This is a genomic window from Collinsella sp. AM44-11 (assembly GCF_003467145.1).
Classification (GTDB): domain Bacteria; phylum Actinomycetota; class Coriobacteriia; order Coriobacteriales; family Coriobacteriaceae; genus Collinsella.
Window position 1 is genome coordinate 1 of record NZ_QSFE01000013.1, and the last position, 57,671, is coordinate 57,671.

Here is a 57,671-nt window from a genome sequence, read left to right on the forward strand (position 1 = left end):
GCCGGCCACCAGCCGAAGCTGATGCCCAAGGGCTCCGGCGTCCCCCTCGAGATAAGGATGCACGGGAGGAAGGGGGCCGAGCGCCTGCTCCGGCGACGCGAGGAGATGCTCGAAAGGGGCATGCCCCAGGCTAAGGCGAACGCGGCCACCGCGGCCGAGCTCGTGAGGTGGCTCTGGGCCCTCGGCATGATGTGCCGGGAGGGCGAGGAATAGACATAAGCCCCCGTCCCGGCGAGCCGGGCAGCCTTCGGGGACACCCCCGTTCTCGCTGTGCGCGCGGCGACCGCCGCATGCGCGAAGACAGACTAGGGGAACCCCGCCGAAGGAGAGGATTGCGGGCCGCCGGAGCGGTATCCGCGGATATGAGACTGAGCCGAAGGCGTCGATGACATGCCGGGGGCGGACCGGGACGGGTTAACGGCAGGCCCCGCCGACCGATTGCAAGCGGTCGGCGGGGCCATTGTGGCTCTTGACAGAGGATTGGGTCATATGAGCGAGCGGGCCGCATTTGAGACAAGGTGACGTGAAACGAAAGGGCGCTGACCTTCTGGTCGCGCCCTTGAAGTTGAACGTCAGATTGTCCAAATGCGACCCGCGCAGCGTCGAGCCGTTACGCGGTTTGGTAAAACCGCGTAACTAAACCCGCTCCGCGATCTCGTGGATGAGGTAGTCGGTCTTTTCCCAGCCCAAGCACGGGTCGGTGATCGACTTGCCAAAGACGCCGCCATCAACCGGCTGATTGCCGTCCTCAAGGTAAGACTCGATCATAAAGCCCTTGACCAGCTTGGAGATGGACTCGTTGCGGCGGCAGCTGTCGAGCACCTCCTTGCAAATGCGGTACTGCTCCAGCGGGCGCTTGCCCGAGTTGTCGTGGTTGCAGTCGATAACCGCCGCCGGGTTGGCGTAGCCGGCGTGCTCGGTGTAGCGCTCGGCCAGACGCTCGAGGTGCTCGTAGTGGTAATTGGGGTAGGTGCGACCGTCGAGGCCGATGTAGCCGCGCATAACGGCATGCGCGAGCGGGTTGCCGTCGCACTCGACTTCCCAGTTACGGAAGATAAAGCTCTGATGCGCCTGGGCGGCGTAGATGGAGTTGAGCATGACGGTGGTAGAACCGGCAGTGGGGTTCTTCATGCCCACCGGCACCGAAATGCCGCTCGACACCAAGCGATGCTCCTGGTTCTCGACCGAACGCGCGCCCACGGCGACGTAGCTCAACAGGTCGACGAGGTACTGGTAGTTGGACGGGTAGAGCATCTCGTCGGCAGTGAAGAAGCCAGTCTCCTCGATGACGCGCAGGTGCATGTGGCGAATGGCCTTAACGCCTTCGAGCAGATCGTCGGGCGCCTCGGGATCGGGGTTGTGCAGCAGGCCCTTGTAACCGGTGCCCTTGGTGCGAGGCTTGTTGGTGTAGACGCGCGGGATGATGATGAGCTTGTCCTTGACCTCCTCGGCGGTCTTGGCCAGTCGGTTCATGTACTCGAGGACCGAATCCTCGCGGTCGGCAGAGCACGGGCCGATGATGAGCACCTTGCGCGCGTCCTCGCCGGTAAAGACCTTGGCGACCTCGGCGTCGAATGCCTGCTTTTTGGCGGTAAGCTCGGCGGAAAGCGGCATTTCCTCGCGGATCTCCATGGGGATCGGCAGCCTGCGTTTGAAATCCATGGCCATAGGGGCCTCCTCAATCAATTGATGGCAACGAGAACATTGTCGAATGCTCGGCATTATCCGCTGTCGCACGCTAAAGTGCAAGCACGGCCAGCCAAAAAGGGAATGGATAACGCGAGGGCCCGCTTACCACGAGAGTGGATAATCTCCCGTTTTTGACCTATGTTCGCGCTAAAAGTGGGAGATTATCCACTCTCGTCGAGCAAGCGTCCGAAAATCCTCGCTCGTGGCCCCTTTTCCTCCGTCCCCGAGAGATCGAAGCTCGTCTACCGAATGGTTGATGCGGCAGCGGTGCGCCCATGTCACACTCAGAGGTGGCCTGACCCACCTTGGAAGGAGCCTCCATGAGCCTTGACAACGTAACCCTGCGCGCCGCCACGCTCGACGACCTGGCTGGCATCGCCGCCATCTACAACCAGCTGTGGTGCAACACGCTGCGCAACCGCGGCGACGTCGAAGCTGCCGATTTCTGCGCGCGCTTCAACATTGCCATGCAGCTGCAGCGCTCCCCCATCGCGCTCGTCGCCGAGGCAGAGGGCCGCATTATCGCCGCCTGCTGCATCGGTATCTTCGAGGACGGCAAGCCGCGCACCAACCCCACGTGGGAGTCCTGCTACAACGAGATGCTCGCCCAGGCAACCGAAATGGCAAAGGCTGCCGACGCCAAGCTCGAGGGCTCGCTCTTCGGCGACAGTCGCGAAAAGGCCACGGCGGATCGCTTTGCCGCCACAGGCAACGAGTATGCCCAGGGCCAGCTCAACCTGATCATCATCGTGCCCGAGTGGCAGGGCAAGGGGCTCGGCCGCGCGCTTATCGACCTTGCGCGCGCCGAGCTCGCCAAGGCAGGCTGCACCAAGTTCTTCCTGATGAGCGACTGCAACTCCGACTGGCAGTTCTACGAGCACCTCAACATGAAACGCATCCTGGAGGATCACAGCCAAGACACCGGCGACGGCTTTATCGTCTACATGTACGGAGGCGACACGCAGGATTAGCCTGAGTGCCGCCTCATGGGCTTTCTCCAAAACAGCCCAAACCAATCAGCCACGCCAAAAGGGACATGCCAAAAAGGGACAGGTTTATTTTGGCAGGTTTTATCTGGGCAAACGCCGACCGCCGCGGAGGAGCCACTCCACCTCGCGGCGGTCTTCTAACAGAAAAAACCAAGTGAGTAGACCTTTTGCAGGAGGTCAAGCACGCCCCAAAACGCCACAGCTCTGACCTGCGGCTTTATTGAGCATTTGTCGCGATGTGCTCGGCATATCCAAATTAGTCTACTCACTTGCATCTAAGACGCACCAGATAGGCAAAAAACCGCCGCAAAAGGGGCCGGTTCCCTTCGCGGCGGTCGTTAATACGCCGAGCCTGTTATCGCAAAAGCCAATCACGCGCCGAGACCACGCTACAGTCTTTCGACTCATACGTTGAATCCACGCGGGCCACAACATAGCGCGCATCTTTTGCAATGTCGATCTCATCGCATACAGCCCGTAAATGGCGGGCGTACTTATCGTGATACGTTCTGGATGATTTTATTTCGATAGCCTTGGGACTCCCTGAGTTTGTGCAGTCGAGCAAATCGATTTCTCGCTTGCCGTCGTCCCTATAGAAATACAACTCGGGATTCTCGCCCACGTTGAGATGGCTCTTCGCCGTTTCGGAAACGATGAGGTTTTCGAAAACTGCCCCCAGATAAGGGCTCTCCAAAAGTTGCTCCAGTGATCCAATTTTGAGCAAGTAGCAGAGCAGCCCCGTGTCGTAAAAATAAAGCTTGGGCGTTTTAGTCAAACGTTTCCTGGCATTTGCATAATAGGGCTGCAGTGAAAACGTCAGGTAGCTCTGCTCCAGGATAGACAACCAGCTTTTAATGGTCGATACGTTCACACCCGTATCTCGAGAAAGCGAAGATATATTAATGAGAGCACCGGCGCTCTGGGCAATTATGGACAGAAACTTATGAAACTCCGCTTTATTGCGCACGTCAAGCAAGCCCACAACATCGCGCTCAACATAGGTATCAATATAGCTGGGGAAATAAACCGAGGACGGCATTCCGGCGGAACGCAGGCGAGGGTATCCCCCTTCGAGCGCAAACAAATCCACTTCCAACTGCCCCTGCTGGCCCCTCTCCGCTTCTCGAAACGAAAATGGCAGCAATTTTAAGATCCCGACTCGCCCGGCAAGAGACTGGCCGATGCTTTTCATCATCAAAAAGTTTTGCGATCCCGTAAGGATGTATTGACCGGCGTCTCCCCGCTCATCCGAAACAACCTGAATCATCGAGAACAAATCCGGGGCGTATTGCGCCTCATCGATGATGAGTCCGCCCTTTCGGTTGCGGATAAAACTCACCGGATCCTCCAAGGCCGCGCGCCTCGTTTGGGGGTCCTCAAGCGTGACATAGGAATAGTCGGGAAAGGCATGCCTAACCAGCGTAGACTTACCGCTCTGCCTAGGCCCCGTCAACGACACAACAGGAAACCAACCCGCCATGCGAATGAGCAACTCATGCAAATCCCTGTTAATGTACTCGGCCATATCAACGCCCCTTATAACGCTGTTACCATAATCGTATAGTATCATTTGCCATAATCTTGCAGTAGCGTTTTCCATAATCTTATAGTAGTGTTTTCCACAATCTTTTAGTAGCCCAGTTCAAAAACGTTATTTATAGAGCCGAAATCTCAGACCCTAAATAACAATAGCCACCACAATGGGAACTGTCCCCATTGTGGTGGCTTGCAGGCGAGTTGACTTATTCGACTATCGCGGGCTGGCCGTGCCCGAGTCTAGAGCGTGGCAAGTCGCTTGGATTCGCGGACGGCGAGGGCGATGGAGATAAGACCAGTGATGGCGTCAGCCGCCACCAAGGCAAACCAGACACCCTGAACGCCCATCATGTTGCCAAGCAGGTACATAAGCGGCACGGAGCAGATCACGTAGCGGAGCAGACCGGTGAACGTGGCGATACCCACCTTCTCAACCGCCTGGAAGTACATCGACATGGTCATGGCAAGATAGCCCAGGGCCACGGCCAGGATAACGATGCGCGTGGCGTTGGCGGCAACCTCGACGAGCGCCGGGTCGCTACCAGCAAAAAAGGCGCAGACCGGCGTTGCGGCCACCCATAGCACAGCAGACACCGCAGCAAGCGTCACGACCTGGTACTTAAGCGTGCAGGAGAGCGTTTCCTTGAGGCGCGCCCACGCCTTGGCGCCGGCGTTGAAGGCGGCAATGGGCTGCAGGCCGTACGAGAAGCACTGGGCGACCATCATGGTAATGTAGAGGATGTAGCCGTTGATCACACCAAAGGCCGCGATGTAGAGCGAACCCATGTCGCCGCCGAGCTGGCCAAGCAACGAGTTGGCAACGGTGTTGAAGATGAACGTGGCAGCTTGCACCAAAAAGAACGGGAAACCAATCTTGATGATCTGGCCGCAGATGGCCATGTCGAGTTTGAGGTCGGCGGCGCTGATCTGGAGCTGCGACTTCTTACCGCCGATGAACCAGAAGATACCGATGGCCCAGATACCGATGGAAAGACCGTAGTACACGCCAGCTCCCATAACGCCAAGCTTGAGCACAAACGTGGAAAGCGCAAGCCAGCAGATAGCGACGATGGCAGACACGGTCATGAGGTTGGCCTGGATCTGAACCTTCTCGTCCACACGCATGACGGCGGTGACCATCTGACCAATGACCGTGAGCGGCAGCAGCACGGAGAAGGTGCGCACGCCGGCAACGGTATCGGCCATGATGTCGGGCGTGGCGCCGAAGAATGCGCAGATGGGCTCGGTAAACACAGCCATCACCACAGCAAGCAGCACACTCACAATCGTGGTAAGCCAAAAACCCTGGCTAAACGCCTTGCTGGCGCCCTTAATGTCGCCGGCACCCAAAAGGTTGCCCACCACGGCGGGCACGCCGGTGCCAAACAGGTTGCCAAAGGCCAGGTTAATGTACTCGACCGACATGATGATCGAAACACAGGCCAGGCCGTGTGCACCCAGGCCCCAACCCATCACGAGGCCCTCAAGGACCACCATGATAATCTGGGCGAGCATACCCTGGCCGGTGATGATGGTGTACTTGCGCACCAGGCCGGGAATCGGCTGCGAGGCAAGCTCACGCTCCTCCTCAACAGCGGCGGTCGTTTCTTCTGCCATTGTTCTCCCCTTTCCATGAGAGATTGATGAATGGATGCATGAATGGATGGGCGGCACGCACAGGCCGCGGCACCGCCCAGCGATGCAGCAGCCCCGCTAGGCCTCGTAGACCACCTTGCCGGCAATCATCGTGAGATGCGCCGTGGCCTCGAGGACCTCAGCCGGTTCGCAGTCAAAGAGGTTACGGTCGAGCACACAGATATCAGCCTGTTTGCCGCATGCGAGCGTACCGATGCGATCCTCGGCATGCATGGCGTAGGCGCTGCCGTAGGTGTAGGCGCGCAGGGCCTCGGCCATGGTGATGCGCTCCTGCGGGAACCACCCTTCTGGGTTGGAGCCGTCCTCGAGCATGCGGAAGACCGCGCCGTACACCTCCTCCATGGGCTCCAAGCCCACAACGGGGAAGTCACTGCCCAGGTGCACCACGGCACCGCTGGCAAGCAGGCTATGCAGGGGCCACGAAAGCGCAGCACGCTCGGGGCCCACGGCATCGTCCTTGGCAAGGTCAGACATATCGAGCAGCATGTGCCACGGCTGCATACCAGGGCATATACCCAGCTCGGCATAGCGCGGCAGATCCTCGGGCTGAACCGTCTCGTTGTGCTCCATGGAGTGGCGGCAACCCCGCTTACCATGCAAGCGCTCGCCCTCCTCAAAGCAATCAAGCACAAAACGCACCGAGCGATCGCCGATCGTATGGACGCGCGTGTCAACGCCCCATTCCTGCGCCCTGACAATGGCGGCACGGATGCGCTCTGGATCCTCCGCGGGCTCACCGCAGGTATCGGGCGCGTTGGAATAGGGTTCAAGCATCCAAGCGGTGTGGTCGGAGCACACGCCATCAAGAAACTGCTTAAAGCCGTGCCACTCGACCTGCGTACCCGAGAAGGCGTATTTCTCCTTGATCTGCTCGAGCGTTAAGGACTCGTTTTCGAACAGATCGGTGTACAGGAACACGCGCAGTGGCAAGTCGCCCTTGGCATTAAGACCTGCCAACACCGCATACGGGTTTTCCATGCTCACAAACGTAGGATTGACCATGCCGACCGTAGTGATTCCCAGGGCATTGGCGCGCCGGGCGGTTTTTGCAAACGACGCGTCAACAACCTCGGGCGCTGGGTCGTAGACCTCGTCCATAAAGAAGACGCCGGCGTTGTTGGAAAACACGCCCGTCAGATTGCCCTCGGCATCCTTAAGGATCTTGCCGCCTGCGGGATCGGGCGTCTGCGAAGTTACTCCCACCTTGTTGATGGCGCAGGTATTGGCACTAAAGGTATGCAGGTCAACCTGCTGCAGAAAGACCGGGCGGTCCGAGATGTACTCATCGATCATCGCGGCTGTGGGCATCTCGGGGACATCCCACTGGAACTGGATAATCTGGCAGCCCAGAATCCACTCGTTATCGGGATGGTCGGCCGCAAACGCCACGACACGTTCCATCGCCATCTCAAAACTGGTGCAGTCGATGAGGTTGACGGCAAAATCGGGGTCGGTCATAAACGCGCCCTGGGCAAAATGCGTGTGCGAGTCAATCAGGCCGGGCATGACGAGCTGGTCGCCAAAGTCGCGCACCTCGGTATCGGGACCGATAAACGGTGCCAGGTGAGCATCGTCACCGCAGGCAACAATCTTATCACCGCGCACGGCAACGCCGCCCTTAAACGGCTCGAGCCCATCGCCGGTAAAGACGGCGTTGCTCTTGATAACTACATCAGCCTTGTCCATGTGAGCCTCCTCAGGCATCTTTGGTTGCAACGCGGACGCACCGCCCGCGTGGGCACTCGGTTGGGAGCGTAGCGCTCCCGCATCGGCGCGTGCCTACAAGCCGTGCTCGGACGTCTGTCCCACGTCCGCGGCTTCGCGCTACACCCATTGATACACAGGGGCAAATCCGTGCCAAGGCCAGGGATCGCAAACGGTCAGTTTAAGCAGGTTTACACGCTTTACCTGCAGGTTTATTGTCTGAGATTATTACCGCGTCATTACGCCCAACGGCGTGCCCGCCCACACGGCAAGACCCGCATGCAAGGAAGAATAGGACTAGGAACGCCAAAAGGCATCTATGAGGTCATCTCGGTTGGAGACACCGCTTTTAACGTAGATGCGATGCAAGTGCGCCTTGACAGTGCCAGGGCTGATGACCAACTCGCTGGCGATGTTTTGGGCGTCGTTGCCCTTCAGCACCAGCGTGAGCACCTCCTGCTCGCGCCGCGACAGCTTATGGGCATCGGCATAGATCACAACGCGTGATGCTAGATCGTCCCCAGAGCGTGCGCTCTCGGCCGCCACGTCCTCATCGGCACGCGGATGACGGGCATACACGCGCAGGATATGGCTAAACTGGCAAAAGAGTTGGACCGCGCATGCCATGAGCAGCACGTTTTCGGAGATATTGCGCTCGGACAGATACCACAAAAAGAGGCTGATGACGGGGTTTTGAGAGTCGGGGCGACAGAGCAAAATCATGTAGGTGTCCTCGGCGATTACGCAAAACGCAAGAACGAGTGCCACCTTCCAAAAGAGCTTTGAGCGGTCGAGGTCGAGTTTCTCAACACGCGTGGCCCTGTGCCGGTAATGCCAGGCGGCATAGGCAAGACATCCTACATTGCCCAGGTCACGCGTGAGCCAAAAGAGATACTGCTGCATCTCTCCGGCAGCACCGCTGCGAGGCACCAGCACCAATTGCAAGATTGAAAACGGCACGATAGCAAGTCCGAGCATGCGCGACGTCGGCCTTTTGCGCAAGCGCGCAAACATCCACAGTACCACGCAGGCATAGATGGCAATACCGAGCACGCAGCGCAGCAAGGGGTGCTGCAACGGCTCGCTAAAGGTAACAGCGTAGTCGTATTTGAGCCGATTGTACTCGTCAAAAAAAATGACCGACATATCGAGCATGTAAAGCAAAAAGCCCGCCGCGGCCACCAGGCTGTCGCGACGGCGCGTCATGAGCCAAACCACCAATGCCACGGTACTGGTCACCAGAGCCACACCCATGATAATCGTGGTGTAGATATAGAACGCGAAACTCATGCCCGCCTCCCCTGTCTAGATGCCGTGAGGATGTTGACAGATTCTTTGCCGCAAGATTAGACTCACCGATTAAACGTACTGTATCGTTTAGATAAACAAGCTGTGTCTCACCGATGAAAGGAGATGCCATGGCGCCTATCGCACCGCTCAAAATACTCGTTGCCCCTGCCGCCAAGGCCATCGTCCACCTGTGCGACTCACTTACCTACAATGACGTCCCCTGTGTCGTCGAAGAGCGTTCGGACAGCTGCCCCTATCTGGGCCACGTCCCCTTCTTTGCGCCTAAGCTCGTTTCCGATCCCGAGCACCGCGAACAGTAATCCAAGATGCACCAAGCGCTGCGCAACTCGCGGCGCTTACTGTTTTGGTGCAAAGTAACCTGACCCCCGTGCACCAACGCCGGGATTGTCGACGCTTCGGCCGCGGCGCGATATGAGGCGCGAAACCTCGCCCAATAACAGGCCAATCACTACGCCCGCGAGAATCGGCAACTTTGCCATCTCGGCAGGTGAGCTGTTGAGCGGCACAATCGTAGCAACAATCGAAAGCACGAGCTCCACCACGGGAATCGCAAGCGCCACCGCGAGCACCTTGCCCTCGAAAGGCGCACGGAACACACGCGAGCGATTATCGTGCTTGCGCAGACGCCAAAACGCTGGGAACATGGGGATATAGCTCATGAGCAGAAAGACGACGTTCATCGAGAAGAAGACCCAAAAGACGTCGGAACCCTCACCCAGCGGAATCTGGAGCAGCAGCACCAGACTGGCAAAACAGCCGTTAATGAGCGCCGAGCCGTTGGGCATGCCGGTCTTTTTGGACACCAACGCAAAGGGACGCGGCATGTTGCCATGGCGCGCGGCATAGCTCGCTACGTTGTTGACGCCAAAGCTCCAGCAGATCATATTGGCGAACAGCGTCACCAAAAAGGCCACGCCCACGACCATCGTCAGCGGGTGGGTGCGCCCCACCATAGCGGCGACTGCGTCCACAATGCCCGAATCGAGTGAAAGATGCTCGGTGGGAACCGCGGCTCCAATGCCAATGCCACAGATGATGTAGATCGCCGCAATGGCCACGCCACCGGCAATAACCGCCTTGGGGATATCACGCGACGGGTTCTTCATCGTGCTGGCAAAGGTCGCGACCACTTCGAAGCCCATAAAGTTGAACAGGATAATCGATAGGTACGTCAACGAATTGGTGTCGCCCAGATCTGGAATGAAGGTCTTAAACGACATGTCGTTGGCAAAGCCGTTATTGCAGGCAAACCAAATGCCGACGATTCCCACCACAGCGGTAATGAGCACCTTGATGACGGCGCCGCCGTCCATGACCCAATCTGCCTCGGCCACCGGCTGCATTGCCATGACCGTGACGCCCCACACAAAGACAATCTCGATGGCGATTCGGATCCCGAGTGAAAACTCGATACCCCACACCGCATTAATGACACTGGGGAACATGCAGGCGATACTTGCCACCCACAGCGGAAAGTTAACCCAGTAGCACCAAGAGCAACGGGCGCCCCAACGGTCGCCCAGGCCCAAGCGAACCCAATCGTACAGGCCGCCCTCGGAATCAAACGCCGTACCCAGCTCGGCCACCACCAGACCATAGGGAAGCAAAAACGTAATGATAAGGAAGATCCACCAGAAGAACTGCACGTTGCCCATGGCAGATGCCGGAGCCGCCGCCTCGATGGTAAACACGACGCAGATAACCGAAAGGATGACCTCGATCAGGGAGAACTTTTTACCTGCCATGGCGCGCTCCCCCTACAGCAAAAAGGATGGCATCTGTACCGAAGGCGCAGCCCAAGGTAGGGTTGCAGGCCGCGTCACCGGTGCAGGTGCCATCCCAGAGAGAGGAGAGGATGCATTTGTTGGACCAACGCTCGCGGAACAGGCGCGTGTAGATAACGATACGCTGGTACATAGATACTCCGATCAAAACGGCCGCGTTCACGACCGATAACTTTCGGCAATTGAAGACGCGTCTGACCTGGGAAATTCAAGCGAACAATTGGCCTAACCCGCAAAAAATCCCAGGCCAGACGCGTACTCAATCAAAGAAAAGGGCACTCCGAAGTGGAGGCAACGGAGTGCCCAAAGAAAACCCAACCGACCAAGACATCGGGCAAGCCGACCATCAATGCCCCAAGATGGTTCGATTCGCCGATTGTCCGATTGATCGGCTGGGTTTTCGAGGTGCCCCAGGTCGCCGCGAAAGAGGAGCGAAGCGTACTTTGGTACGCGAGCGACGGTTTGAGCGGCGAGATGGGGTGCCTCGGAAAGTCAGACGATTAAGCGGACGGCTCCTGCTGGGTAATGCAGTGGATATTGCCGCCGCCGAAGACGACCTGCTCGGACTGGACGCCGACGCACTTGTAGACGCCCTCGCCCCAGACCTCGTCGTAAATCTTCTGGAGCGTGTCAACGGCCAGCTGGTCGTTCTCGTCGCCGTACTGCGGGACGATAACGCCGTGGTTGGTGACCAGGTAGTTCATGTAAGAGGCGATCAGCGGCTCGTCGGGGACGCGCGGCTCGGCGTTCTCGTCGGCGTCGATGGTGTCGCAGGAAGCCTGGTCCATGAACAGCGGGTTCACGGGCATGCAGAGCTTGTAGACCTTCATCTTGCGGCCCTTAGCGTCAACGGCGTTGGAGAGGGTCTCGTAGGCAGCGTGGCACTGCTCGTAGAACGGATACTCGGGATCGTCGGTCCAGATGCAGGCCATGACGCCCGGAGCGATGAACGTGGCGACGTCATCGATGTGGCCGTTGGTCTCCTCGGGGTCGATGCCCTCCTTGACCCAGATGACCTTCTCGACACCCAGGTAATCCTTGAGGTGCTCGTCCATATAGGCGCGAAGCTCCTCGCTCCAGGGCTCAAACTTCTTGTGGAACTTGGGCCAGATGGACTCGGGATCCTCTTCCTCCTCCAGAACCGCAGAGCAGGTGCGGCCCGGGGAAAGCAGGCACTGGTCGGTCACGACAAGGGTGCCCTCGCCGTCGACGGTGATGGAGCCGCCCTCGAGGATCATGTCATCGGGACGATAGCGACGGCAGCCGGAGAGCTCAGCCATCTTAAGGGCGATCTGCTCGTCCTTGTCCCACGGGAAATAGAGGCCATCCACAAGGCCACCGTAAGCGTTGAAGTGCCAGTGGTTGGCGCGCTTCTCGCCCTTGCCGTTGATGACGTAGGTGGCGGCGGTGTCGCGGAACCAGGCGTCGTCGGTGGTCATCTCGATGACGGTGACGTTCTCGTCCTCCTCGAAGACGGCCTTGCAGTTGGCATAGTCGACCTGGTTGGCGCACATGGTAACCGGGGTGAACTCGGCGATGGCGCGGGCGATGGCGGCATACTGCTTCTGAGCCGGCTTGGCGCCGTGGGCCCAGGTGTCGGTGCGGTGGGGCCAACCCATCCACACGCGATCCTGCGGGGCGAACTCAGCGGGCATAAAGAAGCCGTCGGCCTTGGGGGTGGACTCGGACTCGGTGATCGTACGCATAAGATTTCCTCCAAATCGAACGATCGCTTGCCGCGGGCGGGTTGCCCGCAGCCTAAAACCAAGAGATGGTAGGCGCCCGTTCCTCGGCAAAGGTCGGGGCGCCCGACGCCGGTTTTCACGGAATCGCACCGGCAAGCGACGACGTAACCAAGTGCGCGGAGACAAAACGCACGAAGGATACGGAAGAGAGATTGGGGTGGGCGGTGGTTACCGGAGCTATCGCTCACACCCACCCCGGGGAATGGTTAGCAAACCTGTCGCTTGGGCACGTCTCCGAAGAGGCTAGAGTGCCCGGAGTCGGGAGCGACAAGCCCGACGAAGCGCACGTTGGTACGCGAGGAGGGTTGGAGCCCCAGAACCGGGTGCTCTAGTTCTCCTCGGCCTCGGCGGCCTCCTCAGCGAGACGCTGAGCTGCCAGCTCGGGAGTGAGGCCCTTGTACTCGGTCTCGCGGCCCTTGGCGCTGACGACGCGGACAACCTCGCCGATGAGCAGAAGCACGATGAAGATAACGATCATCGGGAGCTTGTCGCCAATCTCGGCGGCGGAGAGCGGCACCAGCGTTGCAACGATGGCCAGGATCAGCTCGATGCAAGGGATGGCCAGCATGACCTTCATCATGGCGCCCTTAAACGGGAACGTGAAGATACGCTCGCGGTCGGGGTCGTTCTTGCGAAGGTTGAGGAACGCCGGGAACATCGGGATGTAGGTCAGCAGCAGGAAGACGACGGAGGTGCCGAAGAGCATCCAGAAGACGCCGTTGGAGATGGCGTCGATGGGAACGAGCTGCAAACACAGCACCAGGGAGGCAACGATGGCGTTGACCAGGTTGGCTCCGTTGGGCATGTCGTCATCCGAAATCATCGAGGCGAAGACCTTGGGCATGTTGCCGTGCTCGGCAGCGTAGCGGGCGACGGAGTTGACGCCGAAGGACCAGGCGGCCATGTTGGCGAACAGGGTGATCAGGAAGGCGATGCAGATGACCTTGAAGATCATGGAGTCGCCCACCATGGTCTGGACTGCGACAATCATGCCATAGTCGGGGTCGATGGAATCGGCCGGCACAGCAGCGCCGATGCCAAAGCCAGCGAACAGGTAGATCACGGCGATGGACAGGCCACCGACGATGATAGCCTTGGGGATATCGCGAGCGGGATCGGCCATGTCGTCGGTCATGGTGCAGATAACCTCGAAGCCCATGAAGTTAAAGATGATGATCGACAGGTAGCCGAGAGCGTTGGTGTTGGTGAGCTCGGGCAGGAAGGTGGCAGCGGACATGTCGTTCGCAAAACCGTTCTCCATGGCATACCAAATGCCCAAAGCGCCAACGATAACGGCGACGGCGACCTTGATGATGGCGCCACCGTTAAGGACCCACTCGGAGTCGGCCGCCTTGGAGCGGCCCATGAGGTAGACGATCCACACAAAGGCAAGATCGATACCCATCTTGGCGATCAAGTTGAACTCGACGCCAAAGACCATGCCCAAAATGTCGGGGAACATGGTAGCCAGCGAGGCGATCCACAGCGGGTAGTTGACCCAGTAGTAATACGAGATGCGGGCGCCCCATTTGTCGCCCAGGCCATCGCGTACCCAGTCGTAAATGCCGCCCTCGCCGTCATAGGTGGTACCGAGCTCGGCGACAACCATGCCGTAGGGAAGCAGGAAGGTCAGGATCAGGAAGATCCACCAGAAGAACTGCTGGTTGCCAATGGCAGCAGCAGGAGCGGCGGCCTCGCAAACGAAGACGACGCAGATGATGGTCGAAATGACCGTCAAGAAGGAAAGCTTTTTCTTTCCGTCGCTCATGATGAGCTCCTTCGCTCAGTCTTGGACAGATCCGAGGCCCAAGGTACTAAGGCAATTGCCTGAGCCTCGGTGAGCGGACGACAGGAGACGAGCATCCGCCGCCCGCAAACGTGCGTTTAGCAGGCTTAAGGCTTAGAGCTGCTCGAGAGCCTCGAGAGCGGCGTGAAGCTCGGCCTTGGCGGAGTACTCGACACCCTCGTCGTTGAGCGGGGTGCGCTTGCCCAGGGCAGCGAGGAGAGCACGGATGGAGTGCTTGCGGTTCTCGGCCTCGACCCAGCACAGGGAGCGCTCGGGATCGTCCATAACCTCGTCGACGACTTCCTCGTTGCGAGTGGCCGGCAGGCAGTGCATGAACTTGGAGTTGGGGCCGGCGAAGTTCATCATGTCCATGGTGACCTGATACTTGGGGTAGAACACGTCCATGTAGTTCTCGCCCGAGACCTCCTCGTCGTACAGGCCATACCACACGTCGGTGTAGATGAAGTCGGCGCCCTTGATGCACTCGATGTCGTCGGAGATGACGACGGAGCCGCCGGAGACCTTGCAGTTCTCCTCGGCGATGGCCATCATCTGCTTGCCGAACTCGGCGCGCTCCTCAACGGTGCCAACGTGCAGGCCGCCGTCGGGGATCTGGTGGCCCTTGGGTCCAAACTGGACAAACTTCATGCCGACCTTGGAGGCGATGAACATGAGGGAGACGCAGACCTGGGTGGCGTCGCCGATGAAGGCCAGGGTGCAGTCCTCGATCTTCTTGCCCTCGGGGAGGTTCTCGAGCATGGTCATGAGGTCGCCCATCTCCTGCGTGGGATGGTTGAACTCGGACATGCCGTTGATGACGGGGGCAGCGGAGCCCTCGGCGAGGCCGGCGACGTCCTTGTGACGGTCGACGCGAGCCATCATGATGTCGAGCAGCGAGCCCATAACGCGAGCGGTGTCGCCCAGGGACTCGTGACCACCGAGCTGGATGGTGCCAGGGCCATAGAACTGAGCGTGGCCGCCGAGGTCGGTCATAGCGGTCTCGAAGGAAAGACGGGTGCGGGTGGAAACCTGCTGGAAGATCATGCCGAGGCTCTTGTTGCGGAGCAGGTGCGGATAATAACCGTCGACCTTGATGGCCTTCTTCATTGCCAGGCCAAGATCCTCGATAGCCATGATCTGCTCTTTGGTGAAGTCGTTGGTGTCGATGAAATCCTTAGGCAGCGCCATGTCGATTCCTTTCCGCCGGTCGTGCCGACTATTGCTATGAGGCGCTCGAACATCACGCCTCGTGTTGACAAGACCATCATTCACCCGTATGCAATTTTTACCTAGTTTATTCGGGATTAAAGACCGTTCACGGAGTTACACCCCCTCTAAACCAATATAAACCCGCAGGTAGCCAGCTTGCAGGGGGTTTACTATCTAGAACCGCGAACGGTATACGGCTATGCTGTATCTCGGCGCCTAATCCGCAATGGAACGAAGGGTTGAGACGTCTATATCCCACAAGGTATACAGGGCTCGGCCATAGATGAAATGAAATGGGGCGGTGGCAGATGAACACCCTGATGTTCTTCTATACCCTAGCGATACTCGTGATCTGTATTGTGACGGCAGTGCTTTCGCTTGCCGCCTATGCCTCGTCTCGTCGACGCTTCTTTATCTATGGCAGCGGCGTTTTTATTTGCTATGCCATCGAGATGACCGAGATCTTCTTTTTTGAATACACGTTGCAAAACCAGAGTTTTCCAGCCAGCGACTATTACTCAATTACCATGCCTGTGTTGCGGACCCTTGTGGCGACCGCTTCACAAGCTTTTATCTGGCTCATTGCCATGGACTTGCTCGACAAACATTCAAAAAAGCAGTTTGTTATTCCCGTCGCAACGTTCTTCCTGAGCGAGCTGCTGATCATTGTCGCTGTCCCCTACGGCCCCATACATCAATGGCTCTACTACACGATGCGTCAGGTATTCCTTGTATTTGTGGGACTGTATATCTTTTGGACGGCGCATAAAAGCACGCAGGTCGAGCTTAAGGCGCGCGTCAACAATCAACGAAAGCACCTCATTATCGGCGCCATTCTGGTCGGGTGCATCGTTGCCGAGGATTTCTACAACATCCTTGTTGTTCCCATGAGCCTGGCACCCTCTTGGCTGCAGCTGTACCTGTCCGAGCGCAACTTTAGCGAGAACATCTTTGCGTGCTACTTTGCGATTCTGCTGATCATCTATGCCTATCACGTGCTTTCGATTCGCATGCAGGAGGCGCCCGAGGAAAAGAACGTCAGCGATCTTGATCGACACATCGAAGAGCAGATGCCCTTCTATCGCAACGCCTACAAGCTCTCCAACCGCGAAACCGAAGTCATGCGTCTGGTTGTGTTGGGCAAATCGAACCAAGAGATCGCTGACGAGCTCTTCCTTGCCGTGGGTACCGTCAAGACCCACATCCACAACATCCTGGTCAAAACCGAGCAGCAAAACCGTACGACCCTGATCCTCCACTTTTGGAAACGATAACCTACCAAAAAGGGACAGGTTTATTTTGGCAGGTTTTATCTGGGCAAATGCCAAAACCGCCGCGAGGGAGCTACTTTCCCTCGCGGCGGTTTTCTAGCAGTAAAACCAAGTGAGTAGGCTTTTGGCGGGATGCCGAGCACGCCCCAAAACGCCACAGCCCTGACCTGCGGTTTTGTTGAGCGTTTGTCGCAATGTGCTCGGCAGATCCAAAAAAGTCTACTCACTTAGTTTTGAGATGCATCAGGCGGGCAAAAAACCGCCGCGAAGGGGGCCCGGCTTCCTTCGCGGCGTTTGTTCGCTGTGGTTATGCGGCGGTTTTGCCCGCTCGCTACTCGCTGTAGCGGGTGGCGATGGCGGCTCGCACCATGCCGGTACTCATGAGGTACGTTACCAGGAAGTAGCCACCATAGGCTGCCAGGAAAATCGCACAGGTAAGACCCACCGTGCCGCCGATGCTCATGTTGCCAAACGTGCTCACCAGCTCGATGATCACCTTGAGCGCCACAAAGGAGTGCGCCAGACCCACTGCCAGCGGGAACAGGAAGAACACCGCTTGCTGCGCCATCACCGAATGGCGAATCTGGCGGTCGTCACAGCCGATCTGCGCCAGCACGCGATAGCTGCGGCTTCCGTCGGCCACATTGGAGAGCTGCTGGATCGACAGAATTGCCGCACATGCAACGACCAGTACAAAGCCAATATAGATGGCTAGATAGCTAATCATGCCGTTCATCTGCGCCGCCTGCGTATAGATCTCGGAGCGTGTCATGAAGACTCCCCACGACCCCGGCTCCTTGCCGTCAACGAGCAGATTGTCGAGCATGGTGTATTTAATGCTCTCGTCTGCCTTGGTCACATCCATCCCCTGCTTGTAGTTAACGAGCAGATTACTGGAATACGGCTGCAGGTTAAGCTGGGACAGCAGCTCGTCGGCTACGACCACGGTACCGGGATTGCTGCCGAGTGCCGAGTTGGCGATGGCAGCCGTGTCCTCGTCCGACTTATCGGTTGCGGGCTTGAGCGTATGTCCGCCCAAGGTGAGGGTATGGCCCCCAGCCATGTACTTGGTGTACAGGTCGCCCAACTCGCCGCCCATATCGCACGTAAGCAAGTACTGGTCGCGGCCAATGCTCACCGGCTCCTCGCCCATCATCTGGCGCAGTTTGTTGTACTGGCTCGCCGGCGTCACAAACAGGCCCATATCATCGGCATTGCTACCCTCGAGCGCCTTGGGGAGCTTTTCGCCCATGGCCTTGCACATCTCGCCCGCCGTCACCGAAGGATCCGAGCCGCCAAGCGTATAGCTCAGATACGAATCAATCTGCACATGCTCGCCGGCAACATCGGCGATATTGACCTTCTTTCCGGCCTCGTTGCCATTATCTGCCGACTTGCCCTTGATACTTTCCGCAACGTTATCGGGATCGATACGGTCACCGTGCCATGCAGAGTACAAATCGACCGTTGCGTCTGCCAGCACCATGCGATCGGCCTCGGAAGGATTGACATACTCCTTGTAGTAGTCGAGCCTATCGGGCATGTAATAGATATACGTCTGCGTCATATCCGCCGGCGTATAGCGCTCGAGGTTTTCGTTCATCACGTTGGCGATCGACATACCGCAGGTCACCGAGGTAATGGCCAGAAACAGGATCATCGCGATAACGCCCATCGAAAAGCACACCGTGTTGACCTTGGCCGCAAGCTGGCGCACGGTAAACATGTTGAGGCCGCGCCAATACACGCTGCGTAGGCTCTGCAGCAGCTTGATAAGCATGCCCGAGAGTCCCCAGAACAGGGCAAAGGTACCCACCGTAACCATGGCCGTGGTGATACCAAACTGGTTCATGGCCTCCTGCAGCTTACCCTCCGTCGCGGTGAGCGGGAACCCATCACGCAGCAGACGGTAATAGGCCACGCCCACCAGCACCATGCCCACAGCAAAGATGGCAATCGCGATCCAGGGATTGCGCGTCTTGATGCTCTCGTTGCGACGCTCGGCACCCATAAGCTCGATGAGCCTGGTGCGGCGCACCGCGCGAAGGTTCAGCAGCAGCGTGAGCACAAACATCACGAGCATGCAGGCAAGGGTCAGGTTGAACGCATGCACCGAGAAAAAGAAGTGGAAATTAGCGATCTGTGTCTTAAAGAGCGAGGCCGTAAAGAATGTCATGAGCTGGGAGAGCCCCACGCCCAGCACAATGCCGGCGACAAAGGCGCCGACCGAAACGATCACGGTCTCGAGCGCCATGATCGTGGCGACGCGCCCGCGGCGCATGCCGAGCACCTGGTACAGGCCGAACTCCTTTTTGCGGCGCTTCATGATGAAGTTGTTGGCATACACCATCAAAAAGGCCATGACGCCGGCCAAAAAGTACGTCAGGTAGCCGAGCATGCTGCCCATGAGCTCGGACAGTCCCTCCTCCTTGATGCCGGCAATGTCGACCTGCATCGAGACGGTATTGAAGGCATAGAAGACCGTGACACCCAGGGTGAGCGTCAGCAAGTAGACAAGGTAATCGCGGCCGGCGCGGCGGACGTTGCCCCAAGCGAGTTTACAGAGCATCGGAGCCCTCACCGCCCATCATGGCAACGACCTCCATAATGCGGTCGAAGAACTCTCGGCGGTCGGTGTCGCCGCGGCGCAGCTCGGTGAAGATCTTGCCGTCACGAATAAACAGCACACGGCTCGTGTAGCTGGCAGCAAAGCTGTCGTGCGTGACCATGAGCACCGTGGCGCGCAGGCGGCGGTTGAGGGCCTCTAGGCTCTCGAGCAGCAGGCGGGCGCTCTTGGAATCGAGGGCGCCGGTGGGCTCGTCGGCCATGATCATGGTGGGGTCGGTGACGAGCGCGCGAGCCGCGGCAACGCGCTGTTGCTGACCGCCGGACATCTGGTAGGGATACTTGTCGAGCACCTGACTGATAGACAGACGCGCGGCTACATCCTGCACGCGGGTCGAGATCTCTGCCGAGTTTGTGCGGGCGATGGTGAGCGGCAGGGCGATGTTCTCGCGCGCCGTGAGCGTATCGAGCAAGTTGGAGTCCTGGAAGATAAAGCCCAGCTCCTCGCGGCGGAACTGCGAAAGCTTGGCCTGCTTCATGCGCGTCACATCCTGGCCGTTGATGCGAATGGTGCCGCTCGTGGCGCTATCGATGGTCGACACGCAGTTGAGCAGCGTCGACTTACCCGAGCCCGAGGCGCCCATGATGCCAACAAATTCGCCGCGGTTGACGGTAAAGCTGACGTCGTTGAGCGCGCGGGTCACGTTGCCCAGCGCTCCATATACCTTTTCGAGATGCGCGACCTCCAGTACCGGGGTCGCCATGTGCGTGGTTTGCATACCGAGTCCTTTCTTGCGATTAGTCTACGGCATCTATAGTCGCAAGAAGCCGAGTCGGCTACCATCGATATGGCTTACGCTTGCCTTACCGTTGCGTAAGGTAAGCGTAGTCTGCCATGTGTTGATGTTGAGAGAGGGCTCCTGTTGAAGACTGTTCATGTTGCCGCTGGGATCATTCGCAAGGAAGGATCTGACGAGCTGCTTGCCGTGCAGCGCGGCTACGGCAACATGCAGGGACTATGGGAGTTCCCGGGCGGCAAACTTCTGCGCGGCGAGACACCCGAAGACGCCGTGCGCCGCGAGCTTATGGAAGAGCTACAGGTAAAAGTCACCAACCTGCGTGATTTCTACACCGTTGAGTATGACTACCCCGATTTTCATCTCTCCATGGAGTGTTACTACTGCTCGCTCGCCGATGAATCCGATGAGCCCCAGAAACACGACCGCCAGCTTGATATCCGCTGGATTCCACGCACCTCGCTTGCCACGGTGGAATGGATGCCCGCCGACAAGGGGCTCATTGATGCTCTGATTGAGTTAAAGGAAGATCGGCTTGAGGCAAGCTCCGCCGATGACGCCGCGCCCAACACAACCGACAAACCCGCCACCAAACCCAAGCGCGCACCTAAACGCCGCAGCAAAAAGCGTCCCAAGCCCGGTCTGCTCGACGGCATCGATACCTCGGACCTCTCCGCTGACGAGCGCGAACTGGTCCGCCGTCGCGCCGCCATCAAAAAGTCCATGAAGGGCAACAAGCGCGCCAACACCAAGCCCGAGCTGCTCGTACGTCAGCGCCTACGGGCCGCGGGCCTTACGGGCTATCGTTTGGAATGGAAGGTACCCGGCAAGCCCGACATCGCCTTCCCCGGCCGCAAGATCGCCATCTTCGTCAACGGTTGCTTTTGGCATCGCTGCCCTAAGTGCAATCCGAGCCAGCCCAAGCGCAACGTTGAGTTTTGGGAGGCAAAGTTCCGTCGCAACGTCGAGCGCGACCGTGCTGCTGTGGCAGCGCTCACTCAAATGGGCTGGACGCCCATAACCATCTGGGAATGCGAACTCAAAAAAGACCGCATCGACGCCACGATGGAAAAGGTCATCGAGCAGGTGCGCGCCACAGAGCCGCAGCGCTAACAGCGAGCATTCACACGCTACGCACGTCCGCGCCACATCCACGTCACAAACCTTAGAAAGCCCTTAAGCTCAAAACCTTTCAAGAGTGTTACTCGATACCTCTGACCTGCAGTTTCATCGTAACACCAAACCAGGTTAAGCCTTTCTTTAGCGCTTCTTTGCGGCAGCCGCGGCATAATGTAGCCAGCGCACGGGACCTAGCAGCAAACCCCGAGCGCATCCTTTTGGTGGATATCGAGGAGGCCGCAAAAGCATGCATTCTTCCAATGACGCAGCACAGCAGCCATCCCTAAAACATGCAAACCTTTTCTCCTTCCCCCCGACACAGAGAAACGGCCTCCTCGACTCCCCCACCACAAAAACCAAGCGCTCAGCCGATCAGAGCCTCAACTTACGAGCATCCTTCGAAAAGCTCCAAGCATCCCTAGACAAAGCGTTCCCCGAACAGGCAAGAGCAATCTAAGCCCATCGCGCTTTATACTGATGCCATGCGAAACATGGATCACATAGAATTGCACCGCGGAGGACGCGAGGAAGCGTTTCCCGAGACCGCCGAAGACTGGCCCTATATTGCCGAACGCGCAGAATTCGCTCGCTATCCGGGCAATTCCGTCCCCTGGCACTGGCATTCCGAAGTTGAGCTTTTCTACATGGAGCAGGGAGCGATTGACTATCGAACGCACGCGGCTCATGAGCACGTACGCTTTGAGGAAGGGTCCGCCGGCTTTATCAACGGCGGCGTTTTGCACAGCACGCTGCAATCACCCAATTCGGCGCCAGCCATTCAAATGCTGCATATCTTTCAGCCGTCGATGCTCGGCGATCCCGCGGGACGTCTCCAAAAGCGCTACATCAACCCATTGCTTCAATGTCGAGGCGTCGATGTGCTCAAATGGTCGCCCACCAATCCCGACGATATGCCCTTTATCGATTTGCTGAAGAGCTCCTTTAGCCACGACCTTCAACGGCCGCAGAACGAGATGGCGCTTCGAAATAGTTTGTCAGAGCTCTGGATTCAGATTAACGCCAAGGCCGAACCGCTCTTTTCTTCCGACGGCGCCTCTTGGATGACCAGCCGCGACGTACAGTTCAAGGCAATCCTGGACTTTATCCGCGCAAACTATGCAGCCGCTATAGATGTGCCCCAGATGGCATCTGCAGCCGGCGTAAGCGAAAGAGAGTGTTACCGCATTATCGAAACTTGTGCAGGAACGACCCCGGCGGCATATCTACGCGCATACCGCATAAACCGTGCTTGCGAACTTTTGGCACACACCACGCGAACGGTACAGACAGTCGCGCGCCAATGCGGATTTATAACAGCAAGCCATCTTGGCCAGGTATTTAAAGAACAAATGGGGTGCACTCCTTCGAGCTATCGAGCAGCGAGGCAGAATCTCGATAGCACCAGGCAGAAATCCCGCTAACCCTTCTTCTGTCACTGCATCAAACTTGCAGGCAAACAACAGAGAGGAGCAATCATATGAAGCACTTTGACCATATCGTATTTGACGTTGATGGGACATTGGCAGATACAGAAGAAAGCGTTCTGTCATCGCTTGTCCAGATTGTCCAAGAAGAGACCAGCAAAACGCTTCCCCGACACGAGCTTGACTTTGCCCTCGGCATACCCGGCAAGGATGCCCTTGAGAAACTTGGGATCTACTCGCAGGCAACGTTGGATCGCTGGTGCCAAGTTGCCGCCAGCTTTAAAAGCACCATCAGCGTGTTTCCAGGTTTGCTTGAAGTCATCGCAACACTCGCCGATAGCGGCTGCAAACTTGGCATCGTCTCCTCACGTGCGCGCGACGAATACGCAAAAGAAATTGCACCCCTTGGTTTCGATAAGTATTTTGAGCACATCATCCTTGTCGAAGACACAACCGAACATAAACCCGCACCCGCACCCATGCTCGAATATCTCCGACGTGCGGGCGCGAATCCTGGCAACGTCGTCTACGTTGGCGACACCGTCTACGACGAACAATGCGCAACTTCAGCAGGGGTCAGTTTTGCCCGAGCAGCATGGGGATCACACCAAGATATCCCAAACGCCACCTACAACCTCAAAACCCCCAACGACCTACTAACCCTAACAACCAAATAACCCACGCGTCCCACCCTTTCAGCCCCAACACCACAAGGGCGATTGAGCAGGACGGTTTGGGCGGGTCCCCGTACTTAGTTTCCAAAATCATTCCGCAGCGCGAAGGCTTCTTATTATTTTCAGACCTAACGCCACAAGGGCGACGACCTCGAGTAGGTCAACCTGGGAGGGACGAGGGCTTAGTTCTCCAATCTTTCCGCAGGGGGCAAAAAGCCTCGCCGCACGAAGTGCGCAGCGAGGCTTTTTGCATGCCCGAGGACGATTGGGGAACTAAGCCCTCATCCCTCCCCGGGATCTATTTTGAGTCGGAGTACCCTTGCTGTTACTCTGCTTTGCCCACAGAGTTGAGGTTGGTCATACGGATCTTAACCAGCTCGGTGATCTCACGCATGCCCTCCTTGGCCGGCTTCTTAGGATCGAAGCAGGCGGGGTTCTCGGCCATGTAGGCCATGAAGCCCTTGGTGTAGGCCTGACGCAGCTCGGTGGCGTAGTTAACCTTGCAGATGCCGTTCTTCACAGCCTCGGCAACCTGCTCATCGGGCACACCGGAAGTGCCGTGCAGAACCAGCGGCACGTCGACGGCGTCGCGGATGGCCTTGACCACCGACTGCTCGATGTGCGGATCGCTCGTGTACACGCCGTGGCTGGTACCAACGCCAATGGCCAGCGAGGTGCAGCCGGTGCGCTCGACGAACTCCTTGGCCTCGGCAGGATCGGTGTAGGGGCTCTCGCCCTCAACCGCAGGGCCGTCGTCCTCCTTGCCGCCAACCTTGCCGAGCTCGGCCTCGACGGGCACGCCCATGGCACGGCCAGCATCGGCGACGGACTTGGTCAGAGCGATGTTGTCCTCGAAGGACTCGTGCGAACCGTCGATCATGACGGAGGTGTAGCCCGTGCGGAAAGCCTGCATGCATCGGTCATAGCCATCGCCGTGATCGAGGTGCAGGGCAACGGGCACGGAAGCGCGCTCGGCGGCAGCCTTGACCATGCCGTAGAAGTAGTCCAGACCAGCGGTCTTGATGGTGCCCGGGGTGGTCTGCATGATGACGGGGGACTTGGTCTCCTCGGCAGCGGCCAGAACGGCCATAACAAACTCGAGGTTCTCGACGTTGAACGCGCCGACGGCGTAGTGGCCGGCCTGAGCGTCCTTGAGCATCTTTTCGGTGGTAACAAGTGCCATGAGCGTTTGCTCCTCTCCCTCGCCCGCATCTGGACATCGGGCGTACGTGTCCGCAAGGCGTTTTACCTTGCGTTTTGCTGCGCTCATTGTATGAAAATCGCATCTGTCGCATGTACGAGATATCGCCGGCACGCAGGCCAAAACGCTCGTTTTTGAAAAGCAAACGGAAGGGATTCAGGCTAAATTCCCCTATCCGACATTACCGTTTTCAAGCGAATCATCTTTCTTTTATAGAAAAGATAAGTAATCGAAAGGCGTTTACTTGCTCAAAAAGAAAATGAACGAAAATAGACTCAACACAATTCCTGCAAATTTAGGCTGAAGATGGAGCAGCTATGGCCCACGCAACAACCCGAGCTTTCGCCGATGAGCGACGCGCCGCCATCATGGAGATGCTTGAACATAACGCCTCGGTGCAAGTAGCAGAAATCGCCCAGACCTTTGGCGTGTCCTCCGTTACCGCCCGCGCCGACCTGGACGCGCTCGCCGAGTCCGGCAAGCTGCGCCGCACGCATGGTGGCGCCGTGTCGCTCCACAAACGCCTAACCGTCTCCACGCAGGATCGCCGCATCAACGTCAACGTTGCCGCCAAGCAAGCCATTGCCCAAAGCGCTATCAGGCTTGTTAACGACGGCGACACGGTGCTTGTCGACTCCGGCACCACGGCACTCGAGTTCGTTCGGCTCCTCGACCAGCGCGATGGCATCACCGTCATCACGGCCGACATTACCATTGCCGATTACATCGACGAGAGCATGCCCTCAGTCGATGTCGTCATGCTGGGCGGGGCACTGCGCAAAGGCCATCGCTATCTGTACGGCCCACTTACCATGCAGGCGCTCCAAATGGTCCACGCCGATCTTGCCGTCATGTGCCCTGGCGCTTTCGTTCCCGGCTGCGGCTTTACCACCGACTTTCCCCAGATGGCTGAGACCAAAACGGCCATGATTGGCGCCGCCCGCCAAAGCGTGGCCCTCATGGACGCCAGCAAGGTCAACGGACGGGGCATGTACCGCTTTGCCGAGCTGACCGACGTCAACGCCATCGTGATGGACCGTGACCCCGATCACGCCGTCGCCACCTCAATCGCCGAGATCGTCGACAACGCCCGCCCAAATCTCCTCATCGCCGGCGCTTAAACAAAAACCACCACAAAGGTTCACCGTCCCCTTTGTGGTGGTTTGAGCGTTAAACGTGAACGTATCGCTACTTGGAGAGCTCGTCAGCGAGGGCCTCGATCTGAGCGCGCGAGGCGTCGTTGAGCGAACCCAGGACGGTCACCTTGTTCTGCGTCAGGGTGATGTCCTTCATACCCTCGAGCTCCTTGGTCATAATCTTGGCAGCTGCGGGCGCCCAGGAGCCGCCCTCGACGAGCGCCACCGTACGGTTCTGGTAGGCATGCTCGGCAAGCGTATGGATAAAGGTGCTCATGAATGGGAAAATCTCGCCCTGATAGGTAATGGAAGCGAGTACCAGACGGTCATAGCGGAACGCGTCCTCAACGGCCTCGGCCATGTCGTCGCGAGCCAAGTCAAAGACGGAAACCTTCTGGCCGCGAGCCTCGAGCGCAGATGCAAGCTCCTCAACGGCAGCCTTCAGATGGCCGTAGACGCTCGCGTAGGCAATGGTGATGCCCTCGTCCTCGGGCTGATAGCTCGACCAAGTGTTGTAGGTGTCGAGGTAGTAGCCCAGGTTCTCGGTAAGCACAGGACCGTGGAGCGGGCAGATGACCTGGATGTCCAGGTCGGCGGCCTTCTTGAGCACGGCCTGCACAAACTTGCCGAACTTGCCCACGATGCCAAAGTAGTAACGGCGCGCCTCGCAGGCCCACCCTTCCGGGTCCTCGATGTCGTTGGCGCCAAACTTGCCAAAGCCGTCGGCACTAAAGAGCACCTTGTCGGTAGCCTCGTAGGAGAAGAGTACCTCGGGCCAGTGAACGTTGGGGGCGCCGACAAAGGTCAGGCTGTGGCCACCCAGATCAAGCACATCGCCCTCTTTGACAACCATCTTGCGCTCGGGGAAGTCGGTGCCAAAGTAGTTGACCATCATGCGGAAGGCGCCCATGCTTGCCACAATCTGCGCCTGGGGATAGCGCTCCATAAAGGCGGCGATGCCGGCGGAGTGATCGGGCTCCATGTGATGGATGACCAGGTAGTCGGGCGTGCGGCCGTCGAGTACGGTCTCGAGGTTGCCGAGCCACTCGTCGACAAATCCGCCATCGACCGAATCGGCGACAGCGATCTTCTCGCCCAAGATAACGTAGCTGTTGTATGCCATACCGTTCTCGGACACATCGTACTGGCCCTCGAACAGGTCGATGTCATGATCGTCAACGCCAATGTAGCGGATATCCTTGGTGATCTCCATCAGGCAAAGCCTCCTAGATAGACAAATGAACCCGTCTATCATAGCACTCGCCTTCATAGTCACGGCTATCTGCCGGCATCCTTACCGATTGTTATTGATATGCAACGCCAGGCCGTTGACCTGCGAAAACTATGCGCGCGGCGCTGCCGTGGTGTGTCGAACGATGAGCTGACCGGGAATACGAATGGCGACGGTTTTGTCCGATGCCCCCGCCTTGGGAACTGCGCGCTCGAACACCTCGCGCCCGCGCTGATGCAGATCGAATCGAACGGTCGTGAGCTCGTTATGTGCGACAAAGTCGTCGAGCGAGTCATCGACGCCCACCACGCTCACGTCCTCGGGCACGCGCAAGCCGCTATCGCGCAGCGCGGCAATGGCGCCGTTTGCCATCTGGTCGTTTGCCGCGTAAATCGCCGTCATGGTGCGGTCGTGCTCAGCCAAGTACCGAGCGGCCTCGTAGCCGCTGTTGGCAGACCAGTCGCCCTCGAGTGGTGCCTGCGGCTTAATGTGTTTACGCTCGAGTGCATCCTGCCAGCCGGCGCGGCGAAACTGCTCGTCAACCGAAAAGGACGGGCCGCCGATATAACGAATCTGCTCGTGCCCCAGCTCAAACAGGTGATCCATAAACAATAGCGAGCAGCCGTAATGGTCGGAATCGACCGTGGTCACGCGCGGATGCGCGTACATGGTAACGATGACCGTTCCAATGCCCGGCAACGGATCGAACGTCTCGAAATCGGGCGCCATGCGACTCATGCCGATGATGATACCGTCCACGGGCAGCGCGGCCATACGACGCGTGGCCTCGGCAAGCGAAAACTCCTCGGTCTTGGACATCTCGACCAGCGTGATGGCGCAATTATGCTCGCGAGCTGCGCTGGCGATGCCGTCGATCATTGAGAGGTTCCCAAACTTGGTGACATCGTTGACGCACAGCCCGACCGAATGGTAACGGCCGTCGCGCAGCGAACGACCGGCATAACTCGGACGAAAGCCAAGCTCTTGCATAGCGGCTTGCACGCGCTGGCGCGTCTGTTCGTTAACGTTGGGCAAGCCGTTGGCGACGCGCGAAACCGTCTGCTGCGAAACGCCAGCAGCGCGGGCGACGTCGGCCATGGAGACCGGACGCGAACTGGTATCGTTGGACGGGCGCCTTGCCACAGGATCACCTTCACCCTTGAGAGATCTGAATAGCGTGAATGCCGGCCCGGGCAGAAATACATCCCGCGCCGAGGCCCGCTATCGTCGGACGCATGTTAACGTACTCTACTTTTTCTATCTGCATCTCTTCTGCTTTATAAGTCCATACGGCAGTACCGTTCACGGCTGAATTTCTACCGATTACCAGATTCTCAAAAAGTGATAAGTGTTGTGTTATGAGTACGTTAACATAGCCCGTAACGTGCGGCATCGTAGATGCTGAGTTTATGCCGCTTCAAATTGTTAACGTACTCACTACGACGGAAAACTCGTCAGTATGCGCCAAGGAAAGGACCCTCATGACCACCCCCGACGAAAAGACACTCGCCACGCTCACCAAGCTGTTTGAGGAGGAGTTTGGCCCCATCGGCGATCGCCAGGTGCTCTATGTGCACGCGCCCGGCCGCTCCGAGATCAGCGGCAACCACACCGACCACGAGGGTGGCCACGTTATCGCCGGCTCGCTCGATGTCGCCGTTGACGGCATCGCCGTGGCAACCGATTCCAACAAGGTTCGCGTAGCCGACGAGGGCTATCCTACGTTTGAGATCACGCTCGACACGCTGGATGTCCAGGAGTCCGAGAAGGGCACGTCCGCAAGCCTCGTGCGCGGTATGGCCCACGAAATCGCTGCTCTGGGCGTTGAGCCCCAGGGCTTCGACTTTGCCTTTACCTGCTCCGTCCCCTCGGGCGGCGGCCTTTCCAGCTCTGCCGCCGTCGAGGCCGCGTACGGCCGTGCCATGGAGACGCTCTGGGGCGCGCCCGCCATTGAGCCCGTCACGCTCGCTCAGATGAGCCAGCGAACCGAGAACAACTACTACGGCAAGCCCTGCGGTCTTATGGACCAAGCCGCCGTGTGCCTGGGCGGCCTCGCCTACATGGACTTTGAGGACCAGGCTCAGCCTAAAACCCAGAAGCTCGAGCTCAACTTTGAGGATCACGGTTATGCGCTTGTGCTCGTTAAGGTTGGCGCCGACCATGTGGCAGCTACCGACGACTACGCCGCCGTTCCGCGCGAGATGCAGGACGTCGCCGCCGAGTTTGGCAAGGCACGCCTGTGCGAGGTCGACGTTGCCGACTTTGACGCTAAACTCCCCGAGCTGCGCGCCAAGCTGGGCGACCGCGCCTGCCTGCGCGCCGTTCACTACTGGTACGAGAACGGCCTGGCCGACAAGCGCTGGGCAGCGCTCAACGCCGGCGACATTAACCAGTTCCTGGTCCTGACGCGCGAGTCCGGCGCCAGCTCTGCCATGTACCTGCAGAATGTCGTTGCCAAGCTGGGATCTGAACAGCCTTCCATGTATGCCTTGGCGCTGGCCGAGCACGTGCTCGACGGCCGCGGCGCCGTTCGCATTCACGGTGGCGGCTTTGGTGGCACCATCCAGGCCTTCGTGCCGCTCGATCTGGTCGACACCTTCATTGCCAAGATGAACGGCTGGCTGGGCGAGGGCTCTGCCCGTCACTACGCCATCTCTGACAAGGGGGCTTACGCGGCATGGCTGTAATGACTGACGTGCGAGAGGCCGCGCAGAACCTGATCGAGTACGCCATCCACCGATCGATGATCGGCCAGGACGACCGGATCTGGGCATACAACACCATTTTGGAGTGCATCGGCGCCACGGGCCCCGCACTCGACATGGCTTGGGCACTCAAGACCGAGAAGATTTCGCTCTTGCACCCCGATACACTCCCCGACTTTGACCTGGAGGGCACGCTTGCCGCGCTTTCCGAGGCCGCCGTTACCAACGGTGCCGCCGAGGACACGGCGTCAGGCCGCGACCGCATCGCCATGCGCATCATGGGTGCGCTCATGCCGAGGCCTTCGGTTGTAAACGAGGAGTTCAACGGACGTATGGGCGTCAACGAGCCCCGCGCCGCAACCGACTGGTTCTACGGCCTGTGCTGCGACGCCGGCTACGTGCGCCGTGCCGCCATCGCGCGCAACATCAAATGGAGCACCCCCACCAACTGGGGCGATCTTGAGATCACCATCAACCTCTCCAAGCCTGAGAAGGACCCACGCGATATCGCCGCGGCTGGTGCCGCAAAGAACACGGGCGAGAAGTATCCCGCCTGCCAGCTCTGCATCGAAAACGAGGGCTATCCCGGACGCTCCGCCGCAGCCGACGGCGGCGCTCACCCCGCTCGCCAGAACCTGCGCATTATCCCCATCCAGCTCAACGGCGAGCGCTGGGGTTTCCAGTACAGCCCGTACGCGTACTTTAACGAGCATTGCATTGCCATGAGCTCCGAGCATCGTCCGATGCACGTCGACCGCAAGGGCCTGACCTGCCTGCTCGACTTTGTGGACCTGTTCCCGCATTACTTCATCGGCTCCAACGCCGACCTGCCTATCGTGGGCGGCTCGATTCTGTCGCACGACCACTTCCAGGGCGGCGCGCACGAGTTCCCCATGATGCATGCCGCCGAGGTCTCGCAGTTTAGCGTGCCCGGTTTTGACCAGGTCACCGGCACTGTGCTGCAGTGGCCGCTCTCGGTGCTGCGCCTGCGCTCGCATGACCGCGCTCAGCTGCTCGACGCTGCCGAGAAGATTATCCTCGCCTGGCGCGAGTGGACCGATGAGTCGGCGGGTGTCATCGCGCACACAGCCGACGGCGTAGCGCACAACACCGTGACGCCCGTTATTCGTCGCGTCGACTCCCGCGGCAATGCAGGCGGCGAGATCTACGAGGCCTACCTGGCGCTTCGCTGCAACATCACGACCGACGAGCATCCGCTGGGCGTGTTCCATCCGCATGCTGAGTATCACCATATTAAGAAGGAGAACATCGGCCTGATCGAGGTCATGGGCCTGGCCATTTTGCCGCCGCGCTTGGTTTCCGAGCTCGGCGCCGTCCGCGAGCACCTGCTGGCGGCCAAGGCCGATGCCAACTACGACCTTGTCGGCGCGCTCGAGGGCGACGATCTTTGCCGTAGCCACGCCGCATGGGCCGAAGATATCTACGCCCGCCGCGCCGACGAGCTTGCGGCAGATAACGCCATCGATATCCTGCACGAGGAGGTTGGCGTGGTGTTTGGTCACGTGCTCGACAACGCCGGCGTCTTTAAGTGGAACGAAGCCGGCCGCGCCGCCCAGCAGCGCTTTATCGACTCACTGTAATGATCCCCTGGGGACGAAGGAAAACGGATCATTTCGTCTTCAAGACAACGGCGCCCGCCGGCAACATCGCCGACGGGCGCCGTTTTTGAGTGTAGTCATTAGGGACGCTCTTTAGTCATTGGGGACGCTCTTAAACGACCAGTCATTAAAGAGCGTCCCCAATAATTACGTCGATGTTTTGGCAACGACAGCGAAAACCCGCCAGAGCGAGCAAGGTGCCTTGAAACGAGGCGGCATTGATCTTTTGATCATGCCGTCGAAGTTGAAAGGCAGATTGCCGCTCTGGCGGGTTTGCAGCGTCGGCTGGTTACGGTGTTTGGTAAAACGCCGTAACTCTACAGTTCAGTCACGACAACGTTGTTGTAGATCTCGTCCCAGCGGTCCATGACCAGGTGGCCGGTCTTGGGATCCATGGCGTTAAGCTTGCCGCAGGTATTGGCGGTCTTGAGCACCGTGACATCGTCGGCACCAGCAGCAATGGCATGCGCAAAGCCGGCGATGGTCGAGTCGCCGGAACCCGTCGCGTTCACAGCCGCAATCGCGGGCGTCTTGGCGCGGAACGCGCGGTCCTCATGGAAGCCCACCGAACCGGCAGCCCCCATCGAAACGACAACCCAGGGGATACCGGCAAAGCGGTCATCGGCGGCAAGCGCCTCGCGCAGGGCATCGACATCATCAGTCGTAAAGGACGTACCCAGCAGGCCGTTAATCTCGGTCAGGTTGGGCTTTACGAGCTCAGGCTTAGCGTCAGACTCCAGCGCGGCCTCCAGCGATGCACCCGAGGTGTCGAGCAGCACCTTGGCGCCCGCCTCCTCGGCGATCTTGACGAGCTCGGCATAGTAGCCGGCATCGACGCCACGCGGCAGCGAGCCCGAAAGCGTCACAACGTCCGCCTTCGCTGCAAGCTCGGCGAACTTGGCCGTAAAGGCATCGAGCTCGGCGGGAGCAATCTGCGGGCCGCTCTCCAGCAGCTCGGTCTGATTGCCCTCGTGCAGGATATTCAGGCAAATGCGCGTCTCACCGGCGATGGGCACAAAGTCGTTCTTGACGCCGTCGGCATCCATAAGCTCGGCCATATAGGCACCCATGTGGCCGCCGAGCAGACCGGTCGCGAGCACATCGTCGCCCAACTGCAGCAGCACGCGGCTCACGTTGAGGCCCTTGCCGCCAGCGGTCTTTTCGGGCGTCACGCGGTTCACGTCGTCGATAATCAGCTTGTCGAGTTGATAGCGCGTATCGATCGACGGGTTCATGGTAACGGTCAGAATCATGTTGAACTCCTGTTTCCGGGGCACGACACGCGCAGCCCCAAACATACGATAGCTCGTTAAAGGATCTCGATCTCAAAACCGCGAGTGACGGTCTCCCCCGGCTTGGCAACCAGGCAGCCACGCTTGTGCTCCAGAATATCGTCCTCGTCGGAGCAGGTGGACAGGCCGCCCCACGGTTCCACGGCCACAAAGTCGCCCTCGGGCTTGCTCCACACAATCAGGTATGGCATATCAGGGAACGTCAGGCGCACGCCCTTGTCCTCGGTTTTCTTGGTCAGCGTAACCACGCGACTGTCGAGCACGTCAAAGATGGTCTCCGCGAAGTCGAAGAGTTCGTGGGTCAGCGGCAGGTTCTGACCGATCATGGGGTTCTTGCTGCGATGCTCGACATCAATCAGGCCCGTCGAGGGAACGGCAGTACAGAGCTCGGCGGCCTCACGCTGATCAAAACGAAGCTCATAGTCGTCATAGGACTCGTCCTCGTCGAGCGGGCACTTAAAGCCGGGGTGGCCACCCACAAAAAACGGCATGTCCTCGGTGCCCTCATTGGTCACCTCGTACGACACGGCCACCTTTTCCGAATCGATCGTGTAACGAGCAACAATCTTAAACGGATACGGATACTGCTCGAGCAGCTCGGCGTGGTCGGCAGAGCTTAGGCTCAGCGCAACCATGTTGTCACCCTGCTCCTCGAGCTTCCACTCCTGCTTGCGGGCAAAGCCGTGGCGGGCAAGCTTGACCTCGCGGCCGCCCATGGTCATCGCGCGACCGTTACGAAGGCCGCCGCAAATCGGAAAGCAAATGGGCGCCTGGCCCGACCAGACCGAAGGATCGCCCTGCCACAGGTACTCGCGACCGTTGGCTTTAATCGAAGTGAACGATCCGCCAGCCGTGCTCAGTGTCACACGAACAGAACCGTTATCAAGAACAAACTCCATAGGAGCCTTCCCTTTCGTACGCCAGCCCGCCGAGTCAATAGGGCTGATAGAAAACCGGCCCGCGCCCCCTCACAGAAACGCGAGCCGTCAATTGAAAAGCTACAGAATGCCGGGTACCGCCAAAACGAAGCACTCAAGCCAAGCAAGCAAACGTGTTATCGGAGCAGCTTGCTGAACCAAAAGGCTTCGCAACAACAGCGGTAACCCCACAGGCCACTCAGACATCAGCGAGAAGCCAGCTGGCGAGGCAAGGTGCCGTGAAGCGAGACGGCATTGACCTTCTGGTCATGCCGTCGAAGCTGAGCGGCAGATTGCCCGCCAGATGGCTTCGCAGCGTCGGCCGGTCCGGCGTTTGTTAAAACGCCGGAACCCCCTTAGTCGTGGTATTCGCCGCGGTCCCACTTCTCGAGGAACTCGTCAAAGAAATGCGGGTCAGACTGAGCCTCGGCGTCGGCCTTATTGCAGGCATCGATCTTGGCGATCAGGGCATCGTGCTCGGGGGTCTTCTCGTAGGGCTCCTCCAGGAAGGCAAGCATGATATCGGCCATCAGGAACTCGCCGGTGATCTTGCCGCCAAAGCCCACGATGTTGGCGTTGAGCTCGCGACGGGCATACAGGGCAGAGGTCATGTCGCGAACCAGCGCGCAGCGGGCGCCGGGAACCTTGTTGACGGCGTTGGTGATGCCGATGCCGGTGCCGCACAGGGCCACGCCAAAGTCGGCCTTGCCGCTGGCAACAGCCTCGCCCACGGCCTTACCGTAGATGGGATAGTGCGTACGGGTGTGGCTGTAGGTGCCGCAGTCGAGCACCTTGTAGCCAGCCTGCTCCAGGCGGTCGGCCAGATAGATCTTCTCGTCCGTAACGATATGGTCGCAACCGATTGCGATGGTCTTCTTCATCAGAACGTCCTTTCGTCTGAATTCACAAGTTGAGGTAGAAGTTCGAGTTCTCGGTGGTTCTCGTTAGGCCATCTTGTTGAGCATGTCGACACGGATCTGGTGACGGCCGCCGGCGTACTGTGCGCGCAGGAACTCGCGGGCGATCTTCTTGGCGACCTCGGTGCCCACAACGCCCGGGCCCATGGTGACCATGCGCGAGCCGTTGTGCTCGCGGGTCATGTAAGCGGAACGTTCGTCGGAAATGTTGGCGACGACCATGCCCTTGATCTTGACGGCGGCCATATAGGAGCCGACGCCATACTTATCGAATGCGAAGCCCTGGGAATCCTTGTGCTCCAGCAGGTCCTTGGCAACGGCGGTCGCGGAATCGACAAAGTCCGCGGCAGGGGTCTCGGAATAGTCGACGACCTCGTGACCGTCGGCGATGAGCATCTCCTTGATGGACTCCTTCATCGACATACCGTCGGCATCGGAAGCGATTACAACCCTCATGACATCCTCCTTGAGAGATACGCAGGTGCGTAGTTTCTGTTTGGAAGTGTTGAATCGCGTTCAGATCCGGGCATCTGAATGTGCGGTTCTTCACTGTTCATGTTTATTTGAACACATTCGAACATAGGTTGCAACCATTATTTGTTTAACTTTGTTCTTTTTTGAACAAATACCGTTTACGGTTGATTGCCGACCGTTTGAGCCCGGCGCAGACGTAGCGACCATGTGTTCAACAAACAAAAGGGCGGCCGAGAACGTGTCTCGGCCGCCCCTTCGGCGGTATTCCCCGGTATATACAGCTGTTTTAGCTACTCAGACTGCCTGTTCTTCTTGGCATGTTTGGACGGAGCGCTCAAGAAACGACCCGTCAGATAGTTCGCGGGACCGGAGATATCAATCCCCAGCAGGGTGTGGCCCAGCCACAGAAACGCCACAAGCACCAGCAGCGGGATAACGCACGAGGTCACGATCATCACGATGACGCCTTCGATCAAATCGGTCACCTGCTGCACGATCTCATCGGTCATTTGCTTGGCACCACTGGTTACCGACGTGACCAGGCTCGAGGCACCGTCGGCAAGCTGTTCAAGCACGTTCTTGGACTCTGTGGACTCGGTCTTTTTCTTGCTTGCTTTGGAGCTGTCGCTATCTGCCGCACTCGCAGCGTCGGCCGCCTTTTGCTCGGCTGCCTCGATGCTCACTCGATACGTTTCGTCGACCTTTTGCGACACCCATACGCTTGCAGGCACCAACGCCATGCCGATCATGGCAACCACCAGCACGCGAGTCGCCACGCGGCGCAGGACGGCGCTCGTGCTCCAGCGCCCATGAATGCCAAGCGACACCGCAAAGAGCACCAACGCAAACGGGATTAAGATGCCTAGGCCAACCGACCACAAAATAGTCAGCAGATATTTCTCGAGATAGAGCACGGCAAGCACGATGCCCAAGTTGCCTGAAAGCTGCGCGAGCTGCTCGGCAACCGGCGTTCCCGTATCACCCGGCAGCGCGGTAATGCCCGCAGATAGCGCCACGCACGAGGTCGTGAGCGCCAGTACGTTACCTTTCTTTTGATCGATGACCTCGATGGTGGAGTCCCAAGTCTTGGTATCGGCAAAATGCGGACGAGCTACAAAGCCCGACAGCAGCGCCAGCACCACGAGCGCAACGATAAAGCCAATCTGCAGCTTTTTGTTTGCGCACACGACATCGGACAGGCTGGGCTGCAGCTCGGTTACCGTCGTATGCTCGGTTATCTGGACAGGACGCCCATGAGCCATCTCATACGCGTCTCTTTTTTGAATTGATCCGTTGTCCGGCATTTGGATACCTCCTCATTCCGGCCTGTATTGCGGTGGAAAGTATACCCACCCATCGAAAAACCGAACGGCAGGAGGCGCAACAAGCTGCTGCATGATCCGCCCGCCATGAAATGGGCCCATCTACTACGTTTAACCGCCCATCCCCGACCATGCCACAAAGCGAAAAAACAAAACCGCAGGTAGAAGTCCTGCGATTTTTCATGAAACGCGGGTGTGTTCGAGGGTGTCGGGTTAAACGTAGTAGATGAGCCAGTTTCGTGGCGAGCGCTGCCAACCGATCCTCCGGGGACGGGAAAAGCGGGTCATTTGGGGCTGTCGGCCCCTATTTCGCCGCAACCTAGATAGGTGGGATACAAAAAACCCTGCCGCGGATAGCGGCAGGGTTTTTGGAAGGGGACGAGGTTGTGAGGGTTCGTTAGGCGAGCTTGGCCTCGAGCTCAGCGATGCGCTTGTAGGCATCGATGGTAAAGCGGGTCTGCTTCTCCAAGATCATGGTGGTCATGAGGGTGTCCTGAGCGTGGGCCATGATGAAGGTCATCTCCATCTCGCCGCCGCCGGCCTCCTGCGAAAGCAGCTTGGTCTGCGTGTCGTGGGCGCCAATGAGTGCATCGCTCGCATCCTTGTGCAGCTGTTCGGCCTTCTCAAAATCACCCTCGCGAGCAGCATCGAGCGCTGCAAGCAGATCAGTCTGGGCGTCACCCGCGTATGCGACGATCTCGAATCCAACCATCGAGATTTCTTCTTTGGTTGCCATATTGCGTTCCTTTCACATATGAACCAATGGAGAGCATCGCGTCCGGGCATACGCGCTGCGTTGTGTATGACAGAAACATTAACATTCAAACAAAACAGAACAATGCAAAACGCAATTTCGAGCTATGAACGGTCGATTTTCGCCCGTGAACGGTTTTTAAACCAATGCGAACAATATCGAACACAATTAGTGGCAACCCAAACAGGTCCACACCCTAGCGTACATCGCGCACCGTATCACCCTCTACGAGCATGCCGGGGATCAGCATGTGCTCCACGCCAGACGCACCCCCCTCGGCGCCGGCAATCTTGTCGACAGCCCACATGCCGACGCGCTTGTTGTCAAAGCGCACCGTGGTCAGGCGACGGTCGGGCACGATGTCGCCCAGACTATCGTCAACACCCACTACGCTCACGTCCTGGGGCACGCGCTTCCCGCGCGACTCGAGCCCGCGAATGCAGCCGTAGGCCATGGCATCGTTGGAAGCATAGATGGCGGTACAGGTCGGATCGTCCGCTAGAGCCTGACCGGCAGCATATCCGCTCTGTGCCGTCCAATCGCCACGGACGAGTCGCGGCGGCTCAATACCATGTGCGCGCAGTGTCTCACGCCAGCCTTCCTCGCGCTGCATGCCCGAAAGCGAGCGCTCGGGGCATGAGATAAAGTGCACGGTCTTGTGCCCCTGCACCAGCAAGTACTCGACCACCTGGCGCGAGCAATCGAACTGGTCGTTATCGACCGTTGAACAGAGCGGGTGCTCCAGCATGGTAACGAGCACCGTCTGCATACCGGGCAGCGGCTCGAAGGTGCCAAAGTCCGCCGGCATGCGATTCATGATCACAACCATGCCATCCACCGGAAGTGCGCTCATGCGCGACGATGCACTCTCGAGGGTATACGGATGCCCGTCTACTTTAGTTAGGGTGATGGCATAGCCGTGTTTGTCGGCCGCAGCGGTAAAGCCCTCCATACGGTCGAGGTTGCCGGTGCCGGTAATGTTGAACATGGCGACACCGACGGTCTTAAACTTGCCGCGGCGCAGCGATCGACCGGCAAAATTGGGACGATACCCCAGCTCGCGCATGGCGGCACGCACGCGCTCCTTGGTCTCGGGGCGCACGCTGGGCGAATCGTGCACGGTGCGCGAGACCGTCTGCTCCGAGACGCCCGCGAGACGCGCCACGTCCTTAACGGAAACCGATTTTTTAACAGCGGCCATAGGTCGATCTTTCTATGTCAACGATGCCATTGGCGGCACCCTACGCAGTCAAATGAACGCCTTCAAGTATATCCAACACCTCCCCCACAATACGTTTACCACCTAAAACCTACCGTTCACCGACAATCTTGCTTCCCCGAACGGCTTTTGTCGCCCAAATGTTAACGTTGCCATTGCGCAAATACAGAGCCACCGGGCGGCTCAAACGTTTACGCGTAAGGAATCGATGGTTCGCAGGCATAGGAACCACTGGTTCGCGTCTTTTTTTGTGTCGCAAAATGGCAACGTCAACATTTTGGCAACCGAACGCCAAAAGCTACCATCGTTGCTAACCCACCGACTCTTAGGAGCATTGCATGGAGCAACTCATCGCCATCATCGAAAAGGGCCAGCCCTTTTTCAACGCGATCGCCCGCAACAAGTACCTCAAGGCGATCCGCGACGGCTTTATCTCCGTCATCCCCATCATCATCTTCTCGTCCATCTTCTGCCTGGTAGCCTCGGTCCCCAACATCTGGGGTTTCTATTGGCCCGATGACATCAACAACGCCCTGTGGAAGTGCTACAACTACTCCATGGGCATCCTGGCCATCGCCTGTGCCGCCACCACGGCCAAGCACTTCGCCGACGCCCAGAACCGCGACCTGCCCAAGAACAACCAGATCAACTTTATCTCGTGCATGTGCGCGGCCATCATCGGCTTCTTGCTCCTTTCGAGCGACACCATCGCCACGGACGCTGCCAGCGGCTTCAACACCACCTACCTTGGTTCCAAGGGCCTGTTGACCGCCTTTATCGCTGCGTTTGTGACCGGCATCATCTACAAGTTCTTCATTAAGCGCAACATCACCGTCAAGATGCCCGAGCAGGTTCCGCCCAACATCTCGCAGACCTTTAAGGACATCATCCCCTTCTCCGTCTGCATCACCGTCTTTTGGGTCTTTGACATCGTCTTCCGCGCTGCCTTTGGCTTCTGCTTTGCCCAGGGCGTCATCCAAGTGTTCCAGCCCCTGTTCACCGCTGCCGACGGCTACATCGGCCTCGCCGTCATCTACGGCGCTATGAGCCTCTTCTGGTTCGTGGGCGTCCACGGCCCCTCAATCGTCGAGCCCGCCATCGCCGCCGCCCTCGTTGCCAACATGACCGACAACCTGGCTGCATTCCAGGCTGGTCAGCACGCTTCCGCTGTCCTGACCCAGGGTGCCCAGTACTTCGTCGTCTGCATGGGCGGCACCGGCGCCACGCTCGTCCTGGTCTTTATGTTCTGCTTCCTGGCCAAATCCCAGGAGATGCGTGCCGTCGGTAAGGCAGCCATCGTCCCCGTGTGCTTTGCCGTCAACGAGCCGCTGCTGTTCGCCGCACCCATCGTGCTCAACCCCGTCTTCTTTGTCCCGTTTGTCTTTGCTCCGATCGCCAACATCTGGATCCTCAAGATCTTTATCGACTTCTTGGGCATGAACGGCTTTATGTACACCCTGCCTTGGACCGTCCCCGGCCCCATCGGCACCATCATGGGCTTGGGCTTCCAGCCGCTCGCCTTTGTGATGCTCGCCATCATCCTGATCGTCGACTTTGCCCTGTACTACCCGTTCTTCCGTGCCTATGACGCCCAGAAGTGCGCCGAGGAGGCCGAGATCTCCCAGGAGGAGCTCGCCGCCAAGAACGCCGAGAAGGCCGCCAAGCTCAACGACGCCTTCCAGGGCAAGGCCGATGCCAAGAGCGTTGCCGCCGGTGCCGCAGCCGAGGCCGTGAAGGCCGACGCCCCCACCGCTTCCACAGCACCCGCTGCCGAGGCAACGACCGCCAGCGACCTCAACGGCAAGCGCGTGCTCGTGCTCTGCCAGGGTGGCGGAACCTCGGGCCTGCTCGCCAACGCGCTGGCCAAGGCTGCCAAGGAGCGCGGCATCGATCTGGAGACCGCTGCCGAGGCCTATGGCAACCACGTCGACATGCTCCCCGACTTTGACCTGGTCGTCCTGGCCCCGCAGGCCGCCAGCTACCTGGCCGACCTGCAGAAAGACTGCGAGCGTGTGGGCAACAAGTGCGTCGCCTGCCGCGGTAAGCAGTACATCGAGCTCTCCCAGAACGGCGACAAGTCTCTCGCCTTCGTAAGCGAGCAACTCTCGAAGTAAGTAACGCTCAGGGCCAGCCGACCATCCAAGACCGGCTGGCCCTTCGATTTAGACGATTGGATCATCATGTCCGTTAACCCTGCTAGCGTCACCAACCCGCCTGCGCAGTTTCCCGAGAACTTTGTCTTTGGCGGCGCCACCGCTGCCTACCAGGTAGAGGGCGAGACCCGCACTCACGGTAAGGGCAAGGTTGCCTGGGACGACTTCCTGGAGGCCCAGGGCCGTTTCTCTCCCGATCCCGCTTCCGACTTCTACAACCAGTACCCCGTCGACCTGGAGCTGTGCGAGGAGTTCGGCATCAACGGCATTCGCCTCTCCATCGCCTGGAGCCGCATCTTCCCCAACGGAACCGGCGAAATCAACCCCGAGGGTGTCCAGTTCTACCATGACCTTTTCGCCGAGTGCCACAAGCACCACGTTGAGCCGTTTGTCACGCTGCATCACTTTGACACGCCGCTGCCCCTCTTTGAGAAGGGCGACTTCCTCAACCGCGAGACCATCGACGCCTTTGTGGACTTTGCCACCTTTTGCTTTAAGGAGTACGCCGACCAGGTGACCTACTGGTTCACCTTTAACGAGATCTGGGCCGACGCCTCCAACACCTACATCGAGGGCACCTTCCCCGGCGGCGTCAAGGCGCATCTGGCCGAGGCTTTCCAGTGCGAGCACAACATGATGCTCGCCCACGCCAAGGCAGTACTGGCCTTCCACAACGGTGGTTTTAAGGGCAAGATCGGCGTCATTCAGTCGCTGGAGTTTAAGTACCCGCTTAACGAGAACGACCCCGCCGACATCAAGGCCGCCAACAACGAGCACGTGCTGCAGAACCAGTTCTTGCTCGACGCCACCTTCCGCGGCGACTACGCGCCCGACACCCTCGAGTGCGCCAACCGCCTGGCGGCTATCTCGGGCGGCACCATCGAGATCCTGGACGAGGACCTCGAGATTATGCGCGAGGCAGCGCTCTACAACGACTACTTGGGCGTTAACAACTACCAGTGCCGCTTCCTCAAGGCTTACGATGGCGAGAACGACCTGCACCACAACGGTACGGGCGAGAAGGGCACCGGCCGCTGGCGCGTCAAGGGCATTGGCGAGCATGTGAACAAGCCCGGCATCCCCACCACCGACTGGGACTGGATCATCTATCCCGAGGGTCTGTTCGATCTGCTCGTCTACATTAAGCAGCGCTACCCCAACTACAAGCAGATCTTCATCACCGAGAACGGCATGGGCTACAAGGACCCCTACAAGGACGGTTTTGTGGATGACCAGCCGCGCATCGACTACATCGAGCAGCACCTGTGCTGGTTGCTCAAGGCCATGGAGGTGGGCGTCAACGTGGGCGGCTACTTCCTGTGGAGCCTGCAGGATCAGTTCTCTTGGACCAACGGCTACAACAAGCGCTATGGCTTCTTCTACGTAGACTTTGAAACCCAGAAGCGCACGCCCAAGGCAAGCGCCTACTGGTACAAGCACGTGGCGCAGACCCGTCGTCTGGACTAGCGGCTTGCGGCGAGCAAAATTGCTCCGCTCACATATCCTGTCCCCCATTTCTCAGCCGGGGGCGACACGTCACACGGCGCGCCGCCCCCGGTCTTTTTGTTTTTGGGCTGGTCAGGAGCCGTTTGTCTCGATCTGTAACATCCAGCCGAGTTTTTTGGTCCTACCTGTTACAGATCGAGATGAACCGGGGTGTCCGAGCTGGATTGTCTCGATCTGTAACACTAAACCCGGTTTTGGACGTCCAGTTGTTACAGATTGAGATGAACGTACCGGCCAATCCTCTCAATCTTAATCTGTAACATCTAGCCGAGTTTTTGGGTCCCAACTGTTACAGATCGAGACAAACGGAATAGGCCGGATCGAAAAATCTCAACCTGTAACATCTATCCTGCTAATTCGCCCTCAACTGTTACAGATCGAGACAAACAGGCCGAGCAAGCTACACCCGTAGGTCTTTCACGCTGGAGCGCTCGACCAGCACGCCCGAAACAAGTGTGCGGCTTCTGGAGCTCGGTGCCTCCAGGCCCGCAACGACCTCGTTAAGCGCACGGATGCCCAGCTCGCGGTGACGGAACTTCACCGATGTCAAAATCGAATTGGGTATCGTCTTGTAGAGCTCGTCATCAAAGCCGATCACGGACACATCATCGGGCACACTCAGCCCCTTATCGCGCAGGGCCACCATCACGCCGTTCGCCATGCAGTCGTTGGCCGCTAAGACAGCCGTGCAGTCGGGGTTATTGACAAGCGCGAGTCCCGCAGCATACCCGCTATCCGCGCCCCAATCGCCCTGCAAAGGCTCGGGGGGCTCGATGCCGCGCGCCTCGAGCGCCGCACGCCAGCCTTTCATACGACATTGACTCGAAAGCGACTCTTTCTTACCCGAAACGAAATACACGTTCTTGTGCCCGCGATCCAATAAGTACTCGCAAGCCATACGCGCGCCACCCTCTTGATCGTCACTGACAGTAGAGCAGCTAGGATGCTCCATCGGCGTGATAATCACCGTCTTGAGATCTTTGGGCGCCTCGAAGGAATCGAAGTCGTCGACCATCTGGCGCAGGTTGAAGATCATGCCGTCGACGGGAAGCTGCGACATTCTGCGCGCCGCATCGGCAAGGCCCATCTCCTCCTCTGCCCGCTTTTTAATCATCGTGAGCGCGAAGCCGCGCTCTGCAGCAGCGTCGGCGATGCCGTCGATCATGTCTACAGCACCACCAGACAGGTGGAACATCACCACGCCGATGCACCCGTAGCGGCCCAGTTTGAGTGAACGCGCGGCAAAGTTGGTCCTAAACCCAAGCGCCTCCATAGCCGCATGGACCTTATCGCGCGTCGACTCGCGCACGCTGCCAGGCTCATTGATCACACGCGATACCGTCTTGAGGGAAACGCCCGCGGCAACCGCCACATCGTTCATTGAGACGTTTTTCTTGTCCATCGTTGCCACTGCTTCTCCAGTCGGTTCCCTATCGATTGTTCTCTGCGTTCTAGCATACACTACCTGCTCAGCTTTCAAATTTACCGTTTACCGGACAATACCGACCGTTCACCCGCAAATCCTTGTTGCCCTTTCAATAATGTCTTACGTTGTCATTGACGAAATGACAACGTTGTCATTTCGCAACGCCTTCCCTAGCTGGAAGGTTTCCGGGCAGTCCTGACCATCCATCGACGACAAGTTCCATCCGTACGCATAGCGCGCCAAGCAGCAAAGGAGCTCCATGGACGCCATCGTAAAGATGCTCGAAAAGCATCAACCGTTCTTTGAGAAGATCTCGAGGAACATCTATCTCCAGGCCATCAAGGACGGATTTCTTGGGTGCATGCCCATCGTCCTCACCTCTTCGATCTTTCTGTTGATCGCCACCCTTCCCGGCGTAGTTGGTATCACGCTTCCCCAGCCGCTCATCGACTGGTGCAACAAGCTGTACAACTTCACCATGGGCGTCATGGGCATCATGGTCGCCGGTACCACCGCCAAGAACTTCACGGCATCCATGAACCGCCGCATGCCCGCCGGCAAGGTGCTCAACGACGGCTCCACCATGGTGGCTGCCCAGTGCGGTATGTTGCTGCTCGCAGTTACGCAGTTCACCACCAAGTTTGACGGCTCCGAGCTTTCGGTCTTCGATTGCACCAGCATGGGCACGCGCGGTCTGTTCTCCGCTTATATCGCGGCGTTCATTACCGTTTGGGTCTATAAGTTCTGCGTCTCGCGCGATCTGACCATTAAGCTGCCCAAGGAGGTCCCGGGCGCCATCGCTCAGAACTTCCGTGACATCATCCCCTTTGGCGGCGCTGTCATCATCTGCGGTATCATCGATGTGGTCGTGCGCAACCTCATGGGTGTTCCGTTCTCCGAGCTGCTCATCAAGCTGCTCTCCCCGCTCTTCACTGCGGCAGAGACCTACCCCGGACTCATCCTTATTCAGGCAGCCACCGCGTTCTTCTGGTTCATCGGTGTCCACGGCCCCTCGATTGTCCAGCCGGGTATTGATCCCATCCGTCTTGCCAACCAGGCCGAGAACCTGCAGGTTCTGCTGGCCGGTGGTCACCCTGCCCACTCCCTCACCTTTAACATGTCGCTCGTGGGTGAGTTCGGCGGCACCGGCGCTACGTTCATCGTACCGCTTCTGCTGATTCTCTTTATGAAGTCCAAGCAGCTCAAGGCCGTCGGTAAGGCCTCGATCGTACCGGTAGCCTTTGCTGTCAACGAGCCGCTCCTCTTTGGCGCACCGATGATTCTGAACCCCTACATGCTCATCCCCTTTGTGGCCGCCGGCTGCGTCAACGTGAGCGTCGCCAAATTCTTTATCGATAACGTGGGCATGAACGGCTTCTCCTTCGTGGTGCCTTGGGCCACCCCTGCTCCCATTGGCATCTTCATCACCACGAACTTCCAGCTCATCGCCCTGGTATTTGTCGCGATCATCATCTTGCTGGACGCCCTCATCTACCTGCCGTTCTTAAAGGCATACGATAAGCTGCTATGCGACCAGGAAGCCGAGCGCGCCGCCGAGCTGGGTCTCGAGTCCGATGGCGCCGCTGCCATCGCCGCTAACACCCCTGCGCCCGCCATTGAGCAGACCGCCTCTGTCGCCGACCAGCCCGAGCCCGCCGCCCCAGCACCTGCCAAGAAGGGTGTTGATGGCTTGAAGGTCCTCGTCCTGTGCGCCGGCGCTGGCACCTCCGCCATGCTCGCCAACGCCATTAAGGAAGGCGCTGCGCAGACCGGAGAGAACATCGTCTCCTCCGCAGGCGCCTATGGCCAGCACACTGCCATCATGAATCAGTACGACGTTATCGTGCTCGCCCCGCAGGTCCGTAGCTACTACAACGACATGAAGGCCGACACCGATCGCCTGGGCATTAAGCTGCTCGCTCCCCGCGGTAAGGAATATATCGACCTTACTCGCGACCCCGCTGGCGCCATCAAGTGGCTCCGCGAGAACCTCGACTAGTTTTCTCCCTCTGTTGGTGCCCGGACCCCCAGTTCGGGCACCTCTCCCTATTCGTATCCCACAGAAAGGATGACTCATGACCAATCCCATGCAGTTCCCCGACGGCTTTGTGTTTGGCGGCGCCACCGCCGCTTACCAGGTTGAAGGCGAGACCCGTACGCACGGCAAGGGCAAAGTGCCCTGGGACGATTTCCTGGCTGCTCAGGGTCGCTTCTCCCCCGATCCCGCAAGCGACTTCTACAACAAATATCCGGTCGATATCGACCTGTGCCAGCGCTTCGGCATCAACGGTATTCGCGTCTCCATCGCTTGGAGCCGTATCTTCCCCAGTGGCACCGGCGAGATTAACCCCGAGGGCGTCGCCTTCTATCACGAGCTTTTCGCCACCTGCAACAAAGCCGGCGTTATCCCCTATGTCACGCTCGATCACTTCGATACGCCCGAGGCCTTCTACCAGGACGGCGGCGAGGGCTTCTTGACGCGCACGACAATCGACGCCTTCGTCGAGTACGCCAAGTTCTGCTTTGCCGAGTTCACCGAGGTCAAGCACTGGTTTACCTTTAACGAGATTCCCGCGACCGCCGAGGGCAGCTTTATCGTCGGCAACTGGCCGCACGGCGAGAAGTACCGCCTGGACAAGGCCTTCCAGCTCATGCACAACATGATGGTGGCCCACGCCAAGGCTGTCGTCGCCTTCCATGAGGGCGGCTTTGAGGGCGAGATCGGCATTGTCCAGAACCTTGAGCCCAAGTATCCCCTCGACCCCAACAACGCCGCCGACTGCGAGGCAGCCCGCATGGCCGACGTCATCAACAACCGCTGGGTACTCGACGCCACCTTCCGCGGCCACTATGCAGCCGACACCATGGAGGCTGCGACCAAGCTGGCCCATATCGCCGGCGGCGAGCTCGACGTCCGCGACGAGGACATCGCCGCGCTGACCGCCGCGCTCCCCTACAACGATTGCCTGGGTGTCAACACCTACAAGTGTCAGTTCCTGCGTGCCGCCGAGGGCGAAAACGACATCAACCACAATGGCACCGGCGACAAGGGCTCCTCGCGCTGGTTCCTCAAGGGCGTGGGTGAGTCATGCGTGCGCGAAGGCGTGCGCACCACCGATTGGGACTGGATTATCTATCCCGAGGGTCTCTACGACCTGCTGCTGCGCATTAAGAACGATTACCCCAACTACAAGAAGATCTACATCACCGAGAACGGCATGGGCTATAAGGACGACTTTGAGGACGGCTTTATCGACGACGCCCCTCGCATCGATTACATGCGCCAGCATCTCGCGTGGATCCTCAAGGCGATCGACGGCGGCGTGAACGTCGACGGCTACTTTGTGTGGTCGCTGCAGGACCAGTTCTCCTGGACCAACGGCTATAACAAGCGCTACGGCCTGTTCTACATCGACTTTGAGACCCAGAAGCGCTATCCCAAGGCCAGCGCGTACTGGTACAAGAACGTCGCGGAGACCGGCCTGCTCATGGCCTAATTCAAGCCGCGTACCCCCTGTCGGCCGCATGTGAACCCCTCCACGGGGCCGCATGCGGCCTTTTTTGTTTTGCCCGGGCCTGAGCCTGTCGTTTGTCTCGATCTGTAACATCTGGCAGGGATTTTCAGCCCCAGCTGTTACGAATCAAGATGAACGAAATGACTGGGCCGATAGATCTCAATCTGTAACATCTAGCCGAGATTTTCACCCCCAACTGTTACGGATCGAGACAATTAGATGGTCAAATCCACCCTTGCATGTCATATTGCGTCACCTTGACGCGCAAAATGATGCGCAATTTTTTCGTGTCATACTTTTGACGTGCAAAATGACGTGTAAAATTTTACATGTCATTTTTCGTGTCAAGTTGAAGCAAAACGGAGCAAAATGATGCAAGAGTCTAAAGATCTTGAGTTCAAGGAGAGCGTCACCAATTCGTTCCTTAAAACCGTCTCCGCTTATGCAAACAGCACGGGCGGGCGCGTCCTATTCGGAATCGATGACGACGGAAAAACCGTTGGCCTCGATAACCCCAAGCAAACCTGCCTAGATATCGAAAACAAGATTAACGATTCGATTATCCCCCAGCCCGATTACTCCCTAAAAATCAACGAGTTCGATGCAACCGTAGAGCTTACGGTCTTTCCCGGCAGATCGAAGCCTTACCTGTACCGATCGAAGGCATACAAGCGCAATGACACCGCGACCATACCAGTTGATACCCTAGGCCTTTCGCGCCTTGTGCTCGAGGGTCAAAACCTCTCCTTTGAACAGCTCGCGGCAAGTAAGCAAGATTTATCTTTCACCGTTTTAGAGAATCGCCTAACAGCAAAGCTTTCGCTTGAGTCGTTCACAACCGACACTCTCAAAACCCTCGGCCTGCTCGATGAGACCGGGACCTACAATAACGCAGCAGAGCTACTCGCGGACGAGAACGGCTTCCCAGGCATCGACATTGCAGTGTTTGGTGACACCATCAATCTCATTAAACAGCGCAAAACTCTTGAGCATGCATCAGTCTTAGCAGAAATTGACAGCGCGCTTGAACTATTTGAAACTCAGTACTGCTACGAAGAGATCAAGGGAATGGAGCGAATTCGCAAGGAGCTCATTCCACTTGAGGCGTTCCGTGAGGCAATAACCAATGCAATCGTTCATAGGACTTGGGATGTTCCCGCGCACATCCGCATCTCGATGTTCGACGACCGCGTGGAGGTCGCCTCGCCAGGCGGCTTGCCAGCAAGCATGACTGTCGATGAGTACCTGTCCGACATGCTGTCCGTTAGACGTAACGGCATTCTTGCCGAAGTCTTTTTGCGCCTAGGCCTTATCGAGGCATTCGGAACGGGCATTATGCGAATCCGAGACACCTACAAAGGCAGCATCAAAAAGCCCCGTTTTCAAGTTTCGGACAACGCCATTGTGGTCACACTTCCCCTTCTCATGGATAACCCCGGGCTCGAAGGCGACGAACTTACCGTATTCGGACTGCTAAGTGGAGTACGCCCTCAATCGACAAGTGAGCTTGCCGCCAAAGTGACCTTTAGCCGCTCGAAGCTACTTCGCATCCTCAAAAAACTCGTTGAAACAGGCCTGGTTACAGCTGAGGGCACCGGCAGGGGACAGAAGTACCGCCTGCAGCGTTAGTTAGCAGATGACCTGCGTGTGTTCCTCGATGGCGGCGCGATCCTCAACAGTAATATCCGGCTCGCACACCACGGCATCCAAATTGTCCAGGCGGCAGAACGTGTAGAAGTCGCGCTTGCCGATCTTGCTGGAATCAGCAATCAGATAACGCGAGTCTGCCTTGCTAAAGGCGAGCTGCTGGATACGGCCCTCGTCCATGTTGGACGTAGATACGTCGCCGTCCAAGATACCGTTGGCTCCAATAAACGCCGCATCGATGCCCAGCGCACGCAGGGTATCTTCGGCCGTCGGCCCCACAAACGCGGCAGTGCGGCGACGGTACATACCGCCCACAAGGCACAGCTCGCAGTCCTCGCGCGCCTCGAGCAGGTTAAACACCGAAAGCGAATTGGTCACGATACGCAGGCGAAACGCCGGCAGCATCGAGGCCATCTGCTCAACCGTGGTGCCCGTACCCAAAAAGATGGTCGAGCCCTCCTCGATAAGCTCCACAGCACGGCGTGCGATCTGCAGCTTTTCCTCGGCATGCTTGGTGCGCTTTTCGCTGTGCGAATACTCATGGCGCAGCATAGCGTGCGGACGGCCCTGTGCACTGCGGGCTCCGCCGTGCACGCGCTCGATCTCGCCTAGGCTCGCAAGTTCTTCGAGGTCGCGGCGAATCGTCATGTCCGAAACGCCCAACGCATCCGAAATCTCTTTGACCGAGACCGTGCCCTGCTCCTCGAGCAGCTGACGAACCTTATCCTGTCGCTCTGCCTTAATCACGATGAATCCTCGCCGTTCTTTGCGCGCATTTCATTCAAACAGTAACGAACAAATTGTATCAGACTCGTACGCGTCAAAAATGAACGCCCGCACAGCTCCAATCATCACTTTTTTGAGAAAAATACCCCCAGCTTTAGTGGGGTGTAGTGATAATCTCGCCTGTTCGCGCTACAGTTTGTCGGAAATACCTCGATGTTAGGAACCAAATGATCACTTCCGAGCTTTTCGGCACCGCGCCGTGCGGTACCCCCGTTCATCGTTACACCCTCGACGGGCCCGAGATCTGCGTTCGCATTATGGACTATGGCGCCACGGTGCTTGGTATCGATGTGCCCGACATTCCCGGCAACGTGCGCGATGTGGTGCTGGGCTTCGATAAGCTCGAGGATTACTTTGACAACCCCGCCTGCTTTGGCGCGACCATCGGCCCTGTGGCAAACCGCACCGCTGGCGCCACGATCGCCATCGACGGCACGGACTGGCATATGCCCGCCAACGAGGGCGCCAACAACCTGCACAGCGACCTTAAGCACGGCCTGCACAAACGTGTGTGGGATGTTGAGCTCGACGAGGTCCATAACGCCGTGCGCATGACCACCTCGCTTAAGGATGGCGAGCTGGGCCTGCCCGGCAACCGAACCTTTACGGCCGTGTTTACCGTTACGCGCACCGGCGTCTTCCGCATCGATTATGGCTGCGAGAGCGACCGCGCCACCTACGTGTCCATGACCAACCACACGTACTTTAACCTTGCAGGCCATAACGCCGGCATGGACTGCGAACATTTCTTTGTCGCCAACGCCGCCCACTACCTGCCCATTAACGAGCAGAACATCCCCACCGGCGAGATTGCTCCGGTCGAGGGAACACCGTTTGACTTTCGCGAGCTGCGCCCCGTCGCCCCCGGCATGGAAGCCGACGACCCGCAGATTAAGCAGGCCCGTGGCTACGATCACTGTCTGTGCATCGATGGCTATCAGTACGGCCGTAATCTGCGCCGCGCCATGCACGTCGAGGAGATGTGGACCGGTCGCGAGCTGGACTACTACACCACCGCTCCGGGCGTACAGCTCTACACCGGTAACTGGCTGGGCGACGAGCATGCCAAGGACGACGCCAACTATGGCTGGGGCGCCGGCTTTGCCCTCGAGGCCGAGATGTACCCCGACACGCCGCACCAGCCGCTGTTCCCGCAGGGCATTGTGGGCCCGGGTCACCCCTACAGCAATGTGATCGAATATCACTTTATGAGACACTAAGCCCATAACACAACATATCGCACAGCAGCGCCCGCCGGCACCACCGCCGACGGGCGTTTTTTCATCTTTTGGGCTCATTTTCGCTGTGACTGTATGGGTGACATATCAAAACTATGTCCATTTACTACGTTTAGCCCGGGATGCTCGACCATGCACCAGTTTTTGTTTAATTCACGAGCCGTCTACCTGCGGTTTTGTTTTTCTCAAATTCGACATGCTCGGCGATAGCCGATCAAACGTAGTAAATGGGCATAGTTTTTGACAGGCGACATCGCACGCGTCCCTCGCAAGGGCAAAATGATCCGTTTTCCTCCGTCCCCAAGGATTAGTTGAACAGATTGCCGATGGGGTCGGGGGCGGAACTGGGGAGGTAGCGGATTTCTAGCTCTATGCCGAGCGCTTGCAGCTCTTTGAAGGCGGCGATGTCCGTATTGTCTACGGCAACGGTAGGCGTCACAGAACGCTTGCCCTCCCCCGCCTGCATATGGCCGATGCTGATCTTGGTTATTGGCACGCCGCCCTTAACCAGCGCGAGCGCATCGGCGGGTGAGGCCACCATAATCAGGATCCATTGACGCGGCGTTGCGGTATGAATGATATCGACGGTCCTTTGCACCGAGAAAAACCGCGTCCAAACGCCTTCTGGCGCCGCGACCCTCATGGGTGCCCATTGGCGCGAATCCGCCGCGATTTCATCGTTGACGATTAGGACAAGGTTGGAACCCACGGCTTCGTTCCACAGCTCAACGTCATGCCCGTAAATGAAACGGTCATCGATACGTGTAAGAAGGATCCTGGGTTGAGCCATGGCAGCCCCATTCTGTTTGAGACCCGTAAGAGCAAGACATCGCGTCTCCAATATTAGTGCATTTAAAGTGAGAAAAGCCGTCAGAACACTTGCGCGGATGTGCGATGTCCCGTATCATAGACAGCCGTTGACGCCTCACTTGCGTCACCACATGGCCGCCAGCGTAGCTCAGTTGGTAGAGCACCGCTCTCGTAAAGCGGGGGTCACCGGTTCGAGCCCGGTCGCTGGCTCCATTGCACAAGATAGCCGCCTTCGGGCGGCTTTTTTGTTTTCGATTTTGAGTGCGCGTCCGCCAATCCGATCGCTGCACCGCAAGGCATCCCCCTACTCAACAATAAAGCCCCGCCAACCGCGGCCTCCCAAGCGGAAACCACAATCAACGGGGCTCAAGCGCGACCCCTCGCGAGGATTACGACAGCTTTTATACTATGAGCAGGGATTAAAGAGTGCTCAAATCAATTGTCTGCGGATTGGTCAGGCCGTAGAAAGCATTTTCATCACCAGAGGATGTGATTTGGCCGCCAGCTTCACATTCAACCGGCGTCGTTTCGTCAATCAGCTCGTAAGCAAGCCAACCCTCAAGCACGGCACCTGGTTGTATTTGGCGCGATTCAGGAAGATCAAGGCCTTCCACAAGCACGCCCGAATTAAGCCCCTTTCCATCTTGGAATGCTAGAATTTCATTACCTGCAAAATGTGCATCTTGCAGATCGTCCGACACATTTTTAGCAGTTACATTCAAAATCAAAAGCGACTTACTGTGATCAAGCTGCTCTACTCCGCGCTGTGCCCCCGTGATGGTGTACTCAATACCCGATACGGGGATATCGCCGTCCCCGCCGCTGCCATCTTTCTCTTTTCCGGCAGCGTCTGCCTGAGCAGCAGCATAGCCCGCAGCGTAGCCATCATCATAGCTCCCCTTACCGGAGCAAGCGGTGAGGCAAGCAGAACCAGCTGCGAGCCCCAACACTAAGAAAGCGCGCCTAGGAATTAAAGCGGTTGTGCTGAGTCCCATAAAGAGCTCCCATCAATTAGCTATTTCTCGTATCCACAGCTATTTTAATTATTCTTCAATCCATTTAGCATCAATTGTGTCTCAATAACTGCGTCGTTCAGCCTAATTTGGCCGCTCCAATGAATCCAGCTCAAACAACAAAAAGCCCCGCCGACCGCAATCCCCAAAGGAACCGCAATCAGCGGGGCCCAAGCGCGCTCCTCCAAGGGAATCACGCCAGCATACGACCAGCTCAGCCGAGCAGCTCGCTACTCCTCCCAGTAGGCGTCTGCAAGCAGCTTAAAGCAGATCTTCTTGACCGGCTGCGCGCCATCGCCCGGGAACTCGAGCGTGGGCATGTGAGGCTCGCCGGCAACGAACAGTGCAAACTTATCGTCGGCAAGATCGCCGGCGATCGAGGCGTCGGAATCGACCAGATCGTAGTCGTCCTTCTCGTCAAACTCCTGGACCAGCGTCAGGCTGCCCGTAGCGACCTTAAAGGCCTCGCGACCCTCGACATCAATCTGCAGGTCGTGATAGCGCTGATGCGTCTCGTAGTGAGCCTCGGCCTCGGGACGCGTCGTGGGAGCCATGACGTTCGCAAAGACCTTGTCGCCCAGAATCGGATGGCTGCCAACCTCGAGCTCTGCCGGGTCATTCTCCTCGAGCCAGTCGATCAGCACGTCGAGGCCCTTGAGCATTCCGCGGTATTCCTCGATATCGCCCAGTGCACCGTAAATCATCTAAATCCCCTCTCGGATCGTTTCTTTGGCGGCTACTCGGCAAACGCGTTACCGACGCTGTTGCCACCCACATACGTCTCGACCAGGGTAAGGTCGGGACTGAACACGACAAAGTCGGCGTCGCGCCCCGGCATAATGTTACTGCACTCGTCGTCGACATGAGCTAGCAAGCGATGCCGGGGCCGACGCCCATGCTCTTACAGCTCGGTCACGACAACGCCGTTGTAGACCTCGTCCCAACGATCCATGACCAGATGGCCGGTCATGGGATCCATGGCGTTGAGCTTGCCGCAGGTGTTGGCGGTACGCAGTACCGTCTCGTCATCCGCGCCAGCAGCAATCGCATGTGCGAAGCCGGCGATAGTGGAGTCGCCAGAGCCCGTAGCGTTAACGGCGGGGATATCGGGAGTCTTGGCGCGGAACGCACGGCCGTTATGGAAGCCCACGGAACCGGCGGCACCCATGGAAACGACGACCCAGGGGATATCGGAGAAGCGGGCATCAGAGGCGAGCGCGGCGCGGAGCTCGTCCACATCGTCGGTGGTAAAGCTCGTGCCCAGAAGGCCGTTGATCTCGGTCAGGTTAGGCTTAACCAGCTCGGGCTTAATTTCGGACTTGAGCGCCGCCTCGAGCGAAGCACCCGAGGTATCGAGCAGCACCTTGGCGCCGGCGTTCTCGGCAATGCCCGTGATCTTGGCATAGTAGTCCGCCTCGACGCCGCGGGGCAGCGAACCCGAGATGGTGACGACATCGGCCTTGCCCGCAAGCTCGGTAAACTTGGCGGTAAAGGCATCGAGCTCCTCGGGGGCAATTGTCGGGCCGCTCTCGAGCAGCTCGGTCTGGTTGCCGGCGTGGAGGATGTTCAGGCAAATGCGAGTCTCGCCCTTGATGGGCACAAAGTCATTGTTAATACCGTTAGCATCCATGAGCTCGGCCATATAGGCGCCCATATGACCACCAAGTAGGCCGGTTGCCACAACGTCGTCGCCCAGCTGGCCCAGCACACGGGCCACGTTGAGGCCCTTGCCGCCGGCGGTCTTTTCGGGCGTCACACGGTTGACGTCGTCGATAACGAGCTCATCGAGCTGATAGCGCGTATCGACAGACGGGTTCATCGTAACGGTGAGGATCATTTTAGCTCCTTATCTCGCAGGCTCCTTGTGCCTCGCGATACGAGTCGACAAAACGTAATTACAGAATCTCAATCGCGAACGAGCGAACGACGGTCTCCCTGGGCTTGGCGACAAGGCAGCCACGCTTATGCTCAAGCACGTCGTCCTCATCGGAGCAGGTCGAAAGACCGCCCCAGGGCTCAACTGCCACAAAATCGCCCTCGGGCTTGCTCCACACAATGAGATATGGGAAGCCCTCAAAGCTCAGGCGAACGCCCTTGTCCTCGCCCTTCTTGGAAAGCGTAACCTGACGGCTCTCGAGCACGTCAAAGATGGTCTCCGCAAAATCGAAGAGCTCGTGCGACAGGGGCAGCGTCTTTCCCACCATGGGGCTCTTGGAGCGGTTGGTCACGTCAATCAAGCCAGTCGAGGGGACGGCAGTGCAAAGCTCAGCAGCTTCGTCCTTCTCAAAGCGCAGCTCGTAGTCCGTATAGGCCTCGCCCTCATCGAGCGGGCACCTAAAGCCGGGATGACCGCCGATAAAGAACGGCATGTCCTCGGTTCCCTCGTTGGTCACCTCATAAGAGACGCGCACGGCATCCCCCTCGAGCGTATAACGAGCGACAAGCTTAAACGGGTACGGATAATCGCTCAGCAGCGCGGCGTTATCCTCGGAAGCCAGGCACATCGTCAGCTCGTTCTCGCTTTGGCTCAGCAGCTTCCACTCCTGTTTGCGCGCAAATCCGTGGCGAGCGAGCTTTACATGATGCCCGGCGAACGTCATGGCGCTGTTATCGCGCAAGCCTCCGCAAATCGGGAAGCAAATCGGTGCCTGGCCGGACCACACGGCGGGATCGCCCTGCCACAAGTACTCTCGACCTCCAGCCTCAATCGAGGTAAACGAACCACCAGCCGTGGACACCTTAATAGAAATCGAATCGTTGGAGAGAGCGTATTCCATTGCCCATCCTTTCGAACAACTGCTTTTTGCTCGCAAGTACCCGTCTCGGCCCTAACCAAAGGACAAACCCGCACGTTCATCGATGCGTCCGGTATCCCAGCCGTGCAACGGGGTACCATACAGACATTGATGCAATTACAGCTGAAAGGCCTTCTTATGCGAACCATCATCCTCTACGCCTCGCGCCATCACGGCAATACGAAAAAGCTCGTGGACGCCATCGTTGAGGCACACCCCGAGATCGATACCCTCGACGTCAAAGCGCTCGGCAAAAACGAGTATCCCAACCTGCACGAATATCATCTGATCGGTGTCGCCACGGGCATCTATTACTCCGAGATCGACAAAGATATGGCACGCGTGCTCACTAACGTGCTGCAACCGCAGGACAAAGTGTTTGGCCTTATGACCTACGGTGGCAAAAACAAGTGGTACGGCAAGGATATCGATGGCATCTGCCGCATGAGGCAGGCCATCTTTATGGGTGTCTACGGCTGCCCCGGCTTTGATACGTGGGGACCGTTCAAGCTCGCCGGCGGTGTCCAAAAGGGACACCCGACCGCTGAGGAAATTAAGGGCGCCGTCGACTTCTTCGACAAGATCGAAGACGAGTATGGCGACATCATCGTCGAAGAGTACGCCAAGCGCGAGAAGCGTCTAGCATACGAGAAGGAGCATCCTGCGGGAGGTCTTGTGGCCGGCGTTAAGCGCACGGCAAAGAAGATTGCTAACAAGCTGTAACTGTTAAGGTGCTTTTGAGCGTTTAACCCATACGGCGGGTCCGAGCAATTTCGGGCCCGCCGTCTTTTTCTATCGTTACTCGGTAAAGGCGTTGCCGACGCTCTGGCCGCCAACATACGTCTCGACGAGGGTGAGCTCATGGTCGAACACGACAAAGTCGGCGTCGCGACCCGGCATGATGCTGCCGCACTTATCCTCGATGTGTGCAGAGCGAGCCGGCACCTCGGTTGCCATGCGAATGGCGATATCGGCGCTGGCGATGCCCCAATCGACAATGTTCTTGACGCCCTGGGCAAGCGTGAGCACCGAGCCGGCAATGCTCTTGCCGTCAGCGAGCCAGCACAGGTTGTCCTTCATGATGACGTCCATGCCACCACTGGTGTAGCTGCCCTCGGGCATGCCGCCGCAACCCAGGCAGTCGGTGATGAGCACCGTGTGCTGCCAGCCCTTTGCCTGCAGCAGTGCCTTGATGGCGGCAGGGTTTACGTGCTTGCCGTCACAGATGATCTCGGCGTAGGTATCGGGCGTGGACATGGCTGCACCCACGACACCGGGCTCGCGGTGATGCAGCCCGCGCTGGCCGTTATAGGTATGCGTAAAGCAGCTGGCACCGGCGTTGATGGCGGCGATGCACTCATCGTAGGTGGCGTCGGAGTGACCAATGCTGGTCACCACACCCTTGGCGTTCAGAGCAGCCGCATAAGCAGCGGCACCGTCGCGCTCGGCCGCCATGGCGCTCTTAACGATGCGACCACCCGCAGCCTCCTGCCACTGATCGAAGACCTCCTCGGAGGGGTCGATAAGATAAGCGGGGTTCTGCGCGCCCACGTGCTTCATGGTAAAGAAGGGGCCCTCCAGGTAGATGCCCTGAATGCGAGCACCGCAGAAGTCGGGGCCGCGACCCTCGTCCGCCTGGGCGATGGCAGCGCAAGCGTCCTTGATCTGCTCGACGCCATCGGTGAACGTCGTGGGCAGCCAGCTGGTGGTACCGCGACGGGCGAGCTCGGTCGAGCTGATATCGATGCCCTCGGGATCGTTATCGGTAGTTGAGTGGTTGTAGAAGCCATGGATGTGAGTATCGACCATACCCGGTGCGATCCACGATCCCGTGTAGTCCTTAATCTCGCAAGAGGGCTCGTCGGCCTGCCAGGCGCCAAAGACGCCATCCTCGACCATAAGATAGCCGCCCAGTTGCGGGCCTGCCGGCAAGAAGAACTTGTCAGCCTTAATTGCGTACGTGCTCATATGCACTCCTTGCTTCTAAAGCAGTTGACTGTGGTGATGCTTATACCCAGCCCACGTAATAACAAAAAGCGCCCGCCCGCCGTTATGAGCGGACGGGCGCCCTTACAGGGGGACGCGATTAAGCGGTGAAGGGGTGAATCGTCACGCCCTTAACCACGCGGTTGACCGTACCGGTGGGGCTCGGCGTGTCGGGCGTGTTGCCCACGCGCACGGAGTTGAGCAGGCTGATAGCCTGAGCAAACATCACGAACGGCAGAGCAAGGTAGCCCTCGGGAAGCGCCTCGTAGCCCTTAAAGGTGAAGGACTCGCCCTCGTAGACGGTAGCGCCATCCTGCTGAACGGCAACGGTGTGCTGAGCGATCTTGTCGCCACCGATCTCGTTGAGGATGTCGATGTCGTACTGACGGGTGTAGGCGTCGTTGTTGACGAACACGAACACGAGGGTCTTGTCGTCGACGAAGGATTTGGGTCCGTGACGATAGCCCATGGAGGTGTCGTAGGAAGTAGCGACCAGACCGTGAGCAAGCTCGAGGATCTTGAGCTGGCTCTCCTGGGCAAGGCCACCGAAGGAGCCGGAACCCAAGTACGTCACGCGGTTGAAGTCGCCAGCGAGGTAGTCGGCAACCTCGGACTCGCGAGCGATGACCTCCTCGCCCATCTTGGCGATGGTCTCGACCCACTCGGCCTTCTGCTCGTCGGAAGCCTCGTCAAAGATGAGGGTAGAGAGCAGGGTCATGCAGGTGTAGGAGCCGGTCATGGCGAAGCCCT

48 protein-coding genes and 1 tRNA gene (1 of these 49 running past the window's edge) are annotated in these 57,671 nt (G+C 58.4%); 18 read left to right on the forward strand and 31 right to left on the reverse strand.

Annotated features, from left to right (window positions below; all coding sequences use genetic code 11):
• The coding region (locus DW943_RS10500; protein ID WP_370448076.1) for a hypothetical protein at window positions 1-213 on the forward strand (213 nt) is incomplete at its 5' end.
• A gap of 423 nt (window positions 214-636) precedes the next feature.
• Here DW943_RS10500 and DW943_RS08275 read toward each other — a convergent pair.
• The gene (locus DW943_RS08275) at window positions 637-1,668 is read right to left on the reverse strand and encodes a 3-deoxy-7-phosphoheptulonate synthase (RefSeq protein ID WP_117862735.1); all 1,032 of its coding nucleotides are present in this window, start codon (window positions 1,666-1,668) and stop codon (window positions 637-639) included.
• A 341-nt stretch (window positions 1,669-2,009) separates the two neighbouring features.
• Between DW943_RS08275 and DW943_RS08280 the strand changes: the two genes are divergently transcribed.
• Entirely contained in the window at window positions 2,010-2,660 is a 651-nt protein-coding gene (locus DW943_RS08280) for a GNAT family N-acetyltransferase (protein WP_117862736.1), read from the forward strand.
• Window positions 2,661-3,033: 373 nt separating this feature from the next.
• On the opposite strand, the gene DW943_RS08285 is transcribed toward DW943_RS08280, so the two are convergent.
• The 4 genes from DW943_RS08285 to DW943_RS08300 all read right to left on the reverse strand — a co-directional run bounded on the left by DW943_RS08285 (window position 3,034) and on the right by DW943_RS08300 (window position 8,864).
• Window positions 3,034-4,203, reverse strand: a complete 1,170-nt coding sequence (locus DW943_RS08285; protein WP_199572854.1) for an ATP-binding protein — start codon at window positions 4,201-4,203, stop codon at window positions 3,034-3,036.
• 251 nt (window positions 4,204-4,454) lie between these two features.
• Entirely contained in the window at window positions 4,455-5,831 is a 1,377-nt protein-coding gene (locus DW943_RS08290) for an MATE family efflux transporter (RefSeq protein WP_089572364.1), read from the reverse strand.
• Window positions 5,832-5,927: 96 nt separating this feature from the next.
• The gene (locus DW943_RS08295) at window positions 5,928-7,556 is read right to left on the reverse strand and encodes an amidohydrolase (protein WP_158566141.1); all 1,629 of its coding nucleotides are present in this window, start codon (window positions 7,554-7,556) and stop codon (window positions 5,928-5,930) included.
• 315 nt (window positions 7,557-7,871) lie between these two features.
• Window positions 7,872-8,864, reverse strand: coding sequence for a helix-turn-helix transcriptional regulator (locus tag DW943_RS08300; protein ID WP_117862738.1), 993 nt, complete (start codon window positions 8,862-8,864; stop codon window positions 7,872-7,874).
• Window positions 8,865-8,992: 128 nt separating this feature from the next.
• On the opposite strand from DW943_RS08300, the gene DW943_RS08305 reads away from it, so the two are divergent.
• Window positions 8,993-9,184: a hypothetical protein gene (locus DW943_RS08305; RefSeq protein ID WP_117640166.1), complete on the forward strand. Its 192-nt coding sequence runs from the start codon at window positions 8,993-8,995 to the stop codon at window positions 9,182-9,184.
• A 36-nt stretch (window positions 9,185-9,220) separates the two neighbouring features.
• Here DW943_RS08305 and DW943_RS08310 read toward each other — a convergent pair whose 3' ends face one another.
• The 5 genes from DW943_RS08310 to ptcA form a co-directional block, all read right to left on the reverse strand.
• Window positions 9,221-10,630: an APC family permease gene (locus DW943_RS08310; RefSeq protein ID WP_117862739.1), complete on the reverse strand. Its 1,410-nt coding sequence runs from the start codon at window positions 10,628-10,630 to the stop codon at window positions 9,221-9,223.
• Window positions 10,620-10,802 (reverse strand): hypothetical protein, encoded by a 183-nt coding sequence (locus DW943_RS10505; protein ID WP_117637033.1) that lies wholly within the window; start codon window positions 10,800-10,802, stop codon window positions 10,620-10,622. The genes DW943_RS08310 and DW943_RS10505 overlap by 11 nt, the downstream gene beginning before the upstream one ends.
• Window positions 10,803-11,169: 367 nt before the next feature.
• Window positions 11,170-12,375 (reverse strand): agmatine deiminase family protein, encoded by a 1,206-nt coding sequence (locus DW943_RS08320; protein ID WP_089572369.1) that lies wholly within the window; start codon window positions 12,373-12,375, stop codon window positions 11,170-11,172.
• Between the two features lie 367 nt (window positions 12,376-12,742).
• Window positions 12,743-14,182, reverse strand: a complete 1,440-nt coding sequence (locus tag DW943_RS08330) for an APC family permease (RefSeq protein ID WP_117862740.1) — start codon at window positions 14,180-14,182, stop codon at window positions 12,743-12,745.
• 132 nt (window positions 14,183-14,314) lie between these two features.
• Window positions 14,315-15,388, reverse strand: a complete 1,074-nt coding sequence (gene ptcA, locus DW943_RS08335) for a putrescine carbamoyltransferase (RefSeq protein ID WP_117862741.1) — start codon at window positions 15,386-15,388, stop codon at window positions 14,315-14,317.
• A gap of 329 nt (window positions 15,389-15,717) precedes the next feature.
• On the opposite strand from ptcA, the gene DW943_RS08340 reads away from it, so the two are divergent.
• Window positions 15,718-16,683 carry a response regulator transcription factor gene (locus tag DW943_RS08340; protein WP_158566143.1) on the forward strand — a complete coding sequence of 322 codons (966 nt, stop codon included), beginning with the start codon at window positions 15,718-15,720 and terminating at the stop codon, window positions 16,681-16,683.
• Window positions 16,684-17,011: 328 nt separating this feature from the next.
• Here DW943_RS08340 and DW943_RS08345 read toward each other — a convergent pair whose 3' ends face one another.
• Window positions 17,012-19,249, reverse strand: a complete 2,238-nt coding sequence (locus DW943_RS08345) for an ABC transporter permease (RefSeq protein WP_117862743.1) — start codon at window positions 19,247-19,249, stop codon at window positions 17,012-17,014.
• Window positions 19,239-20,024, reverse strand: coding sequence for an ABC transporter ATP-binding protein (locus tag DW943_RS08350; protein WP_006234847.1), 786 nt, complete (start codon window positions 20,022-20,024; stop codon window positions 19,239-19,241). The genes DW943_RS08345 and DW943_RS08350 overlap by 11 nt, the downstream gene beginning before the upstream one ends.
• 144 nt (window positions 20,025-20,168) lie before the next feature.
• On the opposite strand from DW943_RS08350, the gene vsr reads away from it, so the two are divergent.
• The 3 genes from vsr (at window position 20,169) to DW943_RS08370 (ending at window position 23,262) form a co-directional block, all read left to right on the forward strand.
• Entirely contained in the window at window positions 20,169-21,155 is a 987-nt protein-coding gene (gene vsr, locus DW943_RS10700; protein ID WP_233514497.1) for a DNA mismatch endonuclease Vsr, read from the forward strand.
• A gap of 497 nt (window positions 21,156-21,652) precedes the next feature.
• Window positions 21,653-22,582, forward strand: coding sequence for an AraC family transcriptional regulator (locus tag DW943_RS08365; RefSeq protein WP_158549316.1), 930 nt, complete (start codon window positions 21,653-21,655; stop codon window positions 22,580-22,582).
• Between the two features lie 56 nt (window positions 22,583-22,638).
• A complete protein-coding gene (locus DW943_RS08370) occupies window positions 22,639-23,262 on the forward strand; it encodes an HAD family hydrolase (RefSeq protein ID WP_089572377.1) in 624 nt (207 codons plus the stop codon).
• A gap of 322 nt (window positions 23,263-23,584) precedes the next feature.
• Here DW943_RS08370 and DW943_RS08375 read toward each other — a convergent pair whose 3' ends face one another.
• A complete protein-coding gene (locus tag DW943_RS08375) occupies window positions 23,585-24,442 on the reverse strand; it encodes a class II fructose-bisphosphate aldolase (RefSeq protein WP_022095149.1) in 858 nt (285 codons plus the stop codon).
• Between the two features lie 335 nt (window positions 24,443-24,777).
• Here DW943_RS08375 and DW943_RS08380 point away from each other — a divergent pair, with 335 nt between their 5' ends.
• The gene (locus DW943_RS08380; RefSeq protein ID WP_117648453.1) at window positions 24,778-25,581 is read left to right on the forward strand and encodes a DeoR/GlpR family DNA-binding transcription regulator; all 804 of its coding nucleotides are present in this window, start codon (window positions 24,778-24,780) and stop codon (window positions 25,579-25,581) included.
• A gap of 67 nt (window positions 25,582-25,648) precedes the next feature.
• Here the strand turns inward: DW943_RS08380 and DW943_RS08385 are convergent, their stop codons facing one another.
• Window positions 25,649-26,809 carry an FprA family A-type flavoprotein gene (locus DW943_RS08385; RefSeq protein ID WP_233543633.1) on the reverse strand — a complete coding sequence of 387 codons (1,161 nt, stop codon included), beginning with the start codon at window positions 26,807-26,809 and terminating at the stop codon, window positions 25,649-25,651.
• Between the two features lie 129 nt (window positions 26,810-26,938).
• Window positions 26,939-27,925, reverse strand: coding sequence for a LacI family DNA-binding transcriptional regulator (locus DW943_RS08390; RefSeq protein ID WP_117862765.1), 987 nt, complete (start codon window positions 27,923-27,925; stop codon window positions 26,939-26,941).
• 383 nt (window positions 27,926-28,308) lie between these two features.
• Between DW943_RS08390 and DW943_RS08395 the strand changes: the two genes are divergently transcribed.
• Both DW943_RS08395 and DW943_RS08400 read left to right on the forward strand, forming a co-directional pair.
• Window positions 28,309-29,514: a galactokinase family protein gene (locus DW943_RS08395; RefSeq protein ID WP_117862745.1), complete on the forward strand. Its 1,206-nt coding sequence runs from the start codon at window positions 28,309-28,311 to the stop codon at window positions 29,512-29,514.
• On the forward strand, window positions 29,505-31,133 hold the full coding sequence (locus DW943_RS08400) for a UDP-glucose--hexose-1-phosphate uridylyltransferase (RefSeq protein ID WP_233543634.1): 1,629 nt from the start codon (window positions 29,505-29,507) through the stop codon (window positions 31,131-31,133). Before DW943_RS08395 ends, DW943_RS08400 begins: the two co-directional genes overlap by 10 nt.
• 335 nt (window positions 31,134-31,468) lie before the next feature.
• On the opposite strand, the gene DW943_RS08405 is transcribed toward DW943_RS08400, so the two are convergent.
• The 7 genes from DW943_RS08405 to DW943_RS08435 all read right to left on the reverse strand — a co-directional run bounded on the left by DW943_RS08405 (window position 31,469) and on the right by DW943_RS08435 (window position 38,028).
• Window positions 31,469-32,404 (reverse strand): hexose kinase, encoded by a 936-nt coding sequence (locus DW943_RS08405; RefSeq protein ID WP_117862747.1) that lies wholly within the window; start codon window positions 32,402-32,404, stop codon window positions 31,469-31,471.
• Between the two features lie 56 nt (window positions 32,405-32,460).
• The gene (locus DW943_RS08410) at window positions 32,461-33,342 is read right to left on the reverse strand and encodes an aldose 1-epimerase family protein (protein ID WP_117862748.1); all 882 of its coding nucleotides are present in this window, start codon (window positions 33,340-33,342) and stop codon (window positions 32,461-32,463) included.
• 374 nt (window positions 33,343-33,716) lie between these two features.
• A complete protein-coding gene (lacB, locus tag DW943_RS08415) occupies window positions 33,717-34,241 on the reverse strand; it encodes a galactose-6-phosphate isomerase subunit LacB (RefSeq protein WP_117862749.1) in 525 nt (174 codons plus the stop codon).
• A gap of 63 nt (window positions 34,242-34,304) precedes the next feature.
• Window positions 34,305-34,733: a galactose-6-phosphate isomerase subunit LacA gene (gene lacA / locus DW943_RS08420; RefSeq protein ID WP_006234830.1), complete on the reverse strand. Its 429-nt coding sequence runs from the start codon at window positions 34,731-34,733 to the stop codon at window positions 34,305-34,307.
• 308 nt (window positions 34,734-35,041) lie between these two features.
• The gene (locus DW943_RS08425; protein ID WP_147348649.1) at window positions 35,042-36,055 is read right to left on the reverse strand and encodes a hypothetical protein; all 1,014 of its coding nucleotides are present in this window, start codon (window positions 36,053-36,055) and stop codon (window positions 35,042-35,044) included.
• Window positions 36,056-36,470: 415 nt separating this feature from the next.
• The gene (locus tag DW943_RS08430) at window positions 36,471-36,809 is read right to left on the reverse strand and encodes a PTS lactose/cellobiose transporter subunit IIA (protein WP_006234827.1); all 339 of its coding nucleotides are present in this window, start codon (window positions 36,807-36,809) and stop codon (window positions 36,471-36,473) included.
• 214 nt (window positions 36,810-37,023) lie between these two features.
• Complete coding sequence (locus DW943_RS08435) at window positions 37,024-38,028, reverse strand: LacI family DNA-binding transcriptional regulator (RefSeq protein WP_117862751.1); 1,005 nt, start codon at window positions 38,026-38,028, stop codon at window positions 37,024-37,026.
• Between the two features lie 356 nt (window positions 38,029-38,384).
• Between DW943_RS08435 and DW943_RS08440 the strand changes: the two genes are divergently transcribed.
• Together DW943_RS08440 and lacG (DW943_RS08445) are read left to right on the forward strand one after the other, a co-directional pair.
• Window positions 38,385-40,160: a lactose/cellobiose PTS transporter subunit IIB gene (locus tag DW943_RS08440; RefSeq protein ID WP_117862752.1), complete on the forward strand. Its 1,776-nt coding sequence runs from the start codon at window positions 38,385-38,387 to the stop codon at window positions 40,158-40,160.
• Between the two features lie 66 nt (window positions 40,161-40,226).
• Window positions 40,227-41,666 (forward strand): 6-phospho-beta-galactosidase, encoded by a 1,440-nt coding sequence (lacG, locus tag DW943_RS08445; RefSeq protein ID WP_117862753.1) that lies wholly within the window; start codon window positions 40,227-40,229, stop codon window positions 41,664-41,666.
• 439 nt (window positions 41,667-42,105) lie between these two features.
• On the opposite strand, the gene DW943_RS08450 is transcribed toward lacG (DW943_RS08445), so the two are convergent.
• Window positions 42,106-43,107, reverse strand: a complete 1,002-nt coding sequence (locus tag DW943_RS08450; RefSeq protein WP_117862754.1) for a LacI family DNA-binding transcriptional regulator — start codon at window positions 43,105-43,107, stop codon at window positions 42,106-42,108.
• A gap of 283 nt (window positions 43,108-43,390) precedes the next feature.
• Between DW943_RS08450 and DW943_RS08455 the strand changes: the two genes are divergently transcribed.
• From DW943_RS08455 to DW943_RS08465, 3 genes are all read left to right on the forward strand, one after another.
• Window positions 43,391-45,130, forward strand: coding sequence for a PTS lactose transporter subunit IIBC (locus DW943_RS08455; RefSeq protein WP_117862755.1), 1,740 nt, complete (start codon window positions 43,391-43,393; stop codon window positions 45,128-45,130).
• A gap of 76 nt (window positions 45,131-45,206) precedes the next feature.
• Window positions 45,207-46,628 (forward strand): 6-phospho-beta-galactosidase, encoded by a 1,422-nt coding sequence (gene lacG, locus DW943_RS08460; protein WP_199572856.1) that lies wholly within the window; start codon window positions 45,207-45,209, stop codon window positions 46,626-46,628.
• A gap of 387 nt (window positions 46,629-47,015) precedes the next feature.
• On the forward strand, window positions 47,016-48,275 hold the full coding sequence (locus tag DW943_RS08465) for an ATP-binding protein (protein ID WP_233543635.1): 1,260 nt from the start codon (window positions 47,016-47,018) through the stop codon (window positions 48,273-48,275).
• On the opposite strand, the gene DW943_RS08470 is transcribed toward DW943_RS08465, so the two are convergent.
• On the reverse strand, window positions 48,276-49,040 hold the full coding sequence (locus DW943_RS08470; protein WP_117862756.1) for a DeoR/GlpR family DNA-binding transcription regulator: 765 nt from the start codon (window positions 49,038-49,040) through the stop codon (window positions 48,276-48,278).
• Between the two features lie 206 nt (window positions 49,041-49,246).
• On the opposite strand from DW943_RS08470, the gene DW943_RS08475 reads away from it, so the two are divergent.
• Window positions 49,247-50,299, forward strand: coding sequence for an aldose epimerase family protein (locus tag DW943_RS08475; RefSeq protein WP_117862757.1), 1,053 nt, complete (start codon window positions 49,247-49,249; stop codon window positions 50,297-50,299).
• 325 nt (window positions 50,300-50,624) lie between these two features.
• On the opposite strand, the gene DW943_RS08480 is transcribed toward DW943_RS08475, so the two are convergent.
• A complete protein-coding gene (locus DW943_RS08480) occupies window positions 50,625-51,107 on the reverse strand; it encodes a PTS sugar transporter subunit IIB (protein ID WP_117862758.1) in 483 nt (160 codons plus the stop codon).
• Window positions 51,108-51,264: 157 nt separating this feature from the next.
• On the opposite strand from DW943_RS08480, the gene DW943_RS08485 reads away from it, so the two are divergent.
• A tRNA-Thr gene (locus DW943_RS08485) sits at window positions 51,265-51,340 on the forward strand.
• 206 nt (window positions 51,341-51,546) lie between these two features.
• Here DW943_RS08485 and DW943_RS08490 read toward each other — a convergent pair.
• The 4 genes from DW943_RS08490 to DW943_RS08510 form a co-directional block, all read right to left on the reverse strand.
• The gene (locus DW943_RS08490) at window positions 51,547-52,122 is read right to left on the reverse strand and encodes a DUF5067 domain-containing protein (RefSeq protein WP_117862759.1); all 576 of its coding nucleotides are present in this window, start codon (window positions 52,120-52,122) and stop codon (window positions 51,547-51,549) included.
• A 248-nt stretch (window positions 52,123-52,370) separates the two neighbouring features.
• Complete coding sequence (locus tag DW943_RS08495) at window positions 52,371-52,844, reverse strand: YhcH/YjgK/YiaL family protein (RefSeq protein ID WP_117778978.1); 474 nt, start codon at window positions 52,842-52,844, stop codon at window positions 52,371-52,373.
• Window positions 52,845-53,041: 197 nt separating this feature from the next.
• Window positions 53,042-53,977, reverse strand: a complete 936-nt coding sequence (locus DW943_RS08505) for a hexose kinase (RefSeq protein WP_117756831.1) — start codon at window positions 53,975-53,977, stop codon at window positions 53,042-53,044.
• Window positions 53,978-54,035: 58 nt separating this feature from the next.
• Entirely contained in the window at window positions 54,036-54,917 is an 882-nt protein-coding gene (locus DW943_RS08510; RefSeq protein ID WP_117862760.1) for an aldose 1-epimerase family protein, read from the reverse strand.
• A gap of 156 nt (window positions 54,918-55,073) precedes the next feature.
• Between DW943_RS08510 and DW943_RS08515 the strand changes: the two genes are divergently transcribed.
• Window positions 55,074-55,658 carry a flavodoxin domain-containing protein gene (locus DW943_RS08515; protein ID WP_233543636.1) on the forward strand — a complete coding sequence of 195 codons (585 nt, stop codon included), beginning with the start codon at window positions 55,074-55,076 and terminating at the stop codon, window positions 55,656-55,658.
• 75 nt (window positions 55,659-55,733) lie between these two features.
• Here the strand turns inward: DW943_RS08515 and nagA are convergent, their stop codons facing one another.
• Together nagA and DW943_RS08525 are read right to left on the reverse strand one after the other, a co-directional pair.
• Window positions 55,734-56,903 (reverse strand): N-acetylglucosamine-6-phosphate deacetylase, encoded by a 1,170-nt coding sequence (gene nagA, locus DW943_RS08520; protein WP_117862762.1) that lies wholly within the window; start codon window positions 56,901-56,903, stop codon window positions 55,734-55,736.
• A gap of 118 nt (window positions 56,904-57,021) precedes the next feature.
• Window positions 57,022-57,671: the 3' portion of an SIS domain-containing protein gene (locus tag DW943_RS08525; protein WP_117862763.1), read on the reverse strand. It continues 517 nt past the right edge of the window; the window shows 650 of its 1,167 coding nt (coding positions 518-1,167); its start codon lies off the right edge, out of view — the gene reads right to left on this strand; the stop codon is at window positions 57,022-57,024.

Coding starts and splice junctions, on each gene's coding strand:
- DW943_RS08275 (WP_117862735.1), bottom strand. CDS start 1,668: ATGGCCATGGATTTCAAACGCAGGCTGCCGATCCCCATGGAGATCCGC.
- DW943_RS08280 (WP_117862736.1), top strand. CDS start 2,010: ATGAGCCTTGACAACGTAACCCTGCGCGCCGCCACGCTCGACGACCTG.
- DW943_RS08285 (WP_199572854.1), bottom strand. CDS start 4,203: ATGGCCGAGTACATTAACAGGGATTTGCATGAGTTGCTCATTCGCATG.
- DW943_RS08290 (WP_089572364.1), bottom strand. CDS start 5,831: ATGGCAGAAGAAACGACCGCCGCTGTTGAGGAGGAGCGTGAGCTTGCC.
- DW943_RS08295 (WP_158566141.1), bottom strand. CDS start 7,556: ATGGACAAGGCTGATGTAGTTATCAAGAGCAACGCCGTCTTTACCGGC.
- DW943_RS08300 (WP_117862738.1), bottom strand. CDS start 8,864: ATGAGTTTCGCGTTCTATATCTACACCACGATTATCATGGGTGTGGCT.
- DW943_RS08305 (WP_117640166.1), top strand. CDS start 8,993: ATGGCGCCTATCGCACCGCTCAAAATACTCGTTGCCCCTGCCGCCAAG.
- DW943_RS08310 (WP_117862739.1), bottom strand. CDS start 10,630: ATGGCAGGTAAAAAGTTCTCCCTGATCGAGGTCATCCTTTCGGTTATC.
- DW943_RS10505 (WP_117637033.1), bottom strand. CDS start 10,802: ATGTACCAGCGTATCGTTATCTACACGCGCCTGTTCCGCGAGCGTTGG.
- DW943_RS08320 (WP_089572369.1), bottom strand. CDS start 12,375: ATGCGTACGATCACCGAGTCCGAGTCCACCCCCAAGGCCGACGGCTTC.
- DW943_RS08330 (WP_117862740.1), bottom strand. CDS start 14,182: ATGAGCGACGGAAAGAAAAAGCTTTCCTTCTTGACGGTCATTTCGACC.
- ptcA (WP_117862741.1), bottom strand. CDS start 15,388: ATGGCGCTGCCTAAGGATTTCATCGACACCAACGACTTCACCAAAGAG.
- DW943_RS08340 (WP_158566143.1), top strand. CDS start 15,718: ATGAACACCCTGATGTTCTTCTATACCCTAGCGATACTCGTGATCTGT.
- DW943_RS08345 (WP_117862743.1), bottom strand. CDS start 19,249: ATGCTCTGTAAACTCGCTTGGGGCAACGTCCGCCGCGCCGGCCGCGAT.
- DW943_RS08350 (WP_006234847.1), bottom strand. CDS start 20,024: ATGCAAACCACGCACATGGCGACCCCGGTACTGGAGGTCGCGCATCTC.
- DW943_RS08365 (WP_158549316.1), top strand. CDS start 21,653: ATGGATCACATAGAATTGCACCGCGGAGGACGCGAGGAAGCGTTTCCC.
- DW943_RS08370 (WP_089572377.1), top strand. CDS start 22,639: ATGAAGCACTTTGACCATATCGTATTTGACGTTGATGGGACATTGGCA.
- DW943_RS08375 (WP_022095149.1), bottom strand. CDS start 24,442: ATGGCACTTGTTACCACCGAAAAGATGCTCAAGGACGCTCAGGCCGGC.
- DW943_RS08380 (WP_117648453.1), top strand. CDS start 24,778: ATGGCCCACGCAACAACCCGAGCTTTCGCCGATGAGCGACGCGCCGCC.
- DW943_RS08385 (WP_233543633.1), bottom strand. CDS start 26,809: ATGGAGATCACCAAGGATATCCGCTACATTGGCGTTGACGATCATGAC.
- DW943_RS08390 (WP_117862765.1), bottom strand. CDS start 27,925: ATGGCCGACGTCGCCCGCGCTGCTGGCGTTTCGCAGCAGACGGTTTCG.
- DW943_RS08395 (WP_117862745.1), top strand. CDS start 28,309: ATGACCACCCCCGACGAAAAGACACTCGCCACGCTCACCAAGCTGTTT.
- DW943_RS08400 (WP_233543634.1), top strand. CDS start 29,505: ATGGCTGTAATGACTGACGTGCGAGAGGCCGCGCAGAACCTGATCGAG.
- DW943_RS08405 (WP_117862747.1), bottom strand. CDS start 32,404: ATGATTCTGACCGTTACCATGAACCCGTCGATCGATACGCGCTATCAA.
- DW943_RS08410 (WP_117862748.1), bottom strand. CDS start 33,342: ATGGAGTTTGTTCTTGATAACGGTTCTGTTCGTGTGACACTGAGCACG.
- lacB (WP_117862749.1), bottom strand. CDS start 34,241: ATGAAGAAGACCATCGCAATCGGTTGCGACCATATCGTTACGGACGAG.
- lacA (WP_006234830.1), bottom strand. CDS start 34,733: ATGAGGGTTGTAATCGCTTCCGATGCCGACGGTATGTCGATGAAGGAG.
- DW943_RS08425 (WP_147348649.1), bottom strand. CDS start 36,055: ATGCCGGACAACGGATCAATTCAAAAAAGAGACGCGTATGAGATGGCT.
- DW943_RS08430 (WP_006234827.1), bottom strand. CDS start 36,809: ATGGCAACCAAAGAAGAAATCTCGATGGTTGGATTCGAGATCGTCGCA.
- DW943_RS08435 (WP_117862751.1), bottom strand. CDS start 38,028: ATGGCCGCTGTTAAAAAATCGGTTTCCGTTAAGGACGTGGCGCGTCTC.
- DW943_RS08440 (WP_117862752.1), top strand. CDS start 38,385: ATGGAGCAACTCATCGCCATCATCGAAAAGGGCCAGCCCTTTTTCAAC.
- lacG (WP_117862753.1), top strand. CDS start 40,227: ATGTCCGTTAACCCTGCTAGCGTCACCAACCCGCCTGCGCAGTTTCCC.
- DW943_RS08450 (WP_117862754.1), bottom strand. CDS start 43,107: ATGGACAAGAAAAACGTCTCAATGAACGATGTGGCGGTTGCCGCGGGC.
- DW943_RS08455 (WP_117862755.1), top strand. CDS start 43,391: ATGGACGCCATCGTAAAGATGCTCGAAAAGCATCAACCGTTCTTTGAG.
- lacG (WP_199572856.1), top strand. CDS start 45,207: ATGACCAATCCCATGCAGTTCCCCGACGGCTTTGTGTTTGGCGGCGCC.
- DW943_RS08465 (WP_233543635.1), top strand. CDS start 47,016: ATGATGCAAGAGTCTAAAGATCTTGAGTTCAAGGAGAGCGTCACCAAT.
- DW943_RS08475 (WP_117862757.1), top strand. CDS start 49,247: ATGATCACTTCCGAGCTTTTCGGCACCGCGCCGTGCGGTACCCCCGTT.
- DW943_RS08480 (WP_117862758.1), bottom strand. CDS start 51,107: ATGGCTCAACCCAGGATCCTTCTTACACGTATCGATGACCGTTTCATT.
- DW943_RS08490 (WP_117862759.1), bottom strand. CDS start 52,122: ATGGGACTCAGCACAACCGCTTTAATTCCTAGGCGCGCTTTCTTAGTG.
- DW943_RS08495 (WP_117778978.1), bottom strand. CDS start 52,844: ATGATTTACGGTGCACTGGGCGATATCGAGGAATACCGCGGAATGCTC.
- DW943_RS08505 (WP_117756831.1), bottom strand. CDS start 53,977: ATGATCCTCACCGTTACGATGAACCCGTCTGTCGATACGCGCTATCAG.
- DW943_RS08510 (WP_117862760.1), bottom strand. CDS start 54,917: ATGGAATACGCTCTCTCCAACGATTCGATTTCTATTAAGGTGTCCACG.
- DW943_RS08515 (WP_233543636.1), top strand. CDS start 55,074: ATGCGAACCATCATCCTCTACGCCTCGCGCCATCACGGCAATACGAAA.
- nagA (WP_117862762.1), bottom strand. CDS start 56,903: ATGAGCACGTACGCAATTAAGGCTGACAAGTTCTTCTTGCCGGCAGGC.